The sequence below is a fragment of the Lyngbya sp. PCC 8106 genome, from assembly GCF_000169095.1.
GTDB lineage: Bacteria > Cyanobacteriota > Cyanobacteriia > Cyanobacteriales > Microcoleaceae > Capilliphycus.
On the sequence record NZ_AAVU01000050.1, the window covers coordinates 1 to 50,259 of the forward strand.

The window sequence follows — 50,259 nt, forward strand, 5'->3', positions numbered from 1 at the left end:
GGTGCGACTAGGCGCGATTCTCAATCCGCTCTGCGTAACGCGCACCAAGAGAGGGAACAGGGAACAGCGCTTGCCTTGCGGCGGGCGCGGTTTCCGGCGAGACTTAGTTGGCAATCTTAGGGAACAGCAGACTATGAAAGCGGTGTGACCCTGCGGCTTTGTAAGCCGCCAAGGAATGCACACGCCTGAGAGGGTTTCATAATTTAGAAATGTCCTAACCAATTTGCGTAGTGCTATATCAGTGAACAGTCAAAAATCGAAAATCTGTAGAGATGTAATCTAGTATACGATTTGCGTTACTTTGAGTGGCTTCAAGGTATTTTCTGAATGTGATACAATCAAAAAACGCGAAAACCAAGCGATTAAAGCATTTAAGGCTTGACATCCCAGAGAATTCTTGTCTAGTGGGCAGCCTGTAAAAAGGTAACTGAGTAAAGCCATCAGTTTTAAATTTCCTGAAAATAGTGGAGTAGAGATCCAAAGTTGTGATTGAAAACTCAATAATAGGTTGGGTTCCAGCCGATTTTCAGCCTGTGGACAGGGTGCTGCCGACAGTCCTGGTTTGAAACAGGAAGCAAACAGTGCAAAAGTGTTGTAATGCGACGTTTTGTACAGGTTTTGTAGAACAGACCAACCCATACGGATCTCTACAGAAGTTGAGAATTATCTAGAAAACTGTAAACTGTAAATTAAAAGCAGAGGTCGTGAGGTCAGCAGTCAAACTCTTTCTAGATTTAGGATTGACAGAATTGCGGGTATTCTAAATTGCCAACCACGACTGCTATAGTATTTATTTATCGGACAACCCGCCAATCCTCGATTTGCCAGAGATCCTGTTGTTTGACAAGCTGATATCTAACTCGCAGTGTCTCAGAACGAGAATCAACAGGTTGACCATTTTGATAAAACCGAGTTGTCTCGCTCACTTGAGCATCAATAAAAGCTTGATTAGGATTGCTGGAATCGATCTGAACATCATTGACCGTTAAACTGTGTTGATAATTGCGATAAGAATTTTCAGACTCAATACTTTGGGCAATTGCCACCCACTGCGCTAGAGCGGGCTCAACTAATATTTCTCGTAAGGCTTCGATCTGATGTTGGGGGCCTAAGGCAGCCGCCTTAGTATCTAACCATTTTTGAACCACTTGTTGAGCAACTTCGGGAGTGAGTTCTGCTGTTAAAGGATTTTGAGGTTCCGGCGTGGGTATGGCGACAGGAGGCTGATCGAGTTGTACCATTGCCTGTTGATTACCCCCTCCAAAAGCACCAGAGACTAAACCCCAGAAAGCAGATAAAATTAACCAAGCCAACCATAACCCCAGAACACTAGCCGCACCCAGTAGCAGTAAACGGCGAAGCGTTGAAGGATCAAACTTTGTAGAGTTGTTGTTGCGTCGTGTTCCAGGCGTTCGTCCTTCCGTAGAACTCTCCTGACCCAATGGAGGGCTAGTAGATACCGTTGTTGAAGATGAACGACTAGACCCCGACCCAGATGGCTTAGAACTACTCGGCATGGGTTCACTCAGTCGCGGCGGCATCTGTCGGGAAGCTTGAGAAAGTTCCGATTCGCTCAGGGGTTGGGTGGTTGACAACTCACTTTTCAACGTCGAGGAGCGTGACGGCGAGGGGGAAGACACTCCCGTTGCAGGTGTTGGTGAAGCCGCCATTGAGGAAGTCAATGTCACCGCTGTCGTTCCGGCACTTGCTCCCCCTAACTTGGAAGTTGGCGTTTTCACAGATGGGCTTTGAGACTGAGAGCCTAACATCGGTTTTGGAGTCGTGACAGTACCGCTAGAAGGGTTGCTACGACGGGGTTGTACCACGACCCACTCATTAGCAGTTCCCACTTCCGAGGAGAGGGATTCTAAATAAGATTGAACGTGTTCATCAGCAAAGTAATCTTTGAGAGAAACAGAACCATTGACTAAATCCCGAAAATGAGGAAAGACCTCATCTTGCAACCATCGTTCGGCATAGAGACACAATCCCGGTAATAAATCGGGAGAATCTTGAGAATTTTCGCGAATATAGGCAATAGGTTCCCGTTCCTGGCTCAACTCTAAAGCACGACTGGCCTCTTCGGTTTGACCCAATAATAACGAACAGACTGCTTTTTCGAGATGCACATCTTGGCGCCGACCCAACTGCATTAACATCAATTTTGCTTTACGAATTAAAGCCGGTTGTCGGTTAGCAAACCCTTGAGCAATTTGAGCATAAACCGCTAAATAAGTCGCTACCGCCGAGGGACGACGGGCTTCATTTTCAAAAATCGTCTGTTGTTCAGTTGTCGTCAAATAGCGGCGTAATTGTTGGACAAAGCGGAGAAAATCTTCAACACTCAAACCGGACTGATCATCGCCGTGGCCGTCAATTCCTCCCCGTTCGTGCAGCATTTCACGTAACAGTTGCATTCCTCTGCGTCGTTCAGCAACTTTTTCATCTGGCTGCTGCAACAGTTCTAAAATGCGGTAAGGTCGGAGTTTGTAGAGGTCAGCTTGCATTTCCCCTCTCAAACTGGCAAACAGATTTTCTTGTAACAAAATCTCTTGTCCGGTTTCGAGGGATACGGCAGCTTTTTCGTACTGACCCTGTTGCCATTGTTCGCGCCCCAACTCCAAATAAGCCAGAGCAACAGTTAAAATCACATCCGGCAGAATCAGGTTGGGATCACCAAAACGACCGTCTTTGATGCCCATACTACCATTGCCGAGATAAGGGAGAGTGAGCTTGATGACTTGCTCATATTCTCCTAACTCTTGCAACACCAGTAAAGCGCCGACAAAATCTTGATCATCAATTTCGATACTCGGTGTATGAGTATCATTAGCTGTTCCAGAAGATGAGCTTTTGGAAAGAGTTATGCGAACAGGGGCTGAAGCTTCAGGGTCTTCCGTGTCGTAGGTTTTAGCCAAGAAGCCCATATCATAAGCTTGACGCTGATCCGTATCGGACAGCACCCCATAAGCTTCGTCAATCAATCGCTTGCGCGATCCGATCGCCACATCAGAATACTCCCGTCTGGGTAGTTGCATGGTGCGATCGCGGTGAGCCTGCTTCAACTGTTCAGCAGTAGCCTGAATTGGTAAACCTAAAATTCGGTAATAATCGAGTGGAATACGCACGGGCGACTTCCCCAACGGCGAGCGACTGATGTAGCTATACTAGCGAAGTTTGTCTCAGATGAGGAATTTTTCTAGAAAACACTCTATTGAGCTTTTCAATTCATCGACCTGTTGACAACTTTCACCCCTTGACCTGGATATACAGGACAACCAGAGTTCAGGAGGTCTTCGTTATTTTTGCTACCCGATTAGTGTACCAGAATCTTTCTGTAAATAGTGCAAGAAAACCTCTGTCGCGCTAAACATATCGTGTTCAGCATTGAAAGTGCTAACGTATACGGGGTTATTCTGCCTAAACTCAGGGGTCGCAGCAAGTCCCGCACTCGACATTCAAATCTCCGGTTCGTGCAAATGCCGCCGAATTGATGCAGGGGTGAGCTTACAATAGTGATGATTAGTCATAATTTTATCACTCCGGCATGGGTCGGTTGGGATCTAACAACATTTCTACACAGGTACTAAGACAATAATGGTTTCTGAACGCGAACGTACATTACCGACTTTCGAGGCTGATCACGCCAATATTACCCACGAAGAAGGCTTAACCCTCTACGAAGATATGGTTTTAGGCCGCTTGTTTGAGGACAAATGCGCTGAGATGTATTACCGAGGCAAAATGTTCGGTTTTGTTCATCTCTACAATGGCCAGGAGGCGGTGTCGAGTGGCATTATTAAAGCAATGCGCCCGGGTGAAGATTTTGTATGTAGTACCTATCGCGATCACGTTCATGCCCTCAGTGCAGGCGTTCCCGCCCGAGAAGTGATGGCTGAGTTATTTGGGAAAGAAACGGGTTGCTCTAAAGGACGTGGCGGTTCGATGCACATGTTCTCCGCTCAACACAAACTCCTCGGTGGTTTTGCTTTTGTGGCTGAAGGTATCCCTGTGGCGACGGGAGCCGCTTTTCAAACTAAATATCGCCGGGAAGCCCTCGGTGATGAAAACGCCGATCAAGTCACTGCCTGTTTCTTTGGGGATGGGGCTTGCAATAACGGCCAGTTCTATGAATGTCTGAATATGGCGACTTTATGGAAATTGCCGATTATTTTTGTAGTTGAAAACAATAAATGGGCGATTGGTATGGCCCATGAACGGGCGACTTCTGATCCCGAAATTTATAAGAAAGGCCCGGCTTTTGGAATGCCTGGATATGAAGTCGATGGAATGGATATTTTAGCCGTTCATACCCTCGCCAAAGAAGCGGTTGCTCGCGCTCGTGCTGGTGAAGGGCCGACGTTAATTGAGGCTTTGACTTATCGCTTCCGAGGTCATTCTCTCGCTGATCCTGATGAACTCCGTGATCAAGAAGAAAAAGATTTTTGGTTTTCTCGTGATCCGATCAAAAAGTTAGCCAACTACTTGATTGAAAAGAATTTAGCAAGTGCTGAACAACTCAAGGAAATTGACCATAAAATTCAAGCTGTTGTTGATGATGCAGTCGAATTTGCTGAAAGTAGTTCTGAACCTGATCCGAGTGAACTTTATCGTTTTGTGTTTGCTGAAGATAAATAAACCCAAAAATGATTAAAATCGGGCTGCGTTTGTCGAGTTTTGAGTCAAAAAACAACTGAAATCGCCAAGAACCCAAATTCGGAAAATTAATGATTTCAACTTTGGGGATTAATTCTTGCTTTTGTTTTTCTTTTGCTAACGTCTCGTCTACCATACAGCCCTAATGTGAAGTCCCCTAACTTGCTAGGCTGAAGTTAGGGCTTCACCTTTTTGTAATTCATAATTCTGTTAAATTTGATATCCGGAGAGAGGACAGGGAAAGCCGTAGAACCATGTTAAAAGCAGAAGTGAAGGGATAAACATGGTACAAGCGGATGTATTAATTCAAGCGGGTCACGAAGGACGAACTTCAGGGGCGACTGGGGCTGATGGGCCGCTCGGGGGTGAACAGGAATGGACTCCAATTGTAGCAGATGAAGCGACGAGAATTTTACGGGAAGCGGGAGTTAAGGTCATTCGTGAAGATGCTTTTTTAGGGGGTAAGTATGATGTAAAAGTAGCAGTTTTTGTTCATTTTGATGCGTCTAGTCCGAGTTGTAACAGTGGTGCATCGATTGGGTATGATGATCGTACCGATCAGGATGCGGCTAAAGCCTGGAAAGAACTTTATTCTCAGTATTGGCCGTTTAAATGGATGCCAGATAATTTTACTTCCAATTTGAGAAATTATTACGGTTTTAAGTATACTCGCACTTCTGATGCTGAATTAGTTTTAGAGTTTGGAGAACTGACTTGTTTAGAACAAGCTGAATGGTTAAAGCCGCGTTTAAAGTGGTTAGGAGCGTTATTAGCTCACTTTTTAAGTCAACGCATTAATAAAGGTAATATTGCCGATCCTGGGCCGTTTGGAGTGGGTTCAGAACCGCATTCAGATCCGTCGAACTGGAGTCAATTTTATGCAGGTTTACAACAGGAAGGCTATACTATTCCATCTCGGGGTTTGGAAAATCCAACCTTAAGACGAAAATTAGGGAAGATTAAAGAGCCTTTTGGTGAATTAGTTGAGTTTAAAGGTCAGAAGTTTGTTCGGGGAAAAGTGGCTTGGTTTGCGGGGAAAAAAGATCAACTGATTGCGGATGATGAAACAGCGACTTTAACCGGGGAAGTCTTACGGTTGCTGCCCAATGATGATTATTATTGTGCAATGCGCTGGAATTATCAAGCGGGAATGGAGTTTTGGAAAAACCGTCATTTACTGGTTGTAAATCCGAAAAATAATCAGGCGGTTGTTGTGCGAATTATTGATTGGGGTCCGAACACGGAAACCGAACGAATTATGGATCTTTCTCCTCAAGCTTTAGAATCGCTGGATGCAAAAACAGATGATGTTTTACTGTGTGCTTTTTCTAATACGAATCCAACGAGTCAGGTTTTAGGGTTTATTTCTTAAAATCTTTTTTTTCTAGCCGATCGCTTACGACTGAGTAAACTATATAGGGGGCAAAAACCCCCCATATCAACAGTTAGAGTGATTTTAAGGATAATCAAGTCGTTGGGACATTGAGAGTTTAGCCAATTCCAAAATCATCATTGACTTCAAACTCATTATCGACGAGGTAAGTAAATGTTTGAGGGATACCAATTTCATCAACTGAGGTGACAGTGTAGAAATCAGTTAAGCCAATTCGGTTATCATCGACGGCGATAAAGGTTTGATAGAAATCATCTGTCCAGGGTGTGTTACCTGCTTCTAAACCCTCGTCAAACATATACTCAAAAGTGTCACGATAGCTAACATTATCGAGTGAGTTTACATTGTAATGTGTGAGTACATCCTCTGCATATTCTGGGTTTTCTCGATAGTTATCTACATCTATCCAAGGTGCGGGATTTTGACCTTTTTCTAAACCCGAACTAATTGCATAGTTAATTAATTCTGAGTTATCGATCTCGCCATTATCGTCATTATCAATGATGGCTTCATCGGTTGTTATGGCTTCTTGATATTCATCTTTATACCACTCAAGGTTAACTAGGCGGGATAAGTCGAAGTCATCATCAATATCGTCTAAATCATCATCGGAATCATCATCGGAATCATCATCATCGTCTAAATCATCATCGGAATCATCATCGGAATCATCATCATCATCGTCTAAGTCGTCATCGAAGTCATCATCAGAATCATCGTCTAAGTCATCGTCTAAGTCATCGAAGTCATCATCTAAGTCGTCATCGAAGTCATCATCAGAATCATCGTCTAAGTCATCGAAGTCATCATCTAAGTCGTCTAAATCATCGTCTAAGTCATCGCCAACAATGTCATCATCATCGGTGTTACCTACATTTACATCTGGGATTTGACCTATTATACCGTCGTTATCCTCAAACGGATCATCATCAGAATCATCATCGAAGTCATCATCGAAGTCATCATCAGAATCATCATCTAAGTCGTCTAAATCGTCGTCATCATCATCATCGAAGTCATCATCTAAATCGTCTAAATCGTCATCGAAGTCATCATCGAAGTCATCATCAGAATCATCATCTAAGTCGTCTAAATCGTCGTCATCATCATCATCGAAGTCATCATCATCATCGAAGTCATCTAAGTCATCATCATATAAAATCGGGTTAATTCCCTGAAAAAAACCGACACCAAATGCAAATTGGAATACTTCTTTCAAGCTGATTTCATTAAGTTCGGAGTCAAAGAAGTTAGTAACAGCTTCAAAGTTATCATCAAGATAGTCTTGAATATTGAACACAGGAGAAAATAAACGATTCTCATCTAATCCAAATTGTGTCAAATGTTCTAATAACTGTGAAGAACTCCAATCATCAGGAAGATCGGAATTAATTTGTTGATAATAATTTAGATCAACGAGAGGAGAAAATAAACGATTCTCATCTAATCCAAATTGTGTCAAATGTTCCAATAACTGTGAAGAACTCCAATCATCAGGAAGATCGGAATTAATTTGTTGATAATAATTTAGATCAACGAGAGGAGAAAATAAACGATTCTCATCTAATCCAAATTGTGTCAAATGTTCCAATAACTGTGAAGAACTCCAATCATCGGGAAGATCGGAATTATTTTGTTGGTAATAGTTTAAATCAACAACAGGAGAAAATAAACGTTCTTCACTTAAGCCGAAGTCAATTAAATGTTCACAAAGTTCTCTGTTATTGAGATTCGCTAGATCGGTATTAAGTTCTCTGTAGGTGTTAAGATTAATAATCGAATTAAATACACGTCCTTCTTCTAATCCATAAACTTGAAAATGAGAGACTAATTGATCATCACTAAGTTGAGCTAGATCCGGGTTGTTGGCTTTGTAGTAAGCTAAATTGAGTAAATTTACAGGCTGAATAACGACTCCATCGTCTAGATCATCATCAAAGTTGTCATCTAAATTGTCATCTAGATCATCGGCAATCTCAACTTCGGATAAATCAGAAACCACTGAAATATTACCGATATCATCCATTTTAGATACAGCTATTATTTCACGATCATCATCTAATTCATCAACATTATTGAAACTTAAAAGTTGATTTTATAAAAGAGTTTTACGGTTTTTGAGTGAGTCCATAGTAGATGTGTCCTTGATGCTTAGAAGACAAATGAAGTTAATTGGATTTAGATTGGAATAGTTGAGATCAATCTTCTATTTTTAGGCATGAGTAAACAGCGATTTGAGTTATAAAGTCTCAAGCCGAGAGAAGATTAATCGATGAATTTGCAACTCCCCAATTTAGGTATTACGGGGAACGCTTTATAGTGTTATACGAAGATCAATTTCACTTTTCGCAGAAATCGGTCAAAAAATTTTTGAGGGTGAAATTCACAATTCGGTTTGGGGGCTAATCTCCTGACGAAACCCTTTTCCCGTAGGTTGGAGTTTGCGATCGCGTTTCCAAACTGAGAGCAGTCGCTTTTTTGATTTGAGATTGATTCTAATTTTTCGTCATCTGATTTCAATTTTATTAAAAATGTGATTTTAAGGCTATTGTGAAAGTAGACCTTTTGGCAGATAATAGAAAAACTAAAGTTCATCTCAATAAAAGTGACCCGTGAACGTCAAAGCTAATAATCAAGGAGTTTGCAACTTGCTAAAGATTGGATACCCGATCATGGTCAAACTCTGTCAACGATCAGCTTATGGTTCAGGGCCACTGTATTTTAGGGGAACTCACTTATGACAGTTCAAAAAGCTGTGTAAAAGCTGATGAAGCTGTTGTTAGAGCGTTCGTAAAGATATAGCGACGCTAAAAGTAAGTTTTCGCAATCTCTGGAAAAAATTTTTTTTTAAGGTTAATCTGCGAAAAAGATATCGGCAATTCCTATAACTGAATACCAGTCTATGGACAACATACACACTCAACTCCGTCAACTCGTTGCCGAGGCTTGTACCTATCCTCCTGAGAGTGTAGAACGTCGGCAAAAACTCAATCAGATTATTCGTAAAATTATGCGTTCGGGTAAGCTGTGGAGAGAGAATAGCGAATATTATAACGACGCACTTCAGGAAACTTGGGAATACTGCTGTGGGCATTTAGAGGAATACGATCCTGAACGGGCCAGTGTGATTACCTGGCTTGATAACCACTTGAAAAAAAGGCTGAGATTATGGCGTGACCGTAAGTATCGGCAGTTAAACCGTCAAATTACTCCATCCAATACTGAAGCAAACTTTACAGATCCCATCGAGAGAGTCGCGGCTGATCCGGATATTCAACCCGTTCTCGAAATTTGGGAAAAAACCACAGAATGGGTCAACCAAGATCCCGATCATCTGTTATGTAAAACCTGTTTTAGAAATTGTCCTGAAATTAACTGTCAGGTTCTCTTTCTGAAACGATTTCCATCAGAAACACCCTGGAATGATATTGCCTCAGATTTTGACCTCACACCCGCAGAAACAAAAGATTTGCCGAAATTTTACAACCGCAAATGTCTACCCCTCTTGCGAGAATTTGGTACTTCTCAGGGGTATATTGATCCTGCTAAAACTCGGACCAAAAGGAAATCATGATCAGTCAATTTATGCAAACCTTAGATGATTTCTCCATTCCCTTATTCATCCCTTCTCAAGCCAAATCATTAGCTGAACAATTTGCCGCCCAACAACCGACTTCTGAGAAAGCTACTCAAGTTTATCTCAATACTCTGGCGGTGTGCATCGTCAATAACTATTTGCGAATTATGGGAATTCCTACCAACCTAACAACCGGAGATAGTTGGAACCCCTCTGTTCGTTTGTATGCAGATGTGGCAGACTTGGAAGTTGTCGGTCGAGGTCGTTTAGAATGTCGTCCAATTCAGCTTCAAGAAGATCTCAACTCAACAGCTTGTTCGGTTCCTCGTGAGGTGCAAAGCGATCGCATTGGTTATGTGATTGTAGAACTGGACTTAGAACAGGAATTAGCTACATTGTTAGGCTTTGTGGAAACGGCGACCAACTCGATATCTTTAAGACAATTGCGATCGCCCGATGAGTTACTCGAACATCTACTATCATCCCCCCAGGCAGAAGCCGTCCCCACTTCGGTAAATTTGCGTCAATGGCTGCAAGATACGGTGACAACGGGTTGGGAAACGGTAGAAACGCTATTATTTCCAACCGAACCGAGTCTGGCGTTACGGGGAGGAGAGACAGCCGTTGTGGACAGCCCAGATTCTGTGACTTCTGTGATCCGCTTATTACAATCTGATCAAAGCGAAGAGGTTCGCGCCCAAGCGGCGGGCGACTTAGGTTACATGGGTGTTAGCAATTCTACAACGATTAACGCTTTAACGGAACTCTTGGCAACCGCAGAAGACGAAGAAACCCGTTGGCAAGCGGCACTGAGTTTAGGTAAACTAGACCCCAATCATCCTCAAGGGGGAATTCAACGAGTGAGGGCGATCAATTTGACCTCACAACGCACCCCCCAGCAAGTGGCTTTGATGGTGGCAATTATGCCGAAAGCCAATAACCGCATTGGAGTCTGGCTACAAGTTGAACCACTGGGATCTTTAACCGTTTTACCAGGGGGTTTGACTTTGAAGGTGTTGTCGATGTCGGGAGAAACTCGCCTACAGGTAGAAACGAGAAGTGATCGTCAAGGTTCTGGTTTGGATCGAACCATTGGACGTCGTTTTAGTCCACCCCCAGAAACAGGTTTTCAGGTACAAGTGCAATTGGGTTCAACGATTGTGACAGAAGATTTTCTGGCCTAGTGGTGATTGTCTGAAAGAAATTTAAAAATGCAGGTAAAAGTACCCAATGCAGGAGAATAGAGAGGAAAAATTGCGATCAACCCCTGACAATTAAGATTTGCTATAGATTTTGGCTATCTGTACAATAGATTGAAAGATAGGAATAGTGGGACTTGTAAAACAACAGATCAAAATGTTGTGTCATTTAGATAACCCCCAATGGGTGCAGTGTGCAGAGTCAAATCGATAAGATAGGATAGCCTCTATGGGCAAGGTCGCAATACTAAAGGTTGGTCATGGTAGTTTTGAGCAAGGCTTTGATGTTTTGCTTCAGATCAAAACCGATGATAACTGTCTTCTGGCTGAACTCGAAGGTCAACTTCCTCCAAACCCTGGTTTAGAAGGATGTTATGTCAGTTGGCAAACTCGTTTTCGGCGTCTGCAAGGAGCGAGTCAGTCAAGTCGGCGTCTGAACACTGAAACGGAAGAAGCTTGGGAAATTGATGACAGTTTTCAAAGCAATTCTTCGACTGTTGATGATTTTTCTCGCTGTCAGCGTTTGGTGCGAGATGTCGAAAAACGCATGAAAAAATGGCTACAATCTTCTACTCCCAAATGGCAATGTATTCGGGAACGTTTGAGGGTTGAATTTGCTCAAGGTGAAAATGAAATTCGCCTCGTTATTCAAACCAAAAATCCTCGACTGTGGAAGTTACCCTGGCACGTTTGGGATTTACTCGAAGAATATCATACTGGGTTGGGTTATACTTTACCGGGATTTAATGCTAATTTTACGCCGATAAAACGTTCAAGTCGCTCCAATAAAGTCAGGATTTTGGCGGTTTTTGGAGATAAACGCAATCTAAATTTACAACCGGATCAAGAGGCAATTCGGAAGTTAAAAGGTGCTGAGGTGACGTTTCTGCATCAGCCTCGTTCAACACAGTTTATTAAGACACTTCGCCAACCCAAAGGTTGGGATATTTTGTTTTTTGCTGGACATAGTAAAACAGAAGAAACCACAGGTAGAATTTATCTGAGTGACAAAGAAAGTTTAAGGCTGGATGAGTTTAAAAACACCCTGAAAGAAGCGATTAATCATGGTTTAAAGGTTGCGGTCTTTAATTCCTGTGATGGGTTGGGATTAGCCCAGGAGTTGATTCAACGGCAAATTCCGGTTGCAATTGTGATGCAGGAGTCGGTGCCGGATGTGGTGGCTCAGTCTTTTTTAAAAGAGTTTCTCCTAGAATATTCGACGGGAAAACCTTTATATGGATCAGTGTATCAAGCCCAACAAAGACTAGAAGATTATCAAGAATTACCCGGCGCAACTTGGTTGCCTCTGATTTTTCAAAACTTAGCAGATGTACCTCCGAGTTGGCAGAACTTACGCCAACCGAAATTGAAAAAGAAAGAGATTGAAGATCGGGAAATATCCGAAGCTAAAGTCTTGAAGAACCGCCAACAAAGGCGTCGATTTCTCCGCATTATTATGGCGGTTTGTGCGAGTTTAATTGCAGCTTTTTTAGTGATTTTTATTCGAGATTTTGGGCAGTTAGAGTTTTTAGAGTTGAAAGCTTTTGATCATTTAATGCGATCGCGTCCGACAGAAACGCTAGACTCTCGAATGTTAATTGTTGATATTACTCGCCAGGATGTTAATACTCAAATTCGACCGCCTAACGAGGGAAAACATAAGTCTCTTAATGATGGCTATCTCCAACAATTGGTCGAAAAATTAGCAGCCTTAGAACCCCGTGTGATTGGCTTAACCCTTTATCGAGATTATTTACTTAAACCCGAATATCAAAAGTTAATTAATCGATTTAAAGATGATGACCGATTTATTAGTCAATGTGATGTCGGAGAAGATGTCTTAGATTTGGGTCGCGCCCCTTCTCCTCATGCGATTCAAGGTGCAAATTGGAAACATAGAATTGGATTTAGCGATCAGGTTATCGATACAGATGGATTTATTCGGCGTCAATTGTTGAGTCTAGAACCTCCAGAGGATCGGCAAATTTCGCCCTGTCAAAGTGAGTTATCTTTTAATTTGCTGATGGCGTTTCGTTATTTGGCGGATGAGGGGATAATTACCGAAGAAATTTATCAAGAAAGACGAGATTTTGAGTTGGGTAATGTCACACTGACTCGTTTGCCGATGAATACGACGATCTACGATGATCAACTTATTGATGTGGCTCATGCACAATTGTTGTTAAACTATCGGGCGACAGGCGGTGAAATTGCACCCAAAACAACCCTAACTGAAGTCTTAAATGGTTCAATTGATCCGGCTTTAGTGAAAGATAAGATTGTTCTAATTGGCACGAGTGATTCAGAATTTCAGACTATTTATAATACTCCCTATGGAGAAATGTCTGAAGTTTTTCTTCAGGGTCACATGATTTCCCAATTAATCAGTGCGGTTCAAGATCGACGACAACTATTAGGATGGTGGCCGAATTGGAAAGAGGATATTTGGATTTTAGTTTGGGCGTTAGTTGGCGGTTTACTCGCCCGTTGGTTCCGTCCTGTTATTGCGGTTGGGGTGGCGGTGCCGATGCTTTGGGTTGTGCATCGTTATGGTTATATTTTCCTGATTGAACAAGGGTTATGGATTCCATTTGTTCCGCCTGCATTGGCTTTAGGAACCGCATTAGTGATCACTTCTTTAATTTATCGAGTTCTCAAAGTTTAGAAGCATTTACTGATGAATTAAAACGGGGTAATTGCCAGTCTTCGGGTTGAAATTCACTTAAAGAATTGAGAATTTGATCAGCTTCGAGATAGAGTTGTTGATCCATATCTGCTGCCGGAACAGCTACCACTGCCATTCCTGCTGCTTTGGCTGCGGCAACTCCGGCTAAGGCATCTTCAAATACTAAACAATTCTCTGGTTTAGCCCCTAACCGTTGGGCGGCGAGTAAGAAAATATCGGGTGCAGGTTTGCCTTGTTTGAGTTCAGGATCATCACCTCGAATAATACATTGAAACATCGAAAACCATTGCTGATGACTTTGAGTTTTGGCGGCATAGGGACGACTACTCGAACTGGTGGCGATGGCTTGAGGAATGTGATGTGCCGCTAAATTTTGGGTGAGTTCAACTGCACCTTCTAAGGGCGGAACATTGGCATAATATTGATAAATGATCGCATCTTTTTCGGTAAGATACCCTTCAACGGTTAAGGGAATTTCGAGCATTTCAATAATGAGTTTTGCGGAATCATGGGATTTTCGACCTCGCAATTTACACATTAAAGCCGGCTCGATAAATTTATCATAACGACTCGCTAACATTTGGTTAACTTTGGCATGAAGCGGTTCTGTATCTAACAGTAAACCATCTAAATCGTAAATAATATGAGTGATTTTTGAAAGGTTTTTCATTGATAAAAAAAGTCGGAAATAAAGGGTGATATGACTAAAATTTGTGCTTCTCTCTCTTTTCTCTAAAAATTTAGTCTAACCCGGAATATTAGACCGAATTTAAAGAAATTGAGAGAGAGTTGATCAGTTCTTCCTATTTTCCCGGATTTTAGGACTTTAGACAAGCCTGGAGAGTCGGTATGAAGTCTTCTAAACTCGGAGTTGAATAATTGACTTGTTTGGCTTGATCATCCCAAATTCGCAGCTTTATGGCATCTTTTGCATAGGGATGATTAATAAATGTGGTTGCTTCATCGGGCGAAAAAATTCCCCCTTGTAGGTTCAAACTGTGTTGAGACGCGGGGGATAATGTTTGCCAATATTCGGAATTTGTGATACAAAGATAACGTTTAGCGGCAACGTGAAGACGAATGGGTTCAGTCACTGCCGAACTAAATAATAAGCTGAGAAAAGGCAAGGCACAATACTCATGGCGATCATCAATTCCGCGTATGGCGGCATCTTCTCCCCACTGATGAATGAGATGTCCGAAGTCATGCAATAAACAAGCGGTGATTAGTTCAGAAGAAGCATGATTAGATTGGGCTAATGTGGCAGATTGTAAGGCGTGTTCGAGTTGACTAACGTTTTCTTGACCATATTGTTCATTACCCCGAGTTTTAAGGATTTCAATGATTTGTTCAAAGCTAAGTTTCATGGTGGATTGGAATTGAATCATAATTACAATTAAGGATTTTAGAGATAAGGTTTAATTTATAGAGGCCAAGATTGTAGACAAGTCCAGCAACCGTTAGAATGTTTTTGATAAAATCGTAATTCCCATTGAGTTAGAGATTCAGGGTTAATCATTTTTTCAGCCAGTTTTTTTAAGGTTTCATGGTGTTGGGATTGAAATTTGTAGGCAAAACTAATATGAAGCCAGTCTTTGAGTCGAATATTTTCCTCTATGGGTTGATGGTGCATAATTTCAGCAAAGTTAGCGATTAGGTGTTGTAAACCCGATGCTTTTAATTCTAAACCATGCCACTTCGGTTTGAACATCATCTGCACAATTTTTATATCTAAAGAGAGATTTTGAGATTGATGATAGGTTTGATCAAGACTGTTCAAGTAATCAGGAATCGTGTTTGGATTGGCGTTAAAAAATCCAGTCAGGGAACAATGGGGCATATAGTGATGGGCGGGATTTTCTCCGCAGCGTTCTTGGCTTTTTTGGAAATAAAAATTGATTTGTTCATTGAGTTCTCCGACTGGACAAGCATAGATAATAAATTTTTCAGTGTTCATCATCTTGATCGGGATTTTTCGTTCTTTTAATTTTGAGCTATTATGCAACTCGTTGACCTTGACGAATTACAGAAGTGATGCGGGGAACGATGCCATCATTATGAACAGTGATTAAATCTGCTTGTTTCCCGATGTCTAAACTCCCTCGTTCTTGAAATAAATTAATTGCTTTTGCAGGGTTGCTGGTGACTAATTTTATAGCTTGATAAAGAGGTTTTTTAAGCTGATTGGCAATGATAAAAATAGATTGTAACAAGCTGTGAGGAACATAATCAGAGGAAAGAATATCAACGAGATCTTTTTGAATCAGTTCCATCGCGGATATATTACCTGAATGTGATCCACCTAACACTAAATTTGGTGAACCCATTAACACTTTTAAACCCGATTTGTGAGCGGTTTTGGCTGCATCTAATGTGGTTGGGAATTCAGCAATGGTTGCCCCATTTTCAACGGCTTCTTGAACGTGTTCGACAGTGGCATCATCGTGAGTGGCTAGAGAAATATTTTTGGCTTGAGTAAGTTGGATAATAGATTTGCGATTGTTTTCTGCATATTTTTGTTGCAAATCACGACGCATTTTGACAAAGTTTTCCATTTCGTGGGCAGAAAATCCATATTTTCCCATATAATATTCTGTGTATCTTTTTACATCTACAAATTGTCGTTGTCCGGGTGTATGATCCATGACAGAAATGAGCGAAAGTAAGGGATGTTCACTATAGTCACTGGCGACATCACAAACTTGATCATAGGAGAGTTCACATCGTAAATGTAGGCGATGATCGGCTGTAAATCTTCCTGTTTTTTGTCCTTCTAAAATTACCTCAATCATCGGTCTAAAATGACTCATCCGCTTAGAACCGGGTTTAATATCTCCAATGCCAATCGCATCACAAACCGTTGTAATTCCTGCACCAATTAAATCCCGATCATGGTAAGTTGCGGCTGCTTCTAACGGCCATTTAACGCTCGGACGAGGAGACATACATTTTTCTAAATTATCGGTATGGAGTTCGATTAATCCTGGCATTAAATAGTCTCCCTGACCATTTTGACCTATAGGTACAACGCCGGGTTGAATGTCTGCAATTTTGCCCTCACGAACGACTAAAGTTCCTATCAATTCTTGGTCTGGAAGTTGTAGGCGATAATTGGTGTAAATTTGTTCATTCATGGTTTCTTAATTGTTAGTTAATCTAAACTTAATTAGAATTTTTAATTCTCAAACTTTAATATTGTAACGAAAATTCTGCTAAAATCCTAAAGGCGTTTATAAAGATGATTGGGATATCAACGAGAATGATTGTACACATTGTTTTGTTTAAATGGACAGAAGAAGCTACACCAGAAGCGATTGCAGGTGCTTTAGAGGGATTAGGACAATTAAAAGCTAAAATTCCCGGTATTATAGACTTATCCTGTGGAACCAATTTTTCTGAACGCTCTCAGGGATTTCAGCATGGATTAGTTGTCAAATTTACAGATAAAACAGCTTTGGAGGCTTATACTCCGCATCCGGATCATCAAGCTGTGGTGCAGAATTTGATCAAGCCCATTTTAGCAGAGATTCTTGCAGTTGATTACGAAGTTTAATTCAAAGTCATTATGGATCTAATCACCAAAGGTTAATTCTCGCAGACAAAGCTGATTTCTAACTCCTTCGTCGTGAAAGATTCCAATTAAAGCAGAACCTTTGGCTTGACGTTCTTGTAACAGTTGGATTACGGCTTGAGAGTTACTTTCATCTAAAGCAGAAGTCGGTTCATCTAAGAGTAAAATTGGATAATCTACCGATAAAGCCCGAGCAATATTAACTCGTTGTTTTTCTCCACCTGAAAACGTTGTTGGAGATAAACTCCAGAGTCGTTCGGGTAAATTAAGGTGAATAAAAAGCTGTTGAACTTTTTCATAAGCGGTGTCTATATTTTCCCCTAACTCTAGTAAAGGTTCTACCGCAACCTCTAACGCAGGAACCCGAGGAATAACTCGTAAAAATTGACTAACATAGCCGATTGTTATCTGTCGCACTTCTAAGAGTTCGTGGGGTTCTAGTTGAGTTAAATCCACCCAGTTTTGATGATGTTTTATCCAAATTGAACCGCTATCAACTCGGTAATTCCCATAAAGTAATCGCATAAAGGTAGACTTTCCTGAACCTGATTTTCCGGATAATGCAACTCCTTCTCCTGATTTAACTTGGAGAGAAATTTCTTTTAAAACAGACAAAGAAACACCGCCTTGATTATGTAAAGTAAAGCCTTTAGAAAGGTTCTCAGCTTTGAGTAAAATAGAATCATCTGAGTCAGAAATTACAGACTCAATCCGTTGATGTTTTAGTTGCATTTTTGCTCATTTTTTGTGATTTTGAGGAGATTAACTAAGGAATTAGAGTAGCACTCACTAACTGTTGGGTGTAGGGATGTTGAGGATCATCTAACACTTGATCCGTTAATCCACTTTCAACAATATTACCATTTTTCATTATAAATAACCGATGAGCAAGTAACCGTACAACTCCGATATCGTGAGTCACTAAAATAACACTTAAATTTAAAGTTCTCACCAAAGAACGTAATAAATCTAACAATCTTGCTTGTACCGAAACATCCAATCCTCCGGTGGGTTCATCCATTAAAATTAAACGGGGTTGAGTCACTAAAACTCTGGCAATTTGTAGCCGTTGCTGCATTCCTCCAGAAAAAGTAGTGGGAAGTTCATCCATCCAACGACAATCTATTTCAACCTGTTCTAACCAATAGGCAATTTCTTGACGTATCTTACCATAATTTCGGATACCAATATCCATTAAACGTTCACCAATATTCGCACCTGCTGTGATATTCATGCGTAAACCATCCCGAGGATTTTGCTGAACAAACCCCCATTCTGTTCGCATCAGTTGACGCCGATGGGATTCAGAAATCTGTTGAAAATCTAGCCATTTTTCTTGACGGTTTAAATAGTGAATTTTACCCTGTTCGATAGCTAATAATCCAGCAATTGCTTTGAGTAAAGTTGATTTTCCCGAACCAGATTCGCCAACTATTCCTAACACTTGACCTTGATGAAGATTAAAAGAAATATCGTTACAGGCTTGAGTCAAACCGTAAGTTTTACTGAGATTTTCGACCGTCAGCAAAGATTGAATCTTATTCATTGAGATTTTTGGGTTAAAATGGCTTTAATTCGAGCGTAGGAAGCTTGAATATCTTCGGGCTGGGGTTCAGTTTTTTGCCAACTTTCTCGTAACATCAACCGTTCACACCAAGCTTGAAGTTGAGGATGATTTTCTAGGGAAACATTCATATATTTTAAGGTGGGGATAACAGTCCCAACTACAATATCAGCTAGGGTCATTTCTTCGCTGACTAAATAAGGATTTTCACCTAAATACTTTTGATAAAAGTCAAAAATTGTTGTAATTTTTTGGTGAATTTTTTCTAAGGGTTGGTTCGGATCTTCCGGTAAACCAACGACCTGTTTTAAAAGGGGTAAACTTGTGGGTAAAAGTTCATTGACTGTTACGAATTCAACCATTCGCATCGTTCCGATTTGTTTGGCGTTTTTGGGCGTAAAACTAGGAGTCGGATATTTCGCTTCTAAATAATCTAAAATCGCTAGAGATTCAATCACGGTAAAATCATCATCAACGAGAGTCGGAATATGATGAAAGGGATTTAATGTTAAATACTCAGGGTCAAATTGATCTCCTTGTAAGCTGAGAACGATTTCTTCAAATTCAACTTGCTTTTCTAAAAGCATTACCCAAACCCGACGACTATTAACAGATAAGGGAGTGTGATAAAACTTTAACATGATTTCTCACCTTCATTTTTGATTCTAGTTTTGTGTATAACTTTGGTTTAATTATACCTTATTTTTGTTGTTGCTGCTGACAATAATCACTATCGGAACACACCCACATTCTTGTCCCTTGGTCATCCATTATGACTTCATCCAGATAACTTTCTGTTGACCCACAAAGTTCACAGGGTTTATTCCATTTTTCCACTGAAAACGGATGATCTTCAAAGTCTAAACTTTCCACAGAAGTATAGGGAGGAATTGCATAAATTCGCTTTTCTCGTCCCGCCCCAAAGAGTTGTAACGCTGGAGAATTATTGAGTTTAGGATTATCAAACCGAGGAATAGGACTTGGACTCATTAAATAGCGATGATTGACCATAACCGGATAATCATAAGAGGTAGAAATATAACCATATTTTGTAATATCTTCGTAGAGTTTAACGTACATTGAACCATATTCTTCTAGGGCGTGCATTTTTTGAGTTTGCACTTCTGAGGGTTCTAACCAGCGCAACGGTTCAGGAATAGGAACTTGATAAACCATCACTTGACCTTCTTTTAAAGGCGTTTCTGGAATCCGATGTCGAGTTTGAATTAAAGTAGCTTCTGAGGTTTTTTCTGTTGTTTTAATATTGCAAACTTTAACAAAAAAACGCCGAATATTAACAGCATTTGTCGTATCATCTGAACCTTGGTCAATCACTTTTAACACATCTGTTTTTCCAATCACAGAAGCAGTGACTTGAATTCCTCCCGTTCCCCAACCGTAGGACATCGGCATTTCTTTAGAGGAAAACGGGATTTGATGACCTGGAATTGCAACCGCTTTTAAAATAGTTCGCCGAATTGAACGTTTAGTTTGTTCGTCTAGATAGGCAAAGTTAAACCCTTCGTAAGATGTCTTTTGGGAATCAGAAATCATAGTTAATTTTTGAGTGAGTTTATTCTAAAATAAAGGATTAAAATTCAGACATCCAAATTTATGAAATTGTTAATTCCTAACCCGGATGGACTCATAATGATAATTTCTCCCCCAACTAATTCCATCTGATAATCTGGGTTTTGACGTTGTAAGTGTTCCAAATCTTTAACAGTTAAAGCTGACATTTGTAAAATCTCCTTTGATTCAGACTTCTCGCATAGATCAATTATAAACCAGGCTAAGAAGATAACTTTGAGTAATTTTTAGGAGAATAAGAAGATTGTCCGTTTTGGGAAGGATCAGGATTGATTGAATCAGATTCTTGAACCGAAGAATTATCACTATTAATCTGTTCTTGTTGCATCTGTCGAACCAAGTTTAATTCTGCTTGAAAATCGACATAATGAGGTAACTTTAAATGCTGCACAAATCCTTGCGCCTGAACGTTGTCAGAATGGGATAAAACAAACTCCTCATCTTGAGCAATTCCCATGATGTCTTCCCCAAATTCTTTAGCTCGCATAGCTCGATCAACTAATGCCATCGAAATTGCTTTTCTTTCATTAAACCCAAAGGTTAATCCATATCCGCGTGTAAATTGAGGTGACATTTTTTGGTTTCCAGAAAACTGATTAACCATTTGAACTTCTGTGACGGTAATATCAGCAATTGCAACTTCAAAACCCAACTCCTCTGGGCAAATAATCACTTCTACTTCTCCCATACAAACTTCTCCAGCAAAGGGATGATTGCGACCATATCCTCGTTGAGTTGAATAGGCTAAACTCAGCAAAAATCCCTCATCTGCACGGGCTAAATTTTGCAGTCGTTCATCTCGTTCTGCGGGAAATTTTAAGGGATTTTGAGTTAAGTCAAAGGGCTGATTTTCTTCGGGGGGTTCGTCTTGAATTAGTCCTTCTTCTCCTAACAGATTCAAAACAGAAGTAACAGCTTCTTCGTTGGGAGATGCGGTTGGCGGTGTGGGAGTATTATTTCCTTCTGCTGCTAATTTGAAGTCTAATAACCGATGAATATAATCAAAAGTTGGGCCTAATTTTTGTCCGCCGGGAATATCTTTAAAAATAGAAGAAATTCGCCGTTGAATTTTCATTTTACTGGTTTCTAACGGTTGACTGTTGTAAAATCGGGGTAAAGTTGTACGATAGGCTCGAATCAAAAAGATTGCTTCTACTAAATCTCCCCAAGCTTGTTTAATCGCTAAAGCAGCTAAATCTGGGTCATATAAACTACCTTCACACATGACTCGATTTACGGCTAAAGACAGTTGTTGTTTAATTTGTTCTATGGTTAATTCGGGTGTATTTGGATCGCCTCGTCGTAACGCTTTTAACAATGTTTCTGCATTTTCTATCGCTTGTTGTCCGCCTTTAACTGCTACATAGGGCATTTCAATACACTCCTAATTTGTTGATGAAATCTATAGACTTAAATTCGTTGTTCGGGGTAAACCAATAATGGTATTTTCCCCAAATAAAAAGACATCAATTCCTAACGGATAACTCTGATGATTTTTCTTCCACTCCTCTCTAAAACTTGAATCTAAGGGAAGTTTGATAACTTGTTCCTCAGAAATTCCTGGCCCATTTAAGCGAATCGGTTCACAGGTTGCTAATGATTCTATTTGGATCAATAAAGTTGTCGAGAGTTCGGGTTTTTCTGCGGTTCCCCAATTAAAATTACCTAGAGATAGTCTATCACTTAGGTTCTGAATAATTGCAAAATTTGCAGCTTGAGGATGAGTTGTAAAATGACAACCTGTATGAAATTTTAACCACGCTTTGACATCAGGTTCAAACTCTGAACTCAACCAAATAGTTGTGTCTAAATCAAGTAAAGATAAGCAAGCCGCAGCACAAGCTAATGTTAATCCAGGTGGAGGCGTGAGTTGAATACAAATCTCTTGAGAGGTTCCCGGATAGGAGAGGGCATTTAAAAGAGTTCTGAACGTAATTTGAGCATCGTGAACATCATCTTGAAACCCGGGTAATTGAGTAATTTCCATAACGATTTTATTGATAAATCATTGAGGGAACTAATGTGTCCATCATTTTATTCTCCTCTAGCTAAAGTAAAGAAATTAACTTGGGTTGAAGCGGTTTGTGATTGTTGAGTTTGTTGTTGATGAATTGCCTCAGCTTGCAGGGGTTCTATGACTATTTTTTGGACTCGTTCGCACCAGTTATTATGCTGCATCAAAGCATCGGCCAAAGCCGCTAACTCAGCATGAAGATGTGATCGCCCCGCAACATAACCAAAACCTGTTATTATCGGTTGATAATGAAGTTTAATTACACAGCGAGTTAATGTCATTTCTCCTAAGTTAAAAATCTGTCCTGTACCTCCGGCTCGACCCCTGACCTGGGTTAAACCAATCTCTGGCGGACGCAAGAAACTGTATTGGGGCAAAGGTTCTAGCCCTGCCATTTTTTCTTGCAATTGCTCTAACGAAGCTTTTGCTAAAGTTGCCATCCAAGCCTGTCGTTGGGCAAGATTTGACATAATTAATTATGCTTAAGGATTAATGAAGTTGATTCAACTTGTCTAGACAATTAAAGCCGCTAGTCACAAAGTACCTAACTTTGTCAAAATTGACAAGGTTCACCTTGATATCAGATCTCGAATGAACCCTAATACTATGCCTGTTTACGCTCAAATCGCCAATGAGTTACGACAAAATATCAATCAGGGAGTTTATCAGGTTGGTGATAAATTACCGACCGAAAATCAGTTGAGCGAACATTTCAGCGTAAACCGCCATACGGTAAGACGGGCGATTGCTTTGCTCAAAAGTGAAGGATTGTTGCGTGTTGATCAGGGTCGCGGTACTTTTGTTGCGGGAATACCGATTCGATATCCGATTGGCAGACGGGTTCGCTACAACGCCGCGATGATCGAGCAAGGGCTAGAAACAACCTTTCAATTGTTGCGGGCTGTTGAAATCTCAGCTAGCTCCTCGGTGGCGAGTAATTTGAAGCTTTCCTCTGGCGATAAAGTGGCACTGATTGAACGTTTAACTTTTGTTGATGACCAACCGATTAGCATTTCTACGGGGCATTTTCCGCTGTCTTGCTTCCCTAATATTTTATCTTTTCAACATAAAATGTGGTCAATTTCGCAGCTTCTCAGAGAAGTTTATGGCTGCGATCATATTCGTCAGTCTACGCGGGTTTCTGCTCGGGTTGTTCGTCCCCAAGATGCGCGTTTTCTGAGAGTTCCTCTGAATTATCCGATTTTATTAACAGAATCAATTAATGTTGATCAAGATGGTCGTATTGTCGAATATGGCGTAACCAGATTTCGGGGAGATCGCATGGAATTGGTGTTTGAAAATGAGTCATAAGATGCTCTCAATTCCAAGCGATCATCAAAATTACAATTTGAGTTTGAATCAGTTTGAATCTGAACGAAACTTTAACTGTATCTGGCTCGAAACTGCTTTTTCCATCTCAATAAAACCCTAAACCAAGCTTGAGCAGGTTTGTCATAAAAGGTAAAGATATCACCAAAGGCAACCCGAGAATTGAGATGATGTTCCCAATGTCGTTCGGGGGTTGTAATACAGAAGATTTTGCAAATCTGTTTAACTGGAGTTGGAGTTTCCCACTGTTTTAGAGAAACGTGTCTCCACTCAACATGACATTCTGCCAAAATCAATCCTAAAATTGTGCCAATCGGTGAGATAATCCAAAATAGAGGAATAAACATTAAGTAAGGAAATGCCCCAAAAAAACCCGTGATCAAAGCGACAGGTTTCTTAGTCAAAATGGCATAGCGAACAAAGCTACGGTTCGGACTATGGTGAACAACAGCATGGAATTTACCAAAAATATGTTCGGGAACGTGGTAGCAAAATGTCGAAATGAAGTCTCCTAACAGGAGTAGAAGAATAGCAACACAGAATATCTTGAGAAAAATCACAATAGACTCCTCACCATCTACTTGTGACCTTAATCAATCAAGGTTAAACTCTATTAATTTTTGGGTTAAATTTCGTTTAATTTTGGGTGTGGGTTTATTTCGATAAAATCATCCTAAATCCAACGATCAACATTGCTACACCAAATATACGTTTTAAGTACAATTCGGGAATTAAGCCTGCGAGTTTTCCGCCCACAAATCCGCCCAGAAAAAATCCAATACAGATTAAAAGTGCAACTTTAATGTTAACATAACCTTCCTGATAATAGCTCCAAGCTGCCAAAAGACCAATCGGTGGGACTAATAGGGCGAGTGTTGTTCCTTGAGCATAATGTTGAGAAAACCCAAACCAATAAACCAAAGCCGGAGTTAATAAAACCCCTCCTCCGATCCCAATTAATCCACTGATTATTCCGGTGGCTAGTCCTAGCATCAAAAAAGCAATCATCTGTACCATATCTAACTCCTAAATTTTAAGTTGATAAACTGACCTTGATTTTAACATTTGGATGTCTTTATAATAACTAATTTTAAGATTAAATTAGCCAATTTCGGAGTTTGGATGACAGAAAATCTATAGTCGATGTCGCCACAATTAAAATGATTAAAATGGCACATACTTTTTGATATTGAAAGGCTTGGAAACTCTGATAAAGCGAAACCCCAATTCCTCCTGCACCAACAATTCCTAATACCGAAGCCGAACGAACATTCGACTCAAATCGATATAAAATATAGGATGTCCATAACGGCATCACTTGCGGAAGAACACCAAAAATAATCTCTTGAATTTTTTGAGCGCCTGTCGCCCGAATTCCTTCGACTGGCCCTGGATCAATAGACTCTACAACTTCAGAAAATAACTTCCCTAATATACCTGTTGTATGCACAAATAACGCTAAGACTCCCGCAAAAGGCCCTAAACCAACCGCTACCACAAATATTAATGCAAATACGATTTCATTAATCGCTCGCATCGTATCTAATATTCGACGAATCGGTTGCACTATCCACACCGGACAAACATTTTCTGATCCTAATAATGAGAGGGGAATTGCAGCAATTGCAGCCATTAATGTTCCCCAAAGTCCCATCGAAATTGTGATGATGGTATCTTCTAGATAAAATCGCCAGTCGGAAAAATCAGGGGGGAAATAAGATCGAGTATATTCGACCATATTGTTACTATTTCTAAACAATAAGGGAAAGTTAACTTCACTTTGAATAGAGGAAAAAATTAGCACCCCTATTGCTACAAGTAGAAATAAAATTCGTATTGTTGTGACTTGTTTTTGTTCTTGAGATAGGGTTTCTAAGACAGCAGGAGATGCCAATAGTTTAACAGATGAATCAGAATATTTCAATTTGCTATGATGATCTTTCATGCTCAAAATTTTTCAAAGATTGAATAGAAAACAAATAATTTATTCCCCCAAATTCCTCCCATTGCAAAGTTTCCTTGTATTAGAGGTATAATTTCAAGTCCCCCAGAATCAGCAGGGCCGTTTCGTTGCCCTAAAACTTGATTTGTTGGGAGGTGGGGAGGTAGGGAGGTCGGGAGGATTTTTATTAATAAAAAGCTATTTTTCATGTTTAAAAAATACCTCTTCCCATCACCCCATCACGGGGGCATTAACTCAGAGTTTGGGGATTTAGGGGAATAAACAATCAATAGAATTAACCTTGCACTGCTTTCAACTGTTCGTTCAACTCATTGAGTTTTTTCTCTTTATCGGCTGTATCCATATTTTCATTTTCTTGTATTTCTAGAATTTGCTTTCCAATTTCCAATTCTCGAATGGCATTCCAATTTTTGTCATCTGCGACAATAAAACCCGACCATTCTAACGGCCCTAATACCGTTTCATCGTTGTAGTTGTAGAAGAAATCTTTAATTTTTGTTTTCAACTCCTCTGGTAAATCTCGACGATAGGCAATGGGATCACTCGGAATTTCAGGGGAAGTCCAAATCACTTGAATTTTCTCTCGGGCGGCTGGATTAGTTTTTTCTAAGCGACTTAGAGATTCACTATTATTGGTTGCCACATCAACTTGATTATTCGCTATGGCTAAGGCTGTGGCTTCGTGATTTCCTGAAAAAATGAGCTTTTTAAACACTTTTTTCGGATTGACATTGTTTTTGGCAAACACATAATAACTCGGAACTAAGAAACCTGAAGTCGAGTTCGGATCATTAAAAGCAAAGGTCAGATCAGAGGCATTTTTAATCACATATTGATCGCCATCTTCGTTCACAATTTGTGACACAATTGGGTTATCTTTATTGGTGATCAAATAAGCGTAATAACCTTTAGAACCATCAAGGCCGACAGTTTGAGCAAAGGCTTCTGCGTTAGCAATTTTCGCTGCTTCAATATAGGATTTTCCACCTAACCAAGCGAGATGAACTTGTCCAAAACGCATGGCTTCAATGACTCCGTTATAAGAAGTTGCATAGAAAGCATTAATCGGCATTCCGAGTTCGTCAGACATCGCCTGAATAAACGGTTCCCAAATGGGTTTTTGATTGGCTTGAGACTCAGTAGAAATAATCCCAAAATTCAGTTCTTTAAGATCAGAGAATGACTGGGTTTGGGCGTTAGTATCAGCAACCGCTTCAGCTTCTGCTATTCCTGAGTTGGCTGGAGTTTCAGAAGTCGTCGAACTGGGTGAACAACTCGCGAGAAGTTTTGCTCCACCAAGCGATAAAATAAACCAAGAAGTAGATTTTAAAAAGTTGCGTCTTTCCATTTGTTCCTTTGAGTGACATCTTGACAATTTTTAGGGCTGAAATCGGAAATTGAGATTTAAACTCATTCTCCATGTCCACTTAAAACTAATTCTTTAGCCGCACTTCCATAGAGTTGATTGAGTCGGTTTTGATCAAGATTAGATGTTAATCCATCAAAAATAACTTCTCCCTGTTTCAGAGCAACTGCACGAGGAAAATAGCGCTGAACCATCTGCACTTGATGCAAAGAACTAATCACGGTAATTCCGTTTTGTTGGTTCAATTCGCTCAACAATTCCATGACTTTCCGAGCCGATTCGGGGTCTAGCGAAGCAATCGGTTCATCTGCTAAAATAATTCGAGCGCCTTGAACTAAACAACGAGCAATGGCAACCCGTTGTTGCTGACCTCCTGATAACAAAGAAGCACGTTTGTAGGCTTGTTCCAAAATACCGACTCGTTCTAATGCACATAAAGCCTGTATTTTTTCAGCTTTAGTAAAATAACGAATAGCTGAACGGGCGAGAGAAATTTGACCTAAATTACCAACGAGGACATTCTCGATTACGGTTAAACGTTTCACGAGATTAAATTGCTGAAAAATACAACCCATGTTGCTTCGCAATTGTCGGATTTTTGAGTGAAATTTTCCCTCAGATTGTAGAGAAAAATCAAAAACTTTGACGACACCACTCTCGCCCCGTTCTAAACCATTGAGATGACGCAGAAGTGTTGATTTCCCCGAACCTGATGCCCCCACCAAGGCAACCATTTCTCCGGATTCTACCGTAAAGCTGACCTTTTGCAGGGCGATTTTACCCTTGAAGGTTTTGGTGAGATCAATGACTTCCACCGCAGTTTCTTTTACCACACTTCTAAATTCCCCCTTTACTTTGACTATCCATAGTTTGGAAGCTTGAGATTAACAGGTCAATATCTTTAGATTATCATTAGGTTAAACTTTATAAAATATTGTCCAACTCAACAAATACTCTATTATAAAATATGAGCAAATACTTGCGATTTTCGCAGTTCTTGTACCAAACGATGAGCTTGATGTTTATATAGTGGAATTGGTAAAGTTGCGGGTAGATGATTCATCAAATTTCGAGCCAGACTCAGTTGACAGCCTGAAATTCTCACGATCACATTTGCCCCTTCAAAAGCAGCATCGGATGTGCGTGCTTTTTTCAGATGAACTTTTGTTGTTTTTGGGGCAATATTAATCCCTTGTTCAACGGCTCGTAATCCTTCTGTTGTTGCTAAGACGACCATGCGATCGCCATCTGAAAGTAGAATATCATCAGAAGGAATAAACCGAGGTAATTTGTCTTCAGATTGATGTAAAATTGGTACTAAACCATAACCATAAGCGACTTCCGACAACAGCAAACCATGCAACGTATCTCCGACTTCAATCTGATATTCTGTCACTAAAATCGTATCATTTCCCAGGCGAAATAAATTCAGAATATTTTCACCAAATGCTGCTCCTGCAAAGGCTTCAGCAGCCACTTCATAGGCACATAACGCCTGAGTATGAGGTAATAACTGAGTTAAACTCTCACTGAGACTTTGTTCCATTGTCCGAATCACCACATGACAATGAGGATTAATATTGCGTACCATCAAGCCAATTTCTAAGTTTAAAATCTCGTCATCCGTCACAATCACAACACTTCTTGCCGTCGAGAGATTAACTTTATTGAGAGCATCTGCATAATTACTAATAATTAGAGGAATAGAGGGTAATAAAGTAAAGTCAAATTGGGCATTTTCTGTAACTCCGACAATCGCTTGTTTAAACTCTTGTAAAAAAACTGCTATCCGTTGACCAACTCGACCTAAACCAATGATAATCAGATGGTTATTTTGAGGAATGGGTGGACGTTTTCGAGTGAGTTGAAATCTTGCACTTAAAAGGGCTTGAGTTAACAACGCATACAACACCCCAACGAGAGCGGTTCCGGCTAAAGTCAGCCCCAAAGCAAACAACTGTAACCACCCCGGAATTTCAGTAATGGGTTCAAACTTGCCGAAAATATCCGCATAACCACCCAAGAGCAAAATTGCCACACCATAAAAAGCGCTCAAATAAGTGGTTTGAGGATAATAAGAACGAAACAATAGTGTTCCAATGATCGACAAAACAAAAACTAACAAACCACAAAAAAGGGCAACTCGTCGCAGGGGTTGTTGTTCACTCTGTTGCCAATATTGAATGATTTGTTGTTGGAGAGACTGCCAACTTAGGTTTCGGAGTAAATTTCGTAAGATATGTCTAAAAGAGGGGGTTGTTGTTGGTGTTTTCGTTTGAGAGAATTGAGAAAATGATTGTTCAAGCACTTCAACATAGATAATTGTATCACCCGCAGAGGGCTGAATATTGGGTTCCCAGGCATGAACTTTTAAGGGTTGAGATGAACCTTTAGGAAGATGACAAATTAAACGACGACTGCGACTATTAAGATCTTGTAAACTCGAACGATTACACCAAGGATCATTCGGACTCAGTTGGCGTTGAATGATTTGAATTCGGTAGCCTTCTAAGTTAAAAAATCCTAAAATTTCAGTCCCCAAAGCCGCTAAAGCAAAGGCAAAAGCGGGGAGTTGAGTCGGTTCATAGGCGACTAAGTTGCCTAACAGTTGGCTGAGAAGTTGGTTTAGGTTTTCTTTTGAGGAACGAACAACTAAGCGGGAATGAGGGCTGAGTTTGCGAATAATTAAAGCAGTTTCGGCATTAATACGTTCGTTAGAGGTGACGATTAAGACACAGCGAAATTGTTGAATTTTTACTTGATTGAGTAGAACCGGATCACGACAATCTCCGATGATTAAATGCTCTAATAAGCTGAGGAAGTTGGGGATTTCCCATTGTTCAGAATGCACTAATTCAATAGCGCTGACTCGGACTCCATAGGCTTTGAGTGCGGCGACACAATGTTGTCCCATACCTCCTAAGCCACAGACTAAAAATTGATCGGACAGAGGTTTAGAACTGTTGTCTTGCTGATTTTGAGATCGATCTTGAGATTGATATTCAGGAGTTGACATAGATGCAACCCATCAAAAAATTAATGTACAGGAATCAACAGAGAGAAAATTGATCGGACAGTCTATTCTTAAGATCAGAGGATGAATCCCTTTGAATCTTATCTCAAAATTAGCTTCTTTTGAAAGTGGTTATTGAGAATCCCACTCTAAGTAACGATCTATTGAACTTGATTTTAGGGAATCTCGTTGACTTTGAGGCTAATACAAGGAATCTCCTTCATTTCGATATAGTTACTAAAAACAGTATAATACACTTCCAAGTTTGCTTGGTCTTCTGCTTCAAAAAGTAAATGTTGAAACGGAAAAGCAACACACTCAAAGTAGCCTGTTTTTGAATGGGAAATTCGCAACACTTGCAATTGAGAGGTTTGATTTTTGTAGCTACAAAGAATGACGTTGTTAGAGGAGGAGTTGGAGAAGTTTGCAAAATTCATAGTAGATGTTTACACATTTTTGTCTATACAAATTTCAGCACCCAAATTGATTAAACGAGCTTTGGTTCAGCACAGCGTTCTGTCTCAGGCTCTCGGGAAAAGATAAGCAACCCTAGCTAAGAGTCTACGTCCCTCTATCCCTAACTTGATCAAAGCACATCTGCTTGACAATTAAGTTAAGATGTGTTTAAGTAGTAGTTCTGAGATCACCCATTGAGTCAATAAAAAAGCCATATCAGCAAACAACCTACAGTATTCCTCGTCACTTAATGAAATAGCCGTTGACTTTTTTAATTTGTTGTAAAACGGGTAACAGATTGAACTTTGTTGATCTTCCAATTGGGAATAAATCATAGGTCATCGACATGAATCAAAAACCAACATTGCACTTCTTTTGTGGCAAAATGGCGAGTGGAAAATCTACTTTAGCTCGAACTCTCGCTTCAGAAAATAATGCAGTATTGATTTCAGAAGATCTTTGGTTATCCAAGCTTTATTCAGAAGAAATCAATGAGTTTTCAGATTATCTCAAATACTCATCCCGATTGAAAACAATCCTATCATCCCATCTTCAACATCTTCTCTTACAAGGAGTCTCAATTGTTCTTGATTTTCCGGGAAATACTCCATCACAACGGAATTGGTTTCGTTCGATATTTGAGTCGGTAGGAGTCAATCATCTCCTTCACTATATCATTGCATCCAATGAACTTTGTAAGCAGCAACTTAAAATAAGAAGTCAAGATCAACCAGAAGGTTCTGCATTTACGACTGACGAAGAATTTGAAGCGATTACCCAATATTTTCAACCTCCAACACCTGAAGAGGGATTTAAAATCAAGATCTACCAAAAGGATGAAATGGTAAATTTTGTAGACAAGAACTGAGTCAACAATTATTCATTTATTATTTCGGTTAAACAAGATCACTAATAAAAATTAAGTTTTGTAAAACAATCCTAAATTTAGTTGTTATAATAATGAGAATAAAACTGAATCATTTCGAGTAAATGATTAGATTTCGAGAGGTAAAAATGACCACAAACACTATACAAAAAGTCAAAACATTAGGAGATTGGGCTGCACTAGGAATTCAGCAACATTTAGAGAAAGTTCTCAAGCACGAACCAGAAGTTTTAACCGACAAAGATCCTGAAGAACTTCATCAGATGCGGGTAGGAATGCGGCGTTTGCGTTCTGCGATTACAGGATTTGCACCTGTGTTAGAATTACCCGAAGCAGCACAAAACAAAAAAATTGGAAAAGTCTCTCGCTGTTTAGGAAAATTGCGAGATTTAGACGTTCTCCTCGAAGCACTTCATCAGCGTTACTATCCAAATTTACCGTCTAAAGAACAGAAAATACTCAAGCAGGTTTTTTCAGAGTTAGACAAACAGCGCCAGCAAACATTTAAGCAGACGAAAAAAACAATTGAAGGTAAGAAATACAAGCAATTAAAACAGGTATTACAACAATGGTTAGACTCACCGAGTTATACAAAAATTGAACAATTACCCATTGAGGAAGTCTTACCAGATTTATTATTACCCGAAGTTAGTAAACTTTTTTTGCATCCGGGTTGGCAAGTCGGAATGGAACACTTTCAAAATGGATCAAATCCGACAAATGAATCTACTCAGAATGGATCAAATCAGCTTTCTTCAGCCACAGTAGAACTGATTTTACAAACTGAAGGACAGAAACTTCATGATCTCCGCAAACAAGTCAAGCGAGTGCGCTATCAGATGAACTTGTTTACTGATTTTTACGGCGCGACTTATTCCGCTTATTTGCAAGACATGAAAGACATTCAAGAATATTTGGGTGATATTCAAGATAGCGAAGTGTTAGAAGCAGTAATGAAGGATGTTTTGAAGTCTGATATTGAGTCCGTCTTGCCAACTTTTGCGAGTGTACTTACTGAAAGTCGTTATCAAGCATGGCAAAAATGGCAACTGTTTCAACGTCGATATCTGAATACAGAACTACGTCTAAATTTCCGTTCAACTCTGTTGCATCCTATCGTAGACTCAAATTCCCATTCCGAAGAATAAACCCTCGAAGTTAGTCACAACAACAGCCTAACGTGTGACTTCCCTCATCTGATTTAGGTGAGGGATTGTTTGATATTTTACTTGATTACTTCTTAGTAATCCTTTATTGTCTTTTAGACGTTGAGAAATCTATAGAGTAAAAAAGTTTTGTAAGCGATGCGATCGCGAATTTTGAAAGGGGTTAAGATCAGTTAGTCCTAGAGGATCACTAGAGTTTTTATCGCCTCACTTTAATTCAAGAAAATGGAGAAACTATCATTTAATTGGGCAATGAACGTTTAGCAATACTTTAAGGAACCACTATTAACCCAATTCGGGTAGAGGATTTTCTTTCTCTAATTTCTCAACTGAACAGGCATGACTAAATAGGTCATTTTCACGCCTCCTAAAGGGCTTAATATCACTGGGCTTGTTGCCGCATTCAGTTGAATTTGAATTTCAGAAGTATTGAGAACTTTTAAACCTTCCATCAAATATTTAACATTAAATGCTAGTTCTTTCGGTTCATCTCCTGAGACTTGAGCGGATAAAGATTCGAGTGCATTTCCGACATCAGCCGCTTCTACAGAGAGGGAAATTTTTTGATTGTCGTTATCAATCGTGCATTTAACGATATCATTTTTCTGACTTGCTAAGACCGCAATTCGCTCTAATGCCCCTAAAAAATTTCGGCGATCTACATTAATTTGATTTAGAAATTGATTCGGAATAAGCTGTTGATATGCCGGATAAGAGCCTTCCAATTTCCGACTATTTAAGCGTTGATTTCCCAGTTCAAATATCACTTGACTTTCATCAAATCTGAGCTTAACCATAAGTTTTGAGTCCTCTTTTCCGGGTGAGGCGGCTGCAATCATCCGTTCAACTTCCCGTAATGCCCGAGCCGGAATTGTGACTTCAAAATCCTCAATTTTTGCCGTAGAAATCGCTTCTGATTGATCATCACCATTTAAGGATTCAGCCTTAACAACCGCCAAACGATGACCATCTGTTGAGGCAAATTCTAAGTTTTCAGACTGAATTTTTAAATGTACCCCCGTTAAAACTTGTTTAGTTTCATCTGGACTGGTGGCGAATAATGTTCCTTTTAATCCTTCAATTAAAGCATCAGCCGGAAGTTGAATCGATTCTCCATCTTCAATACTCGGAAGTGCGGGATATTCCTCAGCACCCATTCCTCGAACTTGATACCGTCCTGAACTGGAATTTAAGGTAATAATAGATTCTCCCGCATCGTCATCGAGAGCAATCGGACTATTGGGTAAACGAGAGACAATATCATTGAGTAATTTTGCAGGTAGCGTGAACCTTCCCCCAACTTCAACTTCTGCACTCATCGAAGTATATATTCCTAAACTTAAATCAAAAGCAGTTAAGCTCAGTTGTTGAGTTTCGGCAGTGGCTTCGAGTAAAATATTAGATAAAATGGGATGGGTTGGACGAGAGGGAATTGCTCTAGAAATCAAGGATAAATTAGAACTTAGTTTTTCTTGTTCAACGATGAATCGCATGGATTAACCTGGGTAAAGATTGAGTGTTTTGATAAAAATTAGCAATCGAGATCTGGCGTTCTCACCACGAAATGTTATTCACAGAATGAATACACCGAGTTCTATATTTTATCGTTTTGTTTGCAATTTGATTCACTAGAATACTAATCCTGTGGAAAACTTGTGGAAAACCTGTTCAACCTCTACCCCTTTAGCTCCATAACTAAAAGCCTTTGAACGTTTTCCACAGGCTTTCAGGAAATTATCCACAGTTTTTTCCACAAAAGCTGAGGAAAAACCCGAAATCGAACTTTGACAATCGCTTTACCGGATGTTAAAGGGGTCATCGGTACACCGCCGATGAATTGGCGGTGCCTGCTTCGGACTCGATTCCCGAGTCAAAAAATCCCATCCGTCATAATGGAATAAGACATAAAGATCCACGTAGAATCCTTGACTATGCCAGAAATTCAAGTAGACAACTCAGGTTCAAATCCATCTGAACCGACTCCTCGCTGTGTGCGGGTTTGTCAAAATCAAACCTGTCTGAGACAGGGTTCCCAAAAAGTGTTACAAGCATTTCAAGACGCAGACATCTCTGACATCATCATTGAGGCTAGCGGTTGCATGGGTCAATGTAGTGTTGGCCCGACCGTTAAGGTGACTCCTGATGAAACTTGGTACTATCGAGTTCAGCAGACAGATGTTCCGATCATTATTGAACAACACCTCAAAGGGGGTCAACCCGTCGAAGAAAAACTCAACCCGAGGATTCATCCTCGTTTTTATTACTAATTTGACACTCCCACGCCGTAAACGGCGGGGATTCTTGGTTCAGCGAGTCCATTTAATACAGATAGGCTGCCCTATCTGCACCAGAGATGAATTCTCCCCAAGCGTTTTGCTCCATTTCAGAAACCTGTTTGGGTATGCCCTACCCTACAGTTCAAAACCTAAAATCTTGGTTTCTCTGTACTTGTTGCGTTGCGCGCTAATAAGCGTACAAGCTTTCCTGTACGGAACCCCATAACTTCAGTGCGTCAAGGTGCGTTGCCTTTCGGTGACTGGGTTTTTAGTGTGGTTGATTACCCTTTCCACAAAAGAAAGTTTAACATAAAGCCGTCAATCACGGACGGGGCTTGTATCCCAATTTTTTCGGTCACCACTTTCGCAAATTTCGCACTCAGACATCACCCAAGCTTGAATAAGTTCGTTGACTTGTTCGGGAACTTCATCATGGGGACAGTGACCTGCTTCGAGAAAGTGTTCAGTGAGTTGAGGATAATATTGGCGAAACTTAGCACTGCGATCGCGACAGTTGATCCACGGATCACCTTCTCCCCACAGCAACAACAACGGACAACTCAGTTGACTGAGTAAAGCATCTACTTTTTCTCCTGATCGGGTTTTAAATACCGACGCAAACACTTGTGCTGCACCCGGAGAGCAAGAAGGACGATAAATTTCTTCAACCAGTTGCTCGGTGACAGTCTCAGGGTTTAAATAAACTTTTTTCAGGGTTTTGCGAATGGTTGAGCGCCGTCTTGTCCATTGAAAGACCATGTAGCTGACCCAGTTTTGTTGGAATAGCCATCGTACACTTCCCGAAGCGGCTTTTTTCCAAGCGGGAGGAGGTGGAGCGGGTTCAGTTTGGGTAAACGGCCCCGCACTATTGATTAAAATCAAACCTCGGGCGGAGTTGGGACGTTGAGCGGCGACACACAAAGCAGCATATCCACCCAGAGAGTTACCCGCGAGGATGACAGGCTGACCAATGGTTTCGGTAATAAAATCATTCAGTTGATCCCGCCAGAGATCGCTGCTATATTCCCAGTTTGGTTTGGCTGAACGTCCGAAGCCGAGCAGGTCAATTGCCCAAACTTCAAAGTTTTCACTCAAACCGATAAGATTTTTGCGCCAATGATCGGTTGAGGCTCCAAATCCATGAATGAGTAACAACGGGGGACGCGAGGGTTGAGGTGAACCTGCCCGCACGTAATGAATTAACTGTTCTCGCCACTTCCAATAAGTACCCGAGATTGGATAGGGGTCAGCGGTTACAGTTGTTTGCATAGTATCAATGGATCTAAACTCAGGTTAATTATTATTTTTCAATTTTAGGATGGGACTGTCCGACCCGGAGTGATATCTAATTGCACAGTCTTTTTTGAACTGAGGCTATGGAGGCTGAAATCCTGATTGGACAAGGGATGAAAAGGATTGGGGAGACTCGGGATTAATCTGAAAATTTTCCAGAGAGGTGTTTTTTGGTGAGTGTTTTGATAATCTTAAAGTAAGGAGACAATTCTAATAATTGGACTTTCTAACTAAACTGAGTTGGGACAGTCGTTTCTCAAAGCATATTTGCTCACATCATGGGGGTTTTACAGTTGGAAGTTGCTGGCATACCATCTGAACCGTAGAGAAATGATAGAATTACAAGTAGAGGAACAATTTATTTTCCCTTTAGCTTGACTAAACGGGAATCTAGATCGCAAAATACGGGTATAAACTATCCCCAATTAGTTTATCCGTTGAGATCAAAGTTGAATCTATTCAGTGTGTACAACTAGCCTTGAGGCCATGTAACTCTATTTTTAGATTCGTGGCAAGGGTCTTTGATTAATGTACCCTCTAAGAAGCCGTCTCATTATCTCATCCTCTGTCAGGGAAAACTGTGAATTTGAAGACCAGCTTCAAGTCTGTTCCGCCTGTCGGAAAGGAAGTTTACCACTGATGCAGGGTGTGAAATTGATCATCCACCATGACGCCAGGGAGTTTTCCGAGTGATTGCCATATCATCGCGTCCGGTTAAACGCAACTGGGTTACAGTTAGCTTTGCTTCTACGCTCTACCTGTGTCCCATTTTAGACTTGCTTTTAGCAGAGATTCCTGATTGCTGGCAAGCGGAACTGCGCTTAGGCCTTCAGGAGGCTCTGGTCAATGCAGCCAAACATGGCAACAAGCTAGACCCCAGTAAAACAATTGTTGTCCGTTTCTCGATCATCAAAAATCAATTTTGGTGGATTATCTCTGATCAAGGATCAGGGTTTCGACCTCCTTGTCCTTGTCGAAATCCTCTGTTAGATGAACATCAAACTGGACAGGGATCAGAATTACCTGTCGATGATCACGAGTGTGGACGAGGCTTGTATATCTTGCACCAGATTTTTGATCGAGTCGCATGGAACTCTGAAGGAACTGAATTAACTATTTGTAAGGAAATTGTCAGTTCCTAATCGACGAGTTAGGCATTAGAGAATAATAGAGGGAAAGACTGAAAGCAGTTATAAACACTGCTTTTCAAGTTGATCCCAGTCAATTATAGCGGGAGGGGCGTCAAACTCAGCCTAAATTTTTGGGTAAGATTCTGCCTTGATGAGCGAATCTGCTTCTCACTATGATAACAGCAATTATTTCAATCTATTCAAGATTGTTTTTTAGAAGAATGGACACCATGAGTCGGACAAGGAGGAGCGGAGATCGAACGATCCAGCCAACCGATTGCCTGATTCAGACGAGGGATCACTTCTTGGGGTTGCTTTTTGAGTAGAAAAACAAGAGCAGCAATGATTTGTTCGCTAGCACGAGCTTGGCGATTAGATTTGAGTTGATGCCAATCTTGATCGCTGATCGCAAGACGTTCGGCTAAAGCTTGAGCGAGTTCAACGGTTGTATACTCATCTAAGCGATCGGTCTGAGAACTGTTAGCAGGCTGATCATTGTGAGTTGATTTGGGGATCGAGTTAACCATAAACGACCTTCTATTAGATTGCGATGGGGATAAGTTGCATCTTTGCATTTATAATTATGCCAAGAAACTGTACCAAGAAACCGATCCCGATTATACTGAATCAGTCTCACGAAATATAATCCGGTTAAAACACAGATGACATCGGAAGATCAGGAGTTTGAGCAAGCTTTATCTGAGATCGAGCGATCGCTCTTAGAAATTAAACAGCGTTACGCTCAAGTCAAGCGAGACGGTCAGCGTCAAGCCGAACTGAAAAACCGCATTGATGAAGTGATCCCCGAATTGCGTCAAACCCGATCCCGTCAATTGCGAGAGGAATTACGTCAAATAGAAGCTGAGTTGGAAACCATTGAACTTAATCTCGAAAGTCGCTTGTTTACTTGGGGAAGTCTCAGGGAACCCTTTTGGCAAGCAGTTCGCTTTGGAGGGTTGGGGATCGTCATCGGATGGGTACTTCAATCTTTAGCCGGATAAGTCCAACGCATTCAACTATAGTTTTGGGGTTCTGCGATAGTTGTTATGGGTGATTTCTTTCTATTTTTGATTTCACGTATTAAGTGCATTTTTGTCAATTATTTATAACTATCTATCGAATGCAAAAAAGCAATATTCTTGTTAGGAAATTTTTATATCAAATCTATAAGCGAGTCAATATTGTTCAGTTTTAGCAGTTTTTGATTTCTTCATTGTTCTATTGGGTCGCACTCATTTACGAGTTGATTAAGAAAAAGAGGCGATCGCAATGAACGGAATTACTCATACTACAAACTTTGCCAGATCAAACTTCCCTATTCCCCTGACTAGAAACCCGGTAACTTGTGATCAGCCGGGTTTCTCTATCCACAATTATTTCAACGTTCTTAATTCCCCAGGTTTAACTGCCCCCTTTTCGGTAATAATGGCAGAAATTAATTCCGCTGGCGTAACATCAAAAGCGGGGTTATAAAACTCAACTCCCGTCGGACATAAACGAGTATTACCCACTTCATAGAGTTCACTAACATCTCGTTCTTCAATCGGAATTTCCGCCCCCGTTTCTCGTTTAAAATCAATCGTTGAGAGAGGAGCAGCAACAAAAAAAGGAATATTGTGCGCTTTGGCAACTAACGCTAAACTATAAGTGCCAATTTTATTGGCAGTATCCCCATTAGCAGTAATCCGATCTGCGCCGACAATCACCGCATGAATCAAACCTTGTTTCATACAATGCGCCGCCATATTATCCGCAATTAAAGTGACTGGAATTTGGTCTTGAACACATTCCCAAGTTGTTAATTTTGCTCCTTGTAAACGCGGACGAGTTTCATCAGCATAGACTCGTTCTAAGCGTCCTTCTCGCCAAGCCGAACGAATTACCCCTAAAGCAGTTCCATAGCCTCCTGTTGCTAATGCTCCAGCGTTACAATGAGTCAAAACATTCAGTTTTTGAGGAGAAGTTGGTAAAACGCTTAATCCGTTATCTCCAATTAATTTACAGGTTTGGATATCCTCAGCATGAATCGTTTTTGCCTTTTCTAATAACGCTTGTTGTACCTGTTCAACTGAGCCGTTTGTTTCTTCTGCCGTCTTCAGCATTTGATCAATTGCCCAAAACAAATTAACCGCCGTTGGACGAGTGCGGCGTAATACATCTGCCACTGTTTCTAACTGAGTAAAAAATTCCTGACGATCTACGCTCTGAATGTCTCGCGCACCGAGATATATTCCATAAGCTGCGGCAATTCCAATCGCTGGTGCCCCCCGAACAATCATGGTTTTAATCGCATGAGCCATATCTTCATAGCGACTAATTTCAATCTGAGTATACTCTTTCGGGAGACGGGTTTGATCAATCAGCAGAACATGATCATCTTGCCAAATGATCGGATAAACTTGAGTCAGGCTAGAAGTCATAGGAAGTTGGGGATAGAAATCCAGAATTTTTATTCTAGTCTACACCTTTTAGGATATTTATGTTAGTGAAGCCAGAGCGAACCTGTCCTATTAAATTGTGAATCTTGCCTGAGAGCTTGTAGCGTAGATAAGGTAAAAATCTGCGATAGATTGGGTTAAAATTATATTCAAAAATAAATTGTAAAATTTCGTCTGTACTCAACTGGTTTAGATAGGTTACTCCCCGATCTATAAACTGATCACTGTATTCTAAATATTTACTGATTCCCATTCGTTCTGACCAATCCCAAGCTTTTTTATAGGTCTGGTGCATTTCCTGCTGATAAGAACTAAAATCAACTTGTTTTCCAGAAAGATAACCTTCAATATACCGACAAGCAATTTCTGCACTTTGCATTCCATGTCGAATTCCTTCTCCACCTAACATATTGACTGTAGAAACGGCATCTCCAATCGCGATAGTATTGTTTCGATAATAGGTGTCTTGAAGACCGCTACAGTATTTGAATACTCCTCCATGAACATTCACTACCTTATAGGGAATATCTTGCAGATAATCCTTCAAAATGAGTTCTATATAAGTTCGTAGAGAGCTGGTTTTCTCGACAATTTTATGAGGACGATTCCACTGAATCGAACCTACCCTTAAAAGATTGGGTTCCATCGGAAAAATCCAAGAATATCCTTTTGGCCTCCATTTGTTGCCCAATAAAAAAGTTAATTTTTCAGCATATTTTTGATAGTCTGAGCTACCCACTTCGATTAAATATTCTGTCCCGGTTCCGGTGAGATAGAGAAGATGTTGTTGCTTGGGTGGACACATCACCGCTCGGATTTGACCAGTGGCATCTACCAAAACTTGAGTTGATACTTTAACGGTTTCACTATTTCCATAAGGTTTGAACTCAACAATCGTTTTTCCGCTTTCTTGAGCAGATTGAATGTAGCGATGTCCCATCCAGACTTCACTACCTTGTCGTTGAACTTCTTGTGCTAAAAATTCTCGCAGTTTGGCAAAATTTAAGACAGCTCCTAAAGGCTCGTCGCATTCCCAACTCTGATGAATATTAGTGGTGACTATCACAATTTTTTGCCATAAACTGCCAACCACATCAGAAGGAAGATTATATCGTTCTAAAGTTTCTATGGGAGTTGCAGCACTGGAGAAATCATTTTGGGCGAAGGTTTGATGTTGTTCAGCGAGTAAGACTTTTTTTCCCGACTTGGCAAGCTGTCTTGCACAGTGACCACCAGATGGCCCGGCTCCCACCACAACAACATCAAAATGTCTCATTTTTCCAATCGTAATGATAGCTGCTATTATAGTTTAGCGGATGTGTTGCACTGTATTGTCTAAACCAACGGTGTGATCGCCGCAAGCAAGCTGTTTGCCTATACTGGAGTAGATGCTGTTGTTCGTTAGAATTACAGAAGTAATTTTCTGTTAGTAATTGTGTTTAAAAGCCACAATTTAATCGACAGTAGAGGAATTGCAACTGACAATATTTACCTTTTGAAGACAGTCAATAGATGGTTTTGTTGAAACAATCGGAATAAATTCTCCTTCGAGTACAAAATCATCAGCATTGAGAACGACACCTAAAATAGCTTGGGTTGATTTTAATTTAATCACAGCATCATCTAAAAATCCATCTTCATCAAAATCAATCAGTTCCATATAGTCGAGATCTGCTTCGCTTAGTCCGCCTGTAATTCCGATTTTATCTCCATCTGTAAACCAATCAAAACTCGTAATGACCTGGGCTTGATAAACATTATTAGTTGCGGCATGAGCTTCTAAAATAAACACATCAGTATTACCGTTACTACTGAAGATTTCAGCTTGAACAGACATCGGAGTAACTAAAGTTGCAATGCAAGGCAGCACAGTTGCTAGCAGTAATGTGCTTAATTGTGTTACGATCATTTATTGAAGATTCATCTCTACAGTTTCTCTCTACGGAGGTGTAGACTGACTATCTGAAAGCTACGTGCTAATCCTTCGACCTAGACACAATCTTAATGCAAAGATAAGTTTTAGGTTAGGATGCTACAATCATTAGCTGATCGGGAATTATCCCCTGTTTAAGCTCCCCCAGATGAGCGTATTTTGATAGACAATTTATGAATTGGTTCTGATTTTATCAGAAAAACGTGTAAAAACTAAAAGTATTAAATCAATCCCTGTATTCAAAACGCCAATGAGTAAATCAACCTGTCTATCCTCTAATTTTTATTGATGGATAGATAAGTTTACAGGGATTGTTTAAATTTAATAACTGAGTCCTGATTCGGCTGAAAAATCCTTGAATATTTACGGTTGAACTCGAATCACTTGTTCATAATTATTTTGAACTTTTTCCTCGTATTTTTGACGGGCTTCGGCATCTTGATCGCTGTAAAAAAACGCCAGCAAAGCAAAACGACGACCTGCGGTTACATCCGTCGCTTCGTGCATTAAAGAGCAAGAAAAAATAATTGCACTCCCCGTATCGGGTTTATAAAGATGAGGAGTATGTTCTGAAAATCTTAAAAATCCGCCTTCATATTCTTCCACATTCAAGTTAATCGTCATGGCAAACCGACGGTGAGCAGTTCCCTGTGTGGTATTATCTCGATGAGGACGAAAATATCCACCGTCTTTGGCATCATAACAGGCTATTTTGTAGGATTCTCGACGGTTGACTTCAAATTGAAAAGCCTGTTTAATTTCTGGAAAAACTCGTTGCTGCATCAGAGAATCAATATAATTGATCAAAGACTTATCTTCGATAAAATGATCGCGACGGAGTTTATGGCTGGGGTCAAAATATCCTACAGTTTTCTCTCCATCTTGTTTCATAAAACCGGATTCTGAGTTCCCGCGAGTTTCCCAAATTTCCATCAGGTAGCGACAAAAATTGAGATCGAGAACGTTAGGAATGAGCAACACAGGGGCTTGCATTTGAATAGCTCGGGGTTCTTCTCGACGGATTAGAACCGGAATATCTGCTAATAGTTTGTTAATCGCTTCTTCGAGGTTAGCGAGTGGATATATCTTTAAAATTCGTAAGTTAGAATCAAGTAAAAAAGCCGTCCGAATATAGGAGACACTAGAGCGATCATTCTCATCTAAAGAACAAACTCCATACTTTATACTAACTCCCAAGTTAGAATCACAGAGCAAAGTAAAGGGAAGACGATGATATTGAGAAAATTTTTGGCGGGATTCTGGGAGATTTGAACTAATAGAAAAAACCCGCACATCCGATTGATTTAAAATCGGCATTAAATCTCGAAATCGACAGGCAATTTCTTGACAAGCGGGAATTTCATCCTGAGCATAAAAGAAAAGAATAATCGGTTTTCCGGCATTGCTACGCAGGAAGAAATTGGCTTGATTTTGAGTCGGTAAGCAAAACCAAGGAGCAGGATCACCAACCCGAAGTAATGGGGTTTGAGGTTTCATTTTTCGGATTTTCGATTTACCGATTTTACGACTAAAAATAGCTTCAAAAAGTTCCTCGAATTGTCCCTATTTTTCCTGCGATCTAAAACTCAAAAATAAAAGCCCTTCTATAAAGAAGAGCTAGTCGTTAAAAATGTTTTCAATTCTACCAGACAACTCAAAGAGGGAGAAATCTGATCGTAAAAATTAAGCCAGATTTCAGGTTTGATTGTCTAGCAATGATATTTTTGTCACTCTTCAAATAGAGGAGATAACGACAATTAACCAACCGCAGATACAGGTAACAGAGCGTCTTTTAACATCTGAACTTTATCCGTTCTTTCCCAGGGTAAACCCAGGTCAGTCCGTCCAAAATGACCGTAAGCTGCAACTTCTTGGAAGAAGTGTCCACCTCGTTTACCCGGCAAATTCTGCAAGTCAAAGGCTTGAATCATTCCGGCCGGCCGCAGTTCAAAGTTCTGCTGAATGACTTCAATCAGCTTGTCTTCGTCTACTTTGCCAGTACCGAAAGTTTCAATAAACAGACTCACCGGACGAGCAACACCAATCGCATAACTCACCTGAACTTCGCACTTATCGGCTAATCCAGCAGCAACAATGTTTTTAGCAATATAGCGGCAAGCATAAGCAGCAGTACGGTCTACTTTCGTGGGGTCTTTACCGGAAAAAGCACCCCCTCCATGACGAGCATAACCGCCATAGGTATCGACAATAATTTTGCGGCCAGTTAAACCCGAATCCCCTTGAGGGCCTCCGATCACAAATTTACCTGTGGGGTTCACTAAAAAGCGCGTTTTAGCATCAGGCTTAATGCTAATATCCTCAAACACAGGTTCTACCACTTCTGACCACAGATCTTGCTTAATCCGGGCTTGAATGGCAACGGGGTCAGAAATACCTGCAATCGTAGCCGTGTGTTGAGTGGAAACTAAAATCGTATCAATTCCCACTGGACGACCATCTTCGTAGACGATAGTGACTTGGGTTTTACCATCTGGACGCAGATAAGGAAGGGTGCCATTTTTGCGTACCGCCGTCAATTGACGAGAAATGCGGTGGGCTAAACTGATAGGCAAAGGCATCAGTTCCGGCGTTTCATTGCAAGCATAGCCGAACATCAAGCCCTGATCTCCAGCACCAATAGCATCTAACTGTTCTTCACTCAGATGTTCCCGTGTCTCCTGAGCCATATCAACCCCTTGGGCGATATCTACGGATTGTTCATCTAGAGCAACCAGAACAGAACAGCTATCGGCAGAAAAACCATTCTCGGCATGAGTGTAGCCAATTTGAGCAATCTTTTTACGAGCGACGTCAATATAGTTGACTTGTGCTTTAGAGGTGATTTCGCCCGTAATTAAAACTAATCCGGTGTTGACCACGACTTCGGCAGCAACACGGCTTTTTGGATCTTGAGCAAGTAAAGCATCCAAGATAGCATCCGAGATTTGATCACAAATTTTATCGGGATGCCCTTCAGTAACGGATTCAGATGAAAAAAGGTAACGACGAGACAAAGGGAGTTCCTCCTTATTATAGAGCTTGGTTGATTGTGAAGTTTTTGATTGAACTCGCAATTCAAGCTACCCTGACTTACTAGAGTTATTCACAAACCCGTGCATGGGTCTGTTACTCTACCAGAAGTGAACAGAACAAGGATTTAACCACATCCTTACTCTGACTTCTCAGCTAGCGGGAATCGTCCGTAGTTTGGAGAACTTGGATTTCGTCGAGCTGTGTAATAATAACATCTGCCCGGTACAAATTAATAGCTTTTTGGGATTTCCAGTTTATACCAATACAACCGGCTGCACCTGCCTGTTTCGCCATATCCATATCAACTTCCGCGTCTCCAACCATCAGAGTCTGAGAAGCGAGTACATCTAAATCTTTACAGGCTTGCAAATATAAAGCCGGATCAGGCTTGCTTAAACCTTGATCTACACCGATTTGAACTTGAATATAGTCTCCGAGTTGATAATGTTTGACAAATGCTTCGACTTCACGACGGGGAGCTGCCGAAAGAATTGCCAATTTCAATCCAACTTTTGCCAGAGACTTAAACACCTCTAAACTCCCAGGAAATAGAGGTGACGGAGGTGCGTCTTTCATGTACTGGTCAGCATCATTAAAGGCTTGACGCGCGATTTCCAATGATTCTAACCATCCCCGTCCTGTCTCCGCAACATAGGAAGCCGCAGCAATTTCATTTTCTCGCCGACTGCCGACAGCCATCAGTCCAGCCGGATCGATTTGATCACCATCAACACCAAACGCCATTAAAAGCGGATCTCCAATACCTGGAATCTGAGCATCAATTAAACGTGATCGCTTCTGAGCCAGATTTCTCAAAAAGTTTTCAGAATCTTCTAACGTGCCGTCCTTATCAAAAATAACAGCCCTAATCTTCTCAAAGGTAACGCCCTGAACCTCAATTTTAACCAAGCACAACTCTCCCTAAAACGTGAGTCTGATTGCTTAACAGGCTTAAAAAAGAGGGACATTCCCTCTTCCCTAAAACCTGAGAGTCTTCTAAGATTCAGCAACTGCCGAAGCTTCTTCTTCTTCTTCTTTTTCGGGTTCAGCCTCGGGTTCAGCTTCAAGTTCAGCTTCAGGTTCAGCCTCGGGTTCAGCCTCGGGTTCAACCTCAAGTTCAGCCTCGGGTTCAACCTCAAGTTCAGCTTCGGGTTCAGCCTCAAGTTCAGCTTCGGGTTCAGCCTCGGGTTCAGCCTCGGGTTCAGCTTCTTTCACCTCTGCTGTCGTCGTTTCCGCAACTTCGGTGTCTGCGACTACTTCCTCGACCTCATCATTTTCGGTTGCGGACGGAATATCTGCTTCCTCGACCTCTGCTTCGCCTGTAGGAGCATCGGTTCCTTGCTGTTCAGCTAGCATTTTCTCCCGGAATTTAGCCGCCATCTCCTCAGCTTTTTCATATACTAGCTCAGGATTTTTCACCATTGCTCCCGGTTCGGGTTCAAGCTGCTTGGTTGAGAGTGAAATCCGACCCCGATCTGCATCAAGATCAATAATCATCACCTTCACTTCATCGTTCACATTAAAGACACTATGAGGTGTATCAATGTGATCATGAGAAATTTCCGAGATGTGCAGCAAGCCACTCACGCCTCCAATATCAATAAAGGCACCGTAGGGCTTGATTCCGCGTACTGTTCCGATCACAACTTCTCCGACTTCGAGTCGGTTCATCTTCCGCTCAACTAAAGCACGACGATGACTCAATACCAGTCGGTTTCGGTCTTCGTCTACTTCTAGGAATTTCAGAGGGAGTTCTTCTGAGACTAATTCCTCTTTGGGCTTACGGGTACTAATATGGGAGCCGGGAATAAAACCTCGTAATCCTTCAATTCTGACCAAAGCACCACCTCGGTTGGTTGCAAAGACTTGGGATCTAACCGTTGCATCTTCTGCTTGCAGTTGACGAACTCGTTCCCAGGCTCGCATATACTCAATCCGACGAATTGAGAGGGTAAGCTGCCCATCTTCGTTCTCGTCGGTCAGAATGAAAAATTCACGGGTCTCGTTGGACTGTAATACTTCGTCCGGACTCTCCACCCGGTTAATTGACATTTCCTGGAGGGGAATATAAGCTGCGGTCTTAGCACCAATATCAATCAGAGCGCCTCTAGGTTCTAAACTAAACACTGTCCCGGCAACCACATCTCCCGGACTAAAATGATAGTCATACTGATCGAGTAGGGCGGCAAAATCTTCGTGGGTAAAGCCCACATCTCTCTGATTGGTTTTCTGATTGATCATGCGAGTTGTTTCCTAGATTTTCTCTCCTTAGTAGTTTTTGACACAACTTAGAGCCTTTCTTCCATTTGCTTGATCTTTAGATTCAGATTAGGCATTGGAAGATCCCAAGTTTTGAGGTGACGTTCAACCTCACTCTAATTGCTTTGACCTGCACCTCTTTTAAAGTGAGGGCAGGACAAAAAGTTGGGTCTAACTAAGCTTAGATCCATTATAGAACTATAGCTAATCAACTCTAACGAATTTTCCTACTCTTGACTGGAGATTGCCGAAAAGTAAGGAATAAGCAGTCTTGTAACTGTAACTCTACGGTTATGTCGATTAGTCTTAGTTGACCTCCTCACCGTCTGTTAGGACGATGATTCCTACCAGGCTTTTCGCCTCTCGGTGGGTTGACACTTCGCAGGATGCTGCTACCCATTACGGTAGTCTTACAAGTCCTCCACGTCCGTTTAGAGTCTCCGGTAGCCCTTCGGCGACTGATTTCTGATCTGGGCATAAGCCTAGATTTTTTACAGTTAATCACCCGAAAGGGCGAAGCTTTTATCCCGCTTATTTTTGGTCAGAGCATTACTATTATGCCACAATAATTCGAGTTTTGTGTTAAGAGATTGAACCTGTTCTACAAAACCTGTACAAAACGTCGCATTACAACACTTTTGCACTGTTTGCTTCCTGTTTCAAATCAGGACTGTCGGCAGCACCCTGTCCACAGGCTGAAAATCGGCTGGAACCCAACCTATTATTGAGTTTTCATTGACAACTTTGGATCTCTACTCCACTATTTTCAGGAAATTTAAAACTGATGGCTTTACTCAGTTGCCTTTTTACAGGCTGCCCACTAGACAAGAATTCTCTGGGATGTCAAGCCTTAAATGCTTTAATCGCTTGGTTTTCGCGTTTTTTGATTGTATCACATTCAGAAAATACCTTGAAGCAACTCAAAGTAACGCAAATCGTATACTAGATTACATCTCTCCCCCCTGAATCGAGTTGCCGTCCCTTCAAAAAGACAATAACGGATGATTTCTTGCTCAAAAATTAAGGAAAAATAGCCTCTTGCTGTCGAGGTGAATTTTGATCAACTTCCTCGTCTGATGAGGATGAACAACTGAACGAACTCAACTGAGAAGATCCGGGCTGTAACGACTGAGACTCCTCTGGTTCTTGAGTTGAATCACTTCTTGTCTGGTAGCTTTTGAGGTGATCTAATGTCTCTACAAAATCTCGAATTCCTTGAAACTTTCGATAAACGGATGCAAAACGGACATAAGCCACTTCACTTACCGATTGTAGCTGTTCTAGAACCAATTCTCCAATTTCCTGACTCGAAACTTCTCGGACAGCCCGTTGTTGGAGTTCAGCTTCAATTTCATCAATCACTGTCTCTAAAGCACCTGTTTCAATCCCGGTCTTTTCACAAGCGCGAATCAAACCTCGTAACAATTTGGAACGATCAAACGACTCTCTCTTACCATCTCGCTTAATGACGGTAATGGGAACATATTCTATTCGTTCATAGGTCGTGAAGCGATGCTTACAATTCAAACATTCTCGCCGCCTGCGAATACTTTTACCCGACTCTGCGGAGCGAGACTCTAAAACCCGACTACTGGTGTGTTGGCAAACAGGACATTGCATAACTATCGATCTTCAAGTGGGAACTTCCTTAAACGGGTCACTCCCCTGAAATTGAGTGAAGAGAACAGAATTTTTTTGAGAAAAACCTGATTACAGACTTCAAAAGGTAAAGGAATTTTCCCTCGCCCCATGAAGTCTGTTTATATTTGATTTGATCGGCGCTATGTTATGGAGAACTTTGCGAATCTCCAGCAAAAAAGCTTTCTTGTCTATTTTCCAATCCGAGGAGGTTCCCGGAAGGCGATCGCAAAAAATAGCACTCCAATCCCCAAAGCCAAAACTAAGATATATGCAACGCTTTCCATATCGTCAACGTTTCCTTATATTTCTATTGATTACCAGTTTACCAGTTGAGCGTTCAAAACTGTCGAAAGAATGGACTTTTATTTGGCTCAACGCAAGATGAGAGCTAAGACTAGACGATCAATTTAATCTTCTAGCTTAACTCTCAACCTCTAAAATCAACTCAAATCTGGGGTTAATCAAATTCAAGTTCAGAATGTGACTTTAAACCGTCTTGTTAGTACGAGTTGTTTTGTCACCCAATTTCTGGAACAGTCCCCATTCCACCTGCTCTTCGAGATCCGCTTCAATTCCCGCAAATACATCTCGGAAAATGGTACGAGAACCGTGCCAAATATGTCCAAAGAAGAATAGCAGAGCGAAACAGGCGTGAGCAAAGGTGAACCAGCCTCTTGTACTGGTGCGGAATACCCCGTCAGAATTCAAGGTTTCTCGGTCAAACTCAAAGGGCTGACCTTGTTGAGTTAAACGAGCATATTTCTTGACTGTGGGAGCATCGCTGTAAGTCTGACCATCTAACAACCCGCCATAGAAGGAAGCCGTGATACCAGCTTGCTCAAAGCTATAACGAGATTCTGCCCGACGGAAGGGAATATCCGCTCGGATCACACCGTCAGAGTCCTGTAAGACAACCGGGAAGGTTTCAAAGAAGTTGGGAAGACGACGAACTGACAAGTCGCGACCTTCACTGTCTTTGAATACGGGATGACCTAACCAAGCTTGGGCAATACCATCACCGTCGTTCATCGGGCCAACACGGAATAAACCGCCCTTAGCCGGACTGTTACCGACATAATCATAAAATGCCAGTTTTTCCGGAATCTTTGACCAAGCTGTTGATAAGCTATCGCCAGATGCTACACTCGCCTGAACTCGCCGCTCAATTTCTTGCTGGAAGTAGCCTTGATCCCACTGATAACGAGTCGGGCCAAATAGCTCGATCGGAGTTGCCGCAGAACCATACCACATTGTTCCGGCTACCACAAAAGCTGCAAAGAATACAGCCGCAATACTGCTAGATAGTACGGTTTCGATGTTCCCCATCCGTAGAGCTTTGTAAAGCCGTTGGGGAGGTCGCACAGATAAGTGGAATAAACCCGCAATAATGCCGACAATACCCGCTGCAATGTGGTGAGCAACAATCCCCCCGGAATTAAAGGGGTTAAAGCCTTCTGGTCCCCACGAGGGGGCGACGGGTTGAATACTGCCTGTCAAGCCATAGGGATCTGAAACCCACATTCCGGGGCCGAATAGTCCCGTTAAGTGAAAGGCTCCGAAGCCAAAGCATAAAAGACCAGACAAGAATAGATGAATCCCAAACATTTTGGGTAAATCTAAAGCAGGTTCGCCCGTGCGGGGATCGGTAAAGAGTTCAAGATCCCAAAAAACCCAGTGCCAAACCGCCGCTAAGAACAGCAAGCCGGACAAAATGATATGAGCCGCAGCGACTCCTTCAAAAGACCAAATACCAGGATTGCCTGCTGCCTCGCCTGTAACGCTCCAACCCGCCCAAGATTCGGTAACACCCAAGCGAGCCATGAACGG

At 41.0% G+C, this 50,259-nt stretch carries 47 protein-coding genes; 12 read left to right on the forward strand and 35 right to left on the reverse strand.

Annotated features, from left to right (window positions below; translation table 11 throughout):
* Positions 1-794: 794 nt before the first annotated feature.
* Positions 795-3,128 carry an IMS domain-containing protein gene (locus L8106_RS24670; RefSeq protein WP_009787236.1) on the reverse strand — a complete coding sequence of 778 codons (2,334 nt, stop codon included), beginning with the start codon at positions 3,126-3,128 and terminating at the stop codon, positions 795-797.
* A 469-nt stretch (positions 3,129-3,597) separates the two neighbouring features.
* Here L8106_RS24670 and pdhA point away from each other — a divergent pair, with 469 nt between their 5' ends.
* Together pdhA and L8106_RS24680 are read left to right on the forward strand one after the other, a co-directional pair.
* Positions 3,598-4,638 carry a pyruvate dehydrogenase (acetyl-transferring) E1 component subunit alpha gene (gene pdhA, locus L8106_RS24675; RefSeq protein ID WP_009787238.1) on the forward strand — a complete coding sequence of 347 codons (1,041 nt, stop codon included), beginning with the start codon at positions 3,598-3,600 and terminating at the stop codon, positions 4,636-4,638.
* Positions 4,639-4,939: 301 nt separating this feature from the next.
* On the forward strand, positions 4,940-6,028 hold the full coding sequence (locus tag L8106_RS24680) for a hypothetical protein (protein ID WP_009787239.1): 1,089 nt from the start codon (positions 4,940-4,942) through the stop codon (positions 6,026-6,028).
* A 118-nt stretch (positions 6,029-6,146) separates the two neighbouring features.
* On the opposite strand, the gene L8106_RS32585 is transcribed toward L8106_RS24680, so the two are convergent.
* On the reverse strand, positions 6,147-8,075 hold the full coding sequence (locus L8106_RS32585; protein ID WP_009787240.1) for a hypothetical protein: 1,929 nt from the start codon (positions 8,073-8,075) through the stop codon (positions 6,147-6,149).
* 876 nt (positions 8,076-8,951) lie between these two features.
* Between L8106_RS32585 and L8106_RS24690 the strand changes: the two genes are divergently transcribed.
* The 3 genes from L8106_RS24690 (at position 8,952) to L8106_RS24705 (ending at position 13,490) form a co-directional block, all read left to right on the forward strand.
* Entirely contained in the window at positions 8,952-9,623 is a 672-nt protein-coding gene (locus tag L8106_RS24690; protein WP_009787241.1) for a hypothetical protein, read from the forward strand.
* Positions 9,620-10,810, forward strand: coding sequence for a DUF1822 family protein (locus tag L8106_RS29985; RefSeq protein WP_009787242.1), 1,191 nt, complete (start codon positions 9,620-9,622; stop codon positions 10,808-10,810). Before L8106_RS24690 ends, L8106_RS29985 begins: the two co-directional genes overlap by 4 nt.
* 244 nt (positions 10,811-11,054) lie before the next feature.
* Positions 11,055-13,490, forward strand: a complete 2,436-nt coding sequence (locus tag L8106_RS24705; RefSeq protein WP_009787243.1) for a CHASE2 domain-containing protein — start codon at positions 11,055-11,057, stop codon at positions 13,488-13,490.
* On the opposite strand, the gene L8106_RS24710 is transcribed toward L8106_RS24705, so the two are convergent.
* The 4 genes from L8106_RS24710 to L8106_RS24725 form a co-directional block, all read right to left on the reverse strand.
* The gene (locus L8106_RS24710; RefSeq protein ID WP_009787244.1) at positions 13,480-14,181 is read right to left on the reverse strand and encodes an HAD-IA family hydrolase; all 702 of its coding nucleotides are present in this window, start codon (positions 14,179-14,181) and stop codon (positions 13,480-13,482) included. The genes L8106_RS24705 and L8106_RS24710 overlap by 11 nt on opposite strands.
* A 148-nt stretch (positions 14,182-14,329) precedes the next feature.
* Positions 14,330-14,878: a phosphonate degradation HD-domain oxygenase gene (locus L8106_RS24715; RefSeq protein ID WP_009787245.1), complete on the reverse strand. Its 549-nt coding sequence runs from the start codon at positions 14,876-14,878 to the stop codon at positions 14,330-14,332.
* Between the two features lie 56 nt (positions 14,879-14,934).
* Complete coding sequence (locus L8106_RS24720) at positions 14,935-15,471, reverse strand: hypothetical protein (protein WP_071941447.1); 537 nt, start codon at positions 15,469-15,471, stop codon at positions 14,935-14,937.
* 37 nt (positions 15,472-15,508) lie between these two features.
* A complete protein-coding gene (locus tag L8106_RS24725; protein WP_009787247.1) occupies positions 15,509-16,645 on the reverse strand; it encodes a phosphonate metabolism protein PhnM in 1,137 nt (378 codons plus the stop codon).
* A gap of 125 nt (positions 16,646-16,770) precedes the next feature.
* Here L8106_RS24725 and L8106_RS24730 point away from each other — a divergent pair, with 125 nt between their 5' ends.
* On the forward strand, positions 16,771-17,064 hold the full coding sequence (locus tag L8106_RS24730) for a Dabb family protein (protein ID WP_009787248.1): 294 nt from the start codon (positions 16,771-16,773) through the stop codon (positions 17,062-17,064).
* Between the two features lie 18 nt (positions 17,065-17,082).
* Here L8106_RS24730 and phnL read toward each other — a convergent pair whose 3' ends face one another.
* Genes phnL through phnG form a run of 8 tightly spaced genes read right to left on the reverse strand, consistent with a single transcriptional unit; the run spans position 17,083 to position 22,720 of the window.
* Positions 17,083-17,814, reverse strand: coding sequence for a phosphonate C-P lyase system protein PhnL (gene phnL / locus L8106_RS24735; RefSeq protein WP_009787249.1), 732 nt, complete (start codon positions 17,812-17,814; stop codon positions 17,083-17,085).
* 34 nt (positions 17,815-17,848) lie between these two features.
* Positions 17,849-18,628, reverse strand: a complete 780-nt coding sequence (gene phnK, locus L8106_RS24740) for a phosphonate C-P lyase system protein PhnK (RefSeq protein WP_009787250.1) — start codon at positions 18,626-18,628, stop codon at positions 17,849-17,851.
* Positions 18,625-19,287, reverse strand: coding sequence for a glutathione S-transferase family protein (locus tag L8106_RS24745; protein WP_009787251.1), 663 nt, complete (start codon positions 19,285-19,287; stop codon positions 18,625-18,627). The genes phnK and L8106_RS24745 overlap by 4 nt, the downstream gene beginning before the upstream one ends.
* Before the next feature lie 58 nt (positions 19,288-19,345).
* On the reverse strand, positions 19,346-20,200 hold the full coding sequence (locus tag L8106_RS24750; protein WP_009787252.1) for an alpha-D-ribose 1-methylphosphonate 5-phosphate C-P-lyase PhnJ: 855 nt from the start codon (positions 20,198-20,200) through the stop codon (positions 19,346-19,348).
* Positions 20,201-20,244: 44 nt separating this feature from the next.
* On the reverse strand, positions 20,245-20,385 hold the full coding sequence (locus L8106_RS32590; RefSeq protein WP_009787253.1) for a Uma2 family endonuclease: 141 nt from the start codon (positions 20,383-20,385) through the stop codon (positions 20,245-20,247).
* Between the two features lie 53 nt (positions 20,386-20,438).
* Positions 20,439-21,608 (reverse strand): carbon-phosphorus lyase complex subunit PhnI, encoded by a 1,170-nt coding sequence (locus L8106_RS24755; protein ID WP_009787254.1) that lies wholly within the window; start codon positions 21,606-21,608, stop codon positions 20,439-20,441.
* Positions 21,609-21,638: 30 nt separating this feature from the next.
* Positions 21,639-22,223, reverse strand: a complete 585-nt coding sequence (phnH, locus tag L8106_RS24760; RefSeq protein ID WP_009787255.1) for a phosphonate C-P lyase system protein PhnH — start codon at positions 22,221-22,223, stop codon at positions 21,639-21,641.
* Between the two features lie 47 nt (positions 22,224-22,270).
* Entirely contained in the window at positions 22,271-22,720 is a 450-nt protein-coding gene (phnG, locus tag L8106_RS24765) for a phosphonate C-P lyase system protein PhnG (RefSeq protein WP_009787256.1), read from the reverse strand.
* A gap of 121 nt (positions 22,721-22,841) precedes the next feature.
* On the opposite strand from phnG, the gene phnF reads away from it, so the two are divergent.
* Positions 22,842-23,561, forward strand: a complete 720-nt coding sequence (gene phnF, locus L8106_RS24770) for a phosphonate metabolism transcriptional regulator PhnF (protein WP_039897170.1) — start codon at positions 22,842-22,844, stop codon at positions 23,559-23,561.
* Positions 23,562-23,632: 71 nt separating this feature from the next.
* Here phnF and L8106_RS24775 read toward each other — a convergent pair whose 3' ends face one another.
* The 7 genes from L8106_RS24775 to L8106_RS24810 all read right to left on the reverse strand — a co-directional run bounded on the left by L8106_RS24775 (position 23,633) and on the right by L8106_RS24810 (position 30,358).
* Positions 23,633-24,139, reverse strand: coding sequence for a sterol desaturase family protein (locus L8106_RS24775; protein WP_009787258.1), 507 nt, complete (start codon positions 24,137-24,139; stop codon positions 23,633-23,635).
* A 94-nt stretch (positions 24,140-24,233) separates the two neighbouring features.
* Positions 24,234-24,596 (reverse strand): sulfite exporter TauE/SafE family protein, encoded by a 363-nt coding sequence (locus L8106_RS24780; RefSeq protein ID WP_009787259.1) that lies wholly within the window; start codon positions 24,594-24,596, stop codon positions 24,234-24,236.
* A gap of 79 nt (positions 24,597-24,675) precedes the next feature.
* Complete coding sequence (gene phnE, locus L8106_RS24785; RefSeq protein ID WP_009787260.1) at positions 24,676-25,524, reverse strand: phosphonate ABC transporter, permease protein PhnE; 849 nt, start codon at positions 25,522-25,524, stop codon at positions 24,676-24,678.
* A 292-nt stretch (positions 25,525-25,816) separates the two neighbouring features.
* A complete protein-coding gene (phnD, locus tag L8106_RS24795; protein ID WP_009787262.1) occupies positions 25,817-26,890 on the reverse strand; it encodes a phosphonate ABC transporter substrate-binding protein in 1,074 nt (357 codons plus the stop codon).
* A 62-nt stretch (positions 26,891-26,952) separates the two neighbouring features.
* Positions 26,953-27,741, reverse strand: a complete 789-nt coding sequence (phnC, locus tag L8106_RS24800) for a phosphonate ABC transporter ATP-binding protein (protein WP_009787263.1) — start codon at positions 27,739-27,741, stop codon at positions 26,953-26,955.
* A gap of 125 nt (positions 27,742-27,866) precedes the next feature.
* Positions 27,867-29,924 (reverse strand): NAD-binding protein, encoded by a 2,058-nt coding sequence (locus L8106_RS24805; protein WP_009787264.1) that lies wholly within the window; start codon positions 29,922-29,924, stop codon positions 27,867-27,869.
* A 173-nt stretch (positions 29,925-30,097) separates the two neighbouring features.
* On the reverse strand, positions 30,098-30,358 hold the full coding sequence (locus tag L8106_RS24810; RefSeq protein WP_009787265.1) for a DUF1830 domain-containing protein: 261 nt from the start codon (positions 30,356-30,358) through the stop codon (positions 30,098-30,100).
* Between the two features lie 365 nt (positions 30,359-30,723).
* On the opposite strand from L8106_RS24810, the gene L8106_RS24815 reads away from it, so the two are divergent.
* Together L8106_RS24815 and L8106_RS24820 are read left to right on the forward strand one after the other, a co-directional pair.
* Complete coding sequence (locus L8106_RS24815; protein ID WP_009787266.1) at positions 30,724-31,245, forward strand: ATP-binding protein; 522 nt, start codon at positions 30,724-30,726, stop codon at positions 31,243-31,245.
* Between the two features lie 146 nt (positions 31,246-31,391).
* Positions 31,392-32,411 (forward strand): CHAD domain-containing protein, encoded by a 1,020-nt coding sequence (locus L8106_RS24820; RefSeq protein WP_039897186.1) that lies wholly within the window; start codon positions 31,392-31,394, stop codon positions 32,409-32,411.
* 335 nt (positions 32,412-32,746) lie between these two features.
* On the opposite strand, the gene dnaN is transcribed toward L8106_RS24820, so the two are convergent.
* Positions 32,747-33,922, reverse strand: a complete 1,176-nt coding sequence (gene dnaN, locus L8106_RS24825) for a DNA polymerase III subunit beta (RefSeq protein ID WP_009787268.1) — start codon at positions 33,920-33,922, stop codon at positions 32,747-32,749.
* Positions 33,923-34,360: 438 nt separating this feature from the next.
* Here dnaN and L8106_RS24830 point away from each other — a divergent pair, with 438 nt between their 5' ends.
* Positions 34,361-34,696: a ferredoxin gene (locus L8106_RS24830; protein WP_009787269.1), complete on the forward strand. Its 336-nt coding sequence runs from the start codon at positions 34,361-34,363 to the stop codon at positions 34,694-34,696.
* 327 nt (positions 34,697-35,023) lie between these two features.
* Here the strand turns inward: L8106_RS24830 and L8106_RS24835 are convergent, their stop codons facing one another.
* Positions 35,024-35,974, reverse strand: a complete 951-nt coding sequence (locus L8106_RS24835) for an alpha/beta fold hydrolase (protein WP_009787270.1) — start codon at positions 35,972-35,974, stop codon at positions 35,024-35,026.
* A gap of 713 nt (positions 35,975-36,687) precedes the next feature.
* Here L8106_RS24835 and L8106_RS24840 point away from each other — a divergent pair.
* Positions 36,688-37,140, forward strand: a complete 453-nt coding sequence (locus L8106_RS24840; protein WP_009787271.1) for an anti-sigma regulatory factor — start codon at positions 36,688-36,690, stop codon at positions 37,138-37,140.
* A gap of 188 nt (positions 37,141-37,328) precedes the next feature.
* On the opposite strand, the gene L8106_RS24845 is transcribed toward L8106_RS24840, so the two are convergent.
* On the reverse strand, positions 37,329-37,655 hold the full coding sequence (locus tag L8106_RS24845; protein ID WP_009787272.1) for a DUF6439 family protein: 327 nt from the start codon (positions 37,653-37,655) through the stop codon (positions 37,329-37,331).
* A 135-nt stretch (positions 37,656-37,790) separates the two neighbouring features.
* Here L8106_RS24845 and L8106_RS24850 point away from each other — a divergent pair, with 135 nt between their 5' ends.
* Positions 37,791-38,129, forward strand: coding sequence for a hypothetical protein (locus L8106_RS24850; protein ID WP_009787273.1), 339 nt, complete (start codon positions 37,791-37,793; stop codon positions 38,127-38,129).
* A 372-nt stretch (positions 38,130-38,501) separates the two neighbouring features.
* Here L8106_RS24850 and mtnA read toward each other — a convergent pair whose 3' ends face one another.
* From mtnA to psbB, 11 genes are all read right to left on the reverse strand, one after another.
* Positions 38,502-39,548, reverse strand: coding sequence for an S-methyl-5-thioribose-1-phosphate isomerase (gene mtnA / locus L8106_RS24855; RefSeq protein WP_009787274.1), 1,047 nt, complete (start codon positions 39,546-39,548; stop codon positions 38,502-38,504).
* 34 nt (positions 39,549-39,582) lie between these two features.
* Positions 39,583-40,842: an NAD(P)/FAD-dependent oxidoreductase gene (locus tag L8106_RS24860; protein WP_009787275.1), complete on the reverse strand. Its 1,260-nt coding sequence runs from the start codon at positions 40,840-40,842 to the stop codon at positions 39,583-39,585.
* 177 nt (positions 40,843-41,019) lie between these two features.
* Positions 41,020-41,436 (reverse strand): hypothetical protein, encoded by a 417-nt coding sequence (locus L8106_RS24865; RefSeq protein WP_232228566.1) that lies wholly within the window; start codon positions 41,434-41,436, stop codon positions 41,020-41,022.
* Positions 41,437-41,862: 426 nt separating this feature from the next.
* Positions 41,863-42,996: a redoxin domain-containing protein gene (locus tag L8106_RS24870; RefSeq protein ID WP_009787277.1), complete on the reverse strand. Its 1,134-nt coding sequence runs from the start codon at positions 42,994-42,996 to the stop codon at positions 41,863-41,865.
* Positions 42,997-43,256: 260 nt separating this feature from the next.
* Positions 43,257-44,513 (reverse strand): methionine adenosyltransferase, encoded by a 1,257-nt coding sequence (gene metK, locus L8106_RS24875; protein WP_039897191.1) that lies wholly within the window; start codon positions 44,511-44,513, stop codon positions 43,257-43,259.
* A 172-nt stretch (positions 44,514-44,685) separates the two neighbouring features.
* A complete protein-coding gene (locus L8106_RS24880; protein WP_009787279.1) occupies positions 44,686-45,441 on the reverse strand; it encodes an HAD family hydrolase in 756 nt (251 codons plus the stop codon).
* An 87-nt stretch (positions 45,442-45,528) separates the two neighbouring features.
* Positions 45,529-46,773 (reverse strand): 30S ribosomal protein S1, encoded by a 1,245-nt coding sequence (locus L8106_RS24885; protein ID WP_009787280.1) that lies wholly within the window; start codon positions 46,771-46,773, stop codon positions 45,529-45,531.
* 515 nt (positions 46,774-47,288) lie between these two features.
* Positions 47,289-47,435, reverse strand: a complete 147-nt coding sequence (locus L8106_RS32595) for a hypothetical protein (protein ID WP_156803819.1) — start codon at positions 47,433-47,435, stop codon at positions 47,289-47,291.
* A 376-nt stretch (positions 47,436-47,811) separates the two neighbouring features.
* Positions 47,812-48,411, reverse strand: a complete 600-nt coding sequence (gene nrdR, locus L8106_RS24890) for a transcriptional regulator NrdR (protein ID WP_009787281.1) — start codon at positions 48,409-48,411, stop codon at positions 47,812-47,814.
* Between the two features lie 209 nt (positions 48,412-48,620).
* Positions 48,621-48,716, reverse strand: coding sequence for a photosystem II reaction center protein T (locus L8106_RS24895; protein ID WP_009787282.1), 96 nt, complete (start codon positions 48,714-48,716; stop codon positions 48,621-48,623).
* 202 nt (positions 48,717-48,918) lie between these two features.
* The coding region (psbB, locus tag L8106_RS24900; RefSeq protein WP_009787283.1) for a photosystem II chlorophyll-binding protein CP47 at positions 48,919-50,259 on the reverse strand (1,341 nt) is incomplete at its 5' end.

Coding starts and splice junctions, on each gene's coding strand:
- L8106_RS24860 (WP_009787275.1), bottom strand. CDS start 40,842: ATGAGACATTTTGATGTTGTTGTGGTGGGAGCCGGGCCATCTGGTGGT.
- L8106_RS32585 (WP_009787240.1), bottom strand. CDS start 8,075: ATGGATGATATCGGTAATATTTCAGTGGTTTCTGATTTATCCGAAGTT.
- phnL (WP_009787249.1), bottom strand. CDS start 17,814: ATGCAACTAAAACATCAACGGATTGAGTCTGTAATTTCTGACTCAGAT.
- nrdR (WP_009787281.1), bottom strand. CDS start 48,411: ATGCAATGTCCTGTTTGCCAACACACCAGTAGTCGGGTTTTAGAGTCT.
- L8106_RS24835 (WP_009787270.1), bottom strand. CDS start 35,974: ATGCAAACAACTGTAACCGCTGACCCCTATCCAATCTCGGGTACTTAT.
- L8106_RS24705 (WP_009787243.1), top strand. CDS start 11,055: ATGGGCAAGGTCGCAATACTAAAGGTTGGTCATGGTAGTTTTGAGCAA.
- L8106_RS24750 (WP_009787252.1), bottom strand. CDS start 20,200: ATGATTTCTGATTCCCAAAAGACATCTTACGAAGGGTTTAACTTTGCC.
- L8106_RS24885 (WP_009787280.1), bottom strand. CDS start 46,773: ATGATCAATCAGAAAACCAATCAGAGAGATGTGGGCTTTACCCACGAA.
- L8106_RS24805 (WP_009787264.1), bottom strand. CDS start 29,924: ATGTCAACTCCTGAATATCAATCTCAAGATCGATCTCAAAATCAGCAA.
- L8106_RS24745 (WP_009787251.1), bottom strand. CDS start 19,287: ATGTTAAAGTTTTATCACACTCCCTTATCTGTTAATAGTCGTCGGGTT.
- L8106_RS24780 (WP_009787259.1), bottom strand. CDS start 24,596: ATGGTACAGATGATTGCTTTTTTGATGCTAGGACTAGCCACCGGAATA.
- L8106_RS32590 (WP_009787253.1), bottom strand. CDS start 20,385: ATGTCAGCTTTAACTGTTAAAGATTTGGAACACTTACAACGTCAAAAC.
- phnG (WP_009787256.1), bottom strand. CDS start 22,720: ATGTCAAATCTTGCCCAACGACAGGCTTGGATGGCAACTTTAGCAAAA.
- L8106_RS24870 (WP_009787277.1), bottom strand. CDS start 42,996: ATGAAACCTCAAACCCCATTACTTCGGGTTGGTGATCCTGCTCCTTGG.
- L8106_RS24710 (WP_009787244.1), bottom strand. CDS start 14,181: ATGAAAAACCTTTCAAAAATCACTCATATTATTTACGATTTAGATGGT.
- L8106_RS24810 (WP_009787265.1), bottom strand. CDS start 30,358: ATGAATTTTGCAAACTTCTCCAACTCCTCCTCTAACAACGTCATTCTT.
- L8106_RS29985 (WP_009787242.1), top strand. CDS start 9,620: ATGATCAGTCAATTTATGCAAACCTTAGATGATTTCTCCATTCCCTTA.
- phnF (WP_039897170.1), top strand. CDS start 22,842: ATGAACCCTAATACTATGCCTGTTTACGCTCAAATCGCCAATGAGTTA.
- phnE (WP_009787260.1), bottom strand. CDS start 25,524: ATGAAAGATCATCATAGCAAATTGAAATATTCTGATTCATCTGTTAAA.
- L8106_RS24730 (WP_009787248.1), top strand. CDS start 16,771: ATGATTGTACACATTGTTTTGTTTAAATGGACAGAAGAAGCTACACCA.
- L8106_RS24850 (WP_009787273.1), top strand. CDS start 37,791: ATGACATCGGAAGATCAGGAGTTTGAGCAAGCTTTATCTGAGATCGAG.
- phnH (WP_009787255.1), bottom strand. CDS start 22,223: ATGGAAATTACTCAATTACCCGGGTTTCAAGATGATGTTCACGATGCT.
- L8106_RS24755 (WP_009787254.1), bottom strand. CDS start 21,608: ATGCCCTATGTAGCAGTTAAAGGCGGACAACAAGCGATAGAAAATGCA.
- phnD (WP_009787262.1), bottom strand. CDS start 26,890: ATGGAAAGACGCAACTTTTTAAAATCTACTTCTTGGTTTATTTTATCG.
- L8106_RS24895 (WP_009787282.1), bottom strand. CDS start 48,716: ATGGAAAGCGTTGCATATATCTTAGTTTTGGCTTTGGGGATTGGAGTG.
- L8106_RS24815 (WP_009787266.1), top strand. CDS start 30,724: ATGAATCAAAAACCAACATTGCACTTCTTTTGTGGCAAAATGGCGAGT.
- phnK (WP_009787250.1), bottom strand. CDS start 18,628: ATGAATAAGATTCAATCTTTGCTGACGGTCGAAAATCTCAGTAAAACT.
- mtnA (WP_009787274.1), bottom strand. CDS start 39,548: ATGACTTCTAGCCTGACTCAAGTTTATCCGATCATTTGGCAAGATGAT.
- L8106_RS24725 (WP_009787247.1), bottom strand. CDS start 16,645: ATGAATGAACAAATTTACACCAATTATCGCCTACAACTTCCAGACCAA.
- L8106_RS24715 (WP_009787245.1), bottom strand. CDS start 14,878: ATGAAACTTAGCTTTGAACAAATCATTGAAATCCTTAAAACTCGGGGT.
- L8106_RS24680 (WP_009787239.1), top strand. CDS start 4,940: ATGGTACAAGCGGATGTATTAATTCAAGCGGGTCACGAAGGACGAACT.
- L8106_RS24845 (WP_009787272.1), bottom strand. CDS start 37,655: ATGGTTAACTCGATCCCCAAATCAACTCACAATGATCAGCCTGCTAAC.
- L8106_RS24820 (WP_039897186.1), top strand. CDS start 31,392: ATGACCACAAACACTATACAAAAAGTCAAAACATTAGGAGATTGGGCT.
- L8106_RS24830 (WP_009787269.1), top strand. CDS start 34,361: ATGCCAGAAATTCAAGTAGACAACTCAGGTTCAAATCCATCTGAACCG.
- L8106_RS24720 (WP_071941447.1), bottom strand. CDS start 15,471: ATGATGAACACTGAAAAATTTATTATCTATGCTTGTCCAGTCGGAGAA.
- L8106_RS24690 (WP_009787241.1), top strand. CDS start 8,952: ATGGACAACATACACACTCAACTCCGTCAACTCGTTGCCGAGGCTTGT.
- dnaN (WP_009787268.1), bottom strand. CDS start 33,922: ATGCGATTCATCGTTGAACAAGAAAAACTAAGTTCTAATTTATCCTTG.
- pdhA (WP_009787238.1), top strand. CDS start 3,598: ATGGTTTCTGAACGCGAACGTACATTACCGACTTTCGAGGCTGATCAC.